The organism is Psychroflexus salinarum (assembly GCF_042677225.1).
Lineage (GTDB): Bacteria > Bacteroidota > Bacteroidia > Flavobacteriales > Flavobacteriaceae > Psychroflexus > Psychroflexus salinarum.
On sequence record NZ_JBHTIV010000010.1, the window covers coordinates 1 to 56518 of the forward strand.

62 protein-coding genes (1 of these 62 cut by a window edge) are annotated in these 56518 nt (G+C 33.5%); 28 read left to right on the forward strand and 34 right to left on the reverse strand.

Annotation, left to right across the window (positions count from 1 at the left end; genetic code table 11):
- The coding region (locus ACFQ0R_RS09175) for an IS110 family transposase (protein WP_379658070.1) at positions 1-717 on the reverse strand (717 nt) is incomplete at its 3' end.
- A gap of 221 nt (positions 718-938) precedes the next feature.
- Between ACFQ0R_RS09175 and ACFQ0R_RS09180 the strand changes: the two genes are divergently transcribed.
- The 8 genes from ACFQ0R_RS09180 to ACFQ0R_RS09215 all read left to right on the forward strand — a co-directional run bounded on the left by ACFQ0R_RS09180 (position 939) and on the right by ACFQ0R_RS09215 (position 10132).
- Positions 939-2063: a redoxin family protein gene (locus ACFQ0R_RS09180; RefSeq protein ID WP_379658071.1), complete on the forward strand. Its 1125-nt coding sequence runs from the start codon at positions 939-941 to the stop codon at positions 2061-2063.
- A 583-nt stretch (positions 2064-2646) separates the two neighbouring features.
- On the forward strand, positions 2647-3876 hold the full coding sequence (locus ACFQ0R_RS09185; RefSeq protein WP_379658072.1) for a Shedu immune nuclease family protein: 1230 nt from the start codon (positions 2647-2649) through the stop codon (positions 3874-3876).
- 262 nt (positions 3877-4138) lie between these two features.
- Positions 4139-4738 carry a DUF4870 domain-containing protein gene (locus ACFQ0R_RS09190; RefSeq protein WP_379658073.1) on the forward strand — a complete coding sequence of 200 codons (600 nt, stop codon included), beginning with the start codon at positions 4139-4141 and terminating at the stop codon, positions 4736-4738.
- Between the two features lie 246 nt (positions 4739-4984).
- Positions 4985-5413, forward strand: a complete 429-nt coding sequence (locus tag ACFQ0R_RS09195) for a hypothetical protein (RefSeq protein WP_379658074.1) — start codon at positions 4985-4987, stop codon at positions 5411-5413.
- A 191-nt stretch (positions 5414-5604) separates the two neighbouring features.
- Positions 5605-5997 (forward strand): hypothetical protein, encoded by a 393-nt coding sequence (locus tag ACFQ0R_RS09200; RefSeq protein ID WP_379658075.1) that lies wholly within the window; start codon positions 5605-5607, stop codon positions 5995-5997.
- A 146-nt stretch (positions 5998-6143) separates the two neighbouring features.
- On the forward strand, positions 6144-6698 hold the full coding sequence (locus ACFQ0R_RS09205) for a hypothetical protein (protein ID WP_379658076.1): 555 nt from the start codon (positions 6144-6146) through the stop codon (positions 6696-6698).
- Between the two features lie 369 nt (positions 6699-7067).
- Complete coding sequence (locus ACFQ0R_RS09210; RefSeq protein ID WP_379658077.1) at positions 7068-8654, forward strand: hypothetical protein; 1587 nt, start codon at positions 7068-7070, stop codon at positions 8652-8654.
- A gap of 845 nt (positions 8655-9499) precedes the next feature.
- Positions 9500-10132 carry a CatA-like O-acetyltransferase gene (locus ACFQ0R_RS09215; RefSeq protein ID WP_379658078.1) on the forward strand — a complete coding sequence of 211 codons (633 nt, stop codon included), beginning with the start codon at positions 9500-9502 and terminating at the stop codon, positions 10130-10132.
- A 1312-nt stretch (positions 10133-11444) separates the two neighbouring features.
- Here the strand turns inward: ACFQ0R_RS09215 and ACFQ0R_RS09220 are convergent.
- The 5 genes from ACFQ0R_RS09220 to ACFQ0R_RS09240 all read right to left on the reverse strand — a co-directional run bounded on the left by ACFQ0R_RS09220 (position 11445) and on the right by ACFQ0R_RS09240 (position 13770).
- A complete protein-coding gene (locus ACFQ0R_RS09220) occupies positions 11445-11771 on the reverse strand; it encodes a YegP family protein (RefSeq protein WP_379658079.1) in 327 nt (108 codons plus the stop codon).
- A 360-nt stretch (positions 11772-12131) separates the two neighbouring features.
- A complete protein-coding gene (locus ACFQ0R_RS09225; RefSeq protein WP_379658080.1) occupies positions 12132-12350 on the reverse strand; it encodes a hypothetical protein in 219 nt (72 codons plus the stop codon).
- Positions 12351-12373: 23 nt separating this feature from the next.
- Positions 12374-12613, reverse strand: coding sequence for a hypothetical protein (locus ACFQ0R_RS09230; RefSeq protein ID WP_379658081.1), 240 nt, complete (start codon positions 12611-12613; stop codon positions 12374-12376).
- A gap of 4 nt (positions 12614-12617) precedes the next feature.
- Entirely contained in the window at positions 12618-13085 is a 468-nt protein-coding gene (locus ACFQ0R_RS09235) for a DUF5675 family protein (RefSeq protein ID WP_379658082.1), read from the reverse strand.
- Positions 13015-13770: a hypothetical protein gene (locus ACFQ0R_RS09240; RefSeq protein WP_379658083.1), complete on the reverse strand. Its 756-nt coding sequence runs from the start codon at positions 13768-13770 to the stop codon at positions 13015-13017. Before ACFQ0R_RS09240 ends, ACFQ0R_RS09235 begins: the two co-directional genes overlap by 71 nt.
- A gap of 156 nt (positions 13771-13926) precedes the next feature.
- On the opposite strand from ACFQ0R_RS09240, the gene ACFQ0R_RS09245 reads away from it, so the two are divergent.
- Entirely contained in the window at positions 13927-14130 is a 204-nt protein-coding gene (locus ACFQ0R_RS09245) for a hypothetical protein (protein WP_379658084.1), read from the forward strand.
- Positions 14131-14752: 622 nt separating this feature from the next.
- On the opposite strand, the gene ACFQ0R_RS09250 is transcribed toward ACFQ0R_RS09245, so the two are convergent.
- The gene (locus tag ACFQ0R_RS09250; protein WP_379658085.1) at positions 14753-15097 is read right to left on the reverse strand and encodes a hypothetical protein; all 345 of its coding nucleotides are present in this window, start codon (positions 15095-15097) and stop codon (positions 14753-14755) included.
- 196 nt (positions 15098-15293) lie between these two features.
- Here ACFQ0R_RS09250 and ACFQ0R_RS09255 point away from each other — a divergent pair, with 196 nt between their 5' ends.
- The 3 genes from ACFQ0R_RS09255 (at position 15294) to ACFQ0R_RS09265 (ending at position 19821) form a co-directional block, all read left to right on the forward strand.
- Positions 15294-16940, forward strand: a complete 1647-nt coding sequence (locus tag ACFQ0R_RS09255; protein ID WP_379658086.1) for an amidase family protein — start codon at positions 15294-15296, stop codon at positions 16938-16940.
- Between the two features lie 12 nt (positions 16941-16952).
- Positions 16953-18998 carry a S9 family peptidase gene (locus ACFQ0R_RS09260; RefSeq protein ID WP_379658087.1) on the forward strand — a complete coding sequence of 682 codons (2046 nt, stop codon included), beginning with the start codon at positions 16953-16955 and terminating at the stop codon, positions 18996-18998.
- Between the two features lie 136 nt (positions 18999-19134).
- On the forward strand, positions 19135-19821 hold the full coding sequence (locus ACFQ0R_RS09265; RefSeq protein ID WP_379658088.1) for a DUF3291 domain-containing protein: 687 nt from the start codon (positions 19135-19137) through the stop codon (positions 19819-19821).
- On the opposite strand, the gene ACFQ0R_RS09270 is transcribed toward ACFQ0R_RS09265, so the two are convergent.
- The 17 genes from ACFQ0R_RS09270 to msrB (ACFQ0R_RS09350) all read right to left on the reverse strand — a co-directional run bounded on the left by ACFQ0R_RS09270 (position 19818) and on the right by msrB (ACFQ0R_RS09350) (position 33583).
- Positions 19818-20978, reverse strand: a complete 1161-nt coding sequence (locus tag ACFQ0R_RS09270) for a lycopene cyclase family protein (RefSeq protein ID WP_379658089.1) — start codon at positions 20976-20978, stop codon at positions 19818-19820. The genes ACFQ0R_RS09265 and ACFQ0R_RS09270 overlap by 4 nt on opposite strands.
- Entirely contained in the window at positions 20965-21609 is a 645-nt protein-coding gene (locus tag ACFQ0R_RS09275) for a carotenoid biosynthesis protein (protein WP_379658090.1), read from the reverse strand. Before ACFQ0R_RS09275 ends, ACFQ0R_RS09270 begins: the two co-directional genes overlap by 14 nt.
- A gap of 9 nt (positions 21610-21618) precedes the next feature.
- Positions 21619-23088 carry a 1-hydroxycarotenoid 3,4-desaturase CrtD gene (gene crtD / locus ACFQ0R_RS09280; protein WP_379658091.1) on the reverse strand — a complete coding sequence of 490 codons (1470 nt, stop codon included), beginning with the start codon at positions 23086-23088 and terminating at the stop codon, positions 21619-21621.
- Entirely contained in the window at positions 23089-23535 is a 447-nt protein-coding gene (locus tag ACFQ0R_RS09285) for a beta-carotene hydroxylase (protein ID WP_379658092.1), read from the reverse strand.
- 4 nt (positions 23536-23539) lie between these two features.
- Positions 23540-24379 (reverse strand): phytoene/squalene synthase family protein, encoded by an 840-nt coding sequence (locus ACFQ0R_RS09290; protein ID WP_379658093.1) that lies wholly within the window; start codon positions 24377-24379, stop codon positions 23540-23542.
- A gap of 4 nt (positions 24380-24383) precedes the next feature.
- Positions 24384-25841: a phytoene desaturase family protein gene (locus ACFQ0R_RS09295; protein WP_379658094.1), complete on the reverse strand. Its 1458-nt coding sequence runs from the start codon at positions 25839-25841 to the stop codon at positions 24384-24386.
- 1 nt (position 25842) lies between these two features.
- Positions 25843-26742 (reverse strand): MerR family transcriptional regulator, encoded by a 900-nt coding sequence (locus ACFQ0R_RS09300; RefSeq protein WP_379658095.1) that lies wholly within the window; start codon positions 26740-26742, stop codon positions 25843-25845.
- A gap of 162 nt (positions 26743-26904) precedes the next feature.
- Positions 26905-27723, reverse strand: coding sequence for a type I methionyl aminopeptidase (map, locus tag ACFQ0R_RS09305; RefSeq protein WP_379658096.1), 819 nt, complete (start codon positions 27721-27723; stop codon positions 26905-26907).
- Entirely contained in the window at positions 27724-28146 is a 423-nt protein-coding gene (locus ACFQ0R_RS09310) for a BT0820 family HAD-type phosphatase (protein WP_379658097.1), read from the reverse strand.
- A 9-nt stretch (positions 28147-28155) separates the two neighbouring features.
- Positions 28156-28719 carry a TlpA family protein disulfide reductase gene (locus ACFQ0R_RS09315; RefSeq protein WP_379658098.1) on the reverse strand — a complete coding sequence of 188 codons (564 nt, stop codon included), beginning with the start codon at positions 28717-28719 and terminating at the stop codon, positions 28156-28158.
- Complete coding sequence (gene gpmI, locus ACFQ0R_RS09320) at positions 28716-30236, reverse strand: 2,3-bisphosphoglycerate-independent phosphoglycerate mutase (protein WP_379658099.1); 1521 nt, start codon at positions 30234-30236, stop codon at positions 28716-28718. Before gpmI ends, ACFQ0R_RS09315 begins: the two co-directional genes overlap by 4 nt.
- A gap of 53 nt (positions 30237-30289) precedes the next feature.
- Entirely contained in the window at positions 30290-31036 is a 747-nt protein-coding gene (locus ACFQ0R_RS09325; protein ID WP_379658100.1) for a M15 family metallopeptidase, read from the reverse strand.
- Between the two features lies 1 nt (position 31037).
- The gene (locus ACFQ0R_RS09330) at positions 31038-31481 is read right to left on the reverse strand and encodes a GNAT family N-acetyltransferase (protein WP_379658101.1); all 444 of its coding nucleotides are present in this window, start codon (positions 31479-31481) and stop codon (positions 31038-31040) included.
- Between the two features lie 2 nt (positions 31482-31483).
- Complete coding sequence (locus ACFQ0R_RS09335) at positions 31484-32032, reverse strand: ClpP family protease (protein ID WP_379658102.1); 549 nt, start codon at positions 32030-32032, stop codon at positions 31484-31486.
- A 143-nt stretch (positions 32033-32175) separates the two neighbouring features.
- Complete coding sequence (locus ACFQ0R_RS09340; protein ID WP_379658103.1) at positions 32176-32697, reverse strand: hypothetical protein; 522 nt, start codon at positions 32695-32697, stop codon at positions 32176-32178.
- A 5-nt stretch (positions 32698-32702) separates the two neighbouring features.
- Positions 32703-33092: a peptide-methionine (R)-S-oxide reductase MsrB gene (msrB, locus tag ACFQ0R_RS09345; RefSeq protein WP_379658104.1), complete on the reverse strand. Its 390-nt coding sequence runs from the start codon at positions 33090-33092 to the stop codon at positions 32703-32705.
- A 5-nt stretch (positions 33093-33097) separates the two neighbouring features.
- The gene (gene msrB / locus ACFQ0R_RS09350) at positions 33098-33583 is read right to left on the reverse strand and encodes a peptide-methionine (R)-S-oxide reductase MsrB (protein WP_379658105.1); all 486 of its coding nucleotides are present in this window, start codon (positions 33581-33583) and stop codon (positions 33098-33100) included.
- Positions 33584-33699: 116 nt separating this feature from the next.
- Between msrB (ACFQ0R_RS09350) and ACFQ0R_RS09355 the strand changes: the two genes are divergently transcribed.
- Genes ACFQ0R_RS09355 through ACFQ0R_RS09370 form a run of 4 tightly spaced genes read left to right on the forward strand, consistent with a single transcriptional unit; the run spans position 33700 to position 37661 of the window.
- A complete protein-coding gene (locus ACFQ0R_RS09355) occupies positions 33700-34521 on the forward strand; it encodes a M48 family metallopeptidase (RefSeq protein WP_379658106.1) in 822 nt (273 codons plus the stop codon).
- 9 nt (positions 34522-34530) lie between these two features.
- Entirely contained in the window at positions 34531-35856 is a 1326-nt protein-coding gene (locus ACFQ0R_RS09360; protein WP_379658107.1) for an MFS transporter, read from the forward strand.
- A 3-nt stretch (positions 35857-35859) separates the two neighbouring features.
- The gene (locus ACFQ0R_RS09365) at positions 35860-36792 is read left to right on the forward strand and encodes a phosphatase domain-containing protein (RefSeq protein ID WP_379658108.1); all 933 of its coding nucleotides are present in this window, start codon (positions 35860-35862) and stop codon (positions 36790-36792) included.
- Positions 36792-37661, forward strand: coding sequence for a diacylglycerol/lipid kinase family protein (locus tag ACFQ0R_RS09370; RefSeq protein WP_379658109.1), 870 nt, complete (start codon positions 36792-36794; stop codon positions 37659-37661). The genes ACFQ0R_RS09365 and ACFQ0R_RS09370 overlap by 1 nt, the downstream gene beginning before the upstream one ends.
- A 54-nt stretch (positions 37662-37715) precedes the next feature.
- Here the strand turns inward: ACFQ0R_RS09370 and ACFQ0R_RS09375 are convergent, their stop codons facing one another.
- Genes ACFQ0R_RS09375 through ACFQ0R_RS09390 form a run of 4 tightly spaced genes read right to left on the reverse strand, consistent with a single transcriptional unit; the run spans position 37716 to position 42087 of the window.
- The gene (locus tag ACFQ0R_RS09375) at positions 37716-40040 is read right to left on the reverse strand and encodes a M1 family metallopeptidase (RefSeq protein WP_379658110.1); all 2325 of its coding nucleotides are present in this window, start codon (positions 40038-40040) and stop codon (positions 37716-37718) included.
- 25 nt (positions 40041-40065) lie between these two features.
- Positions 40066-40566 (reverse strand): DUF6702 family protein, encoded by a 501-nt coding sequence (locus ACFQ0R_RS09380; RefSeq protein ID WP_379658111.1) that lies wholly within the window; start codon positions 40564-40566, stop codon positions 40066-40068.
- Positions 40563-41306 (reverse strand): hypothetical protein, encoded by a 744-nt coding sequence (locus ACFQ0R_RS09385; protein ID WP_379658112.1) that lies wholly within the window; start codon positions 41304-41306, stop codon positions 40563-40565. The genes ACFQ0R_RS09380 and ACFQ0R_RS09385 overlap by 4 nt, the downstream gene beginning before the upstream one ends.
- A gap of 1 nt (position 41307) precedes the next feature.
- Positions 41308-42087, reverse strand: a complete 780-nt coding sequence (locus tag ACFQ0R_RS09390) for a carboxypeptidase-like regulatory domain-containing protein (protein WP_379658113.1) — start codon at positions 42085-42087, stop codon at positions 41308-41310.
- Positions 42088-42189: 102 nt separating this feature from the next.
- On the opposite strand from ACFQ0R_RS09390, the gene pepE reads away from it, so the two are divergent.
- The 4 genes from pepE to ACFQ0R_RS09410 all read left to right on the forward strand — a co-directional run bounded on the left by pepE (position 42190) and on the right by ACFQ0R_RS09410 (position 44743).
- Positions 42190-42888, forward strand: coding sequence for a dipeptidase PepE (pepE, locus tag ACFQ0R_RS09395; protein WP_379658114.1), 699 nt, complete (start codon positions 42190-42192; stop codon positions 42886-42888).
- A gap of 3 nt (positions 42889-42891) precedes the next feature.
- Positions 42892-43806, forward strand: coding sequence for a glutaminase (locus ACFQ0R_RS09400; protein WP_379658115.1), 915 nt, complete (start codon positions 42892-42894; stop codon positions 43804-43806).
- A gap of 65 nt (positions 43807-43871) precedes the next feature.
- Complete coding sequence (locus ACFQ0R_RS09405) at positions 43872-44174, forward strand: Sec-independent protein translocase subunit TatA/TatB (protein ID WP_379658116.1); 303 nt, start codon at positions 43872-43874, stop codon at positions 44172-44174.
- A complete protein-coding gene (locus tag ACFQ0R_RS09410) occupies positions 44174-44743 on the forward strand; it encodes a phosphatase PAP2 family protein (protein ID WP_379658117.1) in 570 nt (189 codons plus the stop codon). Before ACFQ0R_RS09405 ends, ACFQ0R_RS09410 begins: the two co-directional genes overlap by 1 nt.
- Here the strand turns inward: ACFQ0R_RS09410 and ACFQ0R_RS09415 are convergent.
- The 3 genes from ACFQ0R_RS09415 to ribD are packed head-to-tail and all read right to left on the reverse strand — an operon-like array spanning position 44723 to position 47239.
- Positions 44723-45598 carry an EamA family transporter gene (locus tag ACFQ0R_RS09415; protein ID WP_379658118.1) on the reverse strand — a complete coding sequence of 292 codons (876 nt, stop codon included), beginning with the start codon at positions 45596-45598 and terminating at the stop codon, positions 44723-44725. The two genes, ACFQ0R_RS09410 and ACFQ0R_RS09415, sit on opposite strands and share 21 nt — an antisense overlap.
- On the reverse strand, positions 45595-46203 hold the full coding sequence (locus tag ACFQ0R_RS09420) for an HAD family hydrolase (RefSeq protein WP_379658119.1): 609 nt from the start codon (positions 46201-46203) through the stop codon (positions 45595-45597). Before ACFQ0R_RS09420 ends, ACFQ0R_RS09415 begins: the two co-directional genes overlap by 4 nt.
- Positions 46196-47239: a bifunctional diaminohydroxyphosphoribosylaminopyrimidine deaminase/5-amino-6-(5-phosphoribosylamino)uracil reductase RibD gene (ribD, locus tag ACFQ0R_RS09425; protein ID WP_379658120.1), complete on the reverse strand. Its 1044-nt coding sequence runs from the start codon at positions 47237-47239 to the stop codon at positions 46196-46198. The genes ACFQ0R_RS09420 and ribD overlap by 8 nt, the downstream gene beginning before the upstream one ends.
- A 221-nt stretch (positions 47240-47460) precedes the next feature.
- Between ribD and ACFQ0R_RS09430 the strand changes: the two genes are divergently transcribed.
- Together ACFQ0R_RS09430 and ACFQ0R_RS09435 are read left to right on the forward strand one after the other, a co-directional pair.
- Entirely contained in the window at positions 47461-47946 is a 486-nt protein-coding gene (locus tag ACFQ0R_RS09430; RefSeq protein WP_379658121.1) for a GNAT family N-acetyltransferase, read from the forward strand.
- A gap of 7 nt (positions 47947-47953) precedes the next feature.
- Entirely contained in the window at positions 47954-48322 is a 369-nt protein-coding gene (locus ACFQ0R_RS09435; protein ID WP_379658122.1) for a methylglyoxal synthase, read from the forward strand.
- On the opposite strand, the gene ACFQ0R_RS09440 is transcribed toward ACFQ0R_RS09435, so the two are convergent.
- Complete coding sequence (locus ACFQ0R_RS09440; protein WP_379658123.1) at positions 48319-48759, reverse strand: acyl-CoA thioesterase; 441 nt, start codon at positions 48757-48759, stop codon at positions 48319-48321. The genes ACFQ0R_RS09435 and ACFQ0R_RS09440 overlap by 4 nt on opposite strands.
- Positions 48760-48922: 163 nt before the next feature.
- On the opposite strand from ACFQ0R_RS09440, the gene dnaA reads away from it, so the two are divergent.
- The 6 genes from dnaA (at position 48923) to ligA (ending at position 55127) form a co-directional block, all read left to right on the forward strand.
- Positions 48923-50353 (forward strand): chromosomal replication initiator protein DnaA, encoded by a 1431-nt coding sequence (gene dnaA, locus ACFQ0R_RS09445; protein WP_379658124.1) that lies wholly within the window; start codon positions 48923-48925, stop codon positions 50351-50353.
- On the forward strand, positions 50350-50808 hold the full coding sequence (locus ACFQ0R_RS09450) for a low molecular weight protein-tyrosine-phosphatase (protein WP_379658125.1): 459 nt from the start codon (positions 50350-50352) through the stop codon (positions 50806-50808). Before dnaA ends, ACFQ0R_RS09450 begins: the two co-directional genes overlap by 4 nt.
- Positions 50809-50828: 20 nt before the next feature.
- Positions 50829-51548: an SAM-dependent methyltransferase gene (locus ACFQ0R_RS09455; RefSeq protein ID WP_379658126.1), complete on the forward strand. Its 720-nt coding sequence runs from the start codon at positions 50829-50831 to the stop codon at positions 51546-51548.
- A 30-nt stretch (positions 51549-51578) separates the two neighbouring features.
- Positions 51579-52202, forward strand: a complete 624-nt coding sequence (locus ACFQ0R_RS09460; RefSeq protein WP_379658127.1) for an IMPACT family protein — start codon at positions 51579-51581, stop codon at positions 52200-52202.
- Positions 52199-53041 (forward strand): peptide chain release factor N(5)-glutamine methyltransferase, encoded by an 843-nt coding sequence (prmC, locus tag ACFQ0R_RS09465; RefSeq protein WP_379658128.1) that lies wholly within the window; start codon positions 52199-52201, stop codon positions 53039-53041. Before ACFQ0R_RS09460 ends, prmC begins: the two co-directional genes overlap by 4 nt.
- Before the next feature lie 88 nt (positions 53042-53129).
- On the forward strand, positions 53130-55127 hold the full coding sequence (gene ligA / locus ACFQ0R_RS09470; RefSeq protein WP_379658129.1) for an NAD-dependent DNA ligase LigA: 1998 nt from the start codon (positions 53130-53132) through the stop codon (positions 55125-55127).
- 24 nt (positions 55128-55151) lie between these two features.
- Here ligA and ACFQ0R_RS09475 read toward each other — a convergent pair whose 3' ends face one another.
- Complete coding sequence (locus ACFQ0R_RS09475) at positions 55152-56066, reverse strand: bifunctional metallophosphatase/5'-nucleotidase (protein WP_379658130.1); 915 nt, start codon at positions 56064-56066, stop codon at positions 55152-55154.
- A 4-nt stretch (positions 56067-56070) separates the two neighbouring features.
- Positions 56071-56518: the 3' portion of a 5'-nucleotidase C-terminal domain-containing protein gene (locus tag ACFQ0R_RS09480; RefSeq protein ID WP_379658131.1), read on the reverse strand. The gene runs 305 nt beyond the window's last position; only the last 448 of its 753 coding nucleotides appear in the window; its start codon lies off the right edge, out of view; it ends in the stop codon at positions 56071-56073.

The window sequence follows — 56518 nt, forward strand, 5'->3', positions numbered from 1 at the left end:
TATACCGCCTATCCCAGGGATGCTTCTTAAAAGATAATAATCCTTTTTGTAGTGTTTTCTGCAATATGCTCGGAGCTGATTGGAAATTTCTCTTAATTCTTTATCAATAAACCGAAAGCTTCGCATCTTGCTCTCCAGGCTTCCTTTACCCGTTGAATAATCAAACTCCAATTTATCTATCCACTCTCTAAACTTATGGCTCCAATGGTCATTATCATGCTCCTCAGGGATATGAACACCATAGTAAAGTAGCTGCATTTTTATTAAACTCTTAATCCTTCGATAATCCTTCACCAGATCATTTCGCCTTCTGAAGAGACTACGTAATTCCTCTCGCTCTTTATCAGGGATAGGAATACTCTTCAAGCGTCCATCTTTAAGCTCTCGACTGATGAGCTGGGCATCTATCTTATCGGTCTTAGTAAAGCGTTCCTTGCCCTTCCGGTGAATATCTGCTGGGTTAACAACCATTGAAGTCCAGCCATAGCTTTCAAAACTCCTGTGAGCCTTGTATCCACAACACCCAGCTTCATAAGCTGTGGTGACTTCATAGCCTGGAAAGTGTTTAGTGACATACTTATGCAATTCCTCAGGATAGGGTTTCATACTGAAAGACTTACCTGAAAATAAATCTGTAGCACAATGCACTTTCCAGCTTCGCTTGTGGATATCAATTCCAATGTATAACTTTAACTCGGCACTAAGTTCAGTTTTCATACTTTATATGTTTTGGTGAACTTTAAAGATACTGGACTTAGTGCTTTTTCATGGATGCTAACAAAAATGGCGAATTTTGTGCTGAAATGAAAGGTTTGTGTATTTTTAGAAACTTAAAGTTTAACCGAAAAGTTTGCGCATTTTAAGTCGCCACTTATGTTATGCGCGAGACGTTGGCAAACATTGGAAACGCTACATATCTAACCACAAAATTCTACTAAATGAAACTTAAAGGTCTCACAACATTTACTCTTGTATTAATTATTTTAACTTCCTGTAATCAACCTAAATCCAATAGCAATGCTTTTACATTAAAAGGTACAGTTGAGGGTCCTAACACAGAATATGTAGTCTTAAGTTATGTTGACAGTTCCAATGTTTACGTAACCGACACAATAACAGTAGAAAATAAATCTTTTTTTAAAAAAGGTTATCTTATCCATACACATTTGGTTTCATTGACAAGTAATTTAACAGGTATTTATTTGGAAGACCCTAACCGATTACAATTTTTTTTAGAACCAAATAAAATTGAAGTAACCCTTAAGGAAGGGCAATTCTCCGATGCATTAATCACTGGTTCTAAAAGCCAAATTGAAAATGAGCACCTGGCTAAAGAAATTAAACCATATTATGAAAAACTTAAATTAAAAGAAACTGGAAGGGAAAAGGCGCGAAAAATATTGGCTGAAGTTAAAAATATCCAACTCAAATATGCTATTAATAATCCCCATTCATATGTAAGTGCAGAGATGATTAATTATCATAGTGATAAATTGCCGATTGATTCACTTAAGATGCTTTATGCTGGTCTGGACCCAATTATAAAAGAGTCGTTATATGGTTTAGATATACAGGAGTCAATCGAATCATTCATACCTATCGTTGATTCAGGAGATGTTGCGCCTGGTTTTTCTTCAGAAAATAGTGATGGCAATGTTTTAAGTCTAAATCAATTTAAAGGAAAAACTGTATTATTAGATTTTGGAGCAGGTTGGTGTGTGCCTTGTAAAAAAGAAATTCCCGAAGTAAAGAGAATTTTTAATAAGTACCATTCAAAAGGACTGGAAATTATAGGCATTTCATTTGATAAAGATAAACCCAGTTGGAAAGAAAACATAAAAAATGAAAAATTAAATTGGCACCACATTTATGTAGGATTGGACAATATCCGAGAGAATGGCTCTATTAACGTATTATATCGAGTGCAGCCCATCCCAGCATACATTTTGATTGATAAAAAGGGAATTATAATTGACCGCTATCGTAATGCAGACAAGAACGATAAAAGCTTAAACGATTTGGAAGGAAAACTCGAAACATTGTTATCTACTAACTCCCTTTAACTAGAAATAAAAACGTTTGCCAACAACATATAAAAACAATGCTTAAATCAGTCTCAATTCGAAGATCCGTACTCGCTTGCTTAGCGGATTGTCCTGCGGACAATCACGCACCCCAGCTCGCACAGTTTTTATACGGGACGTTGTAAGTAATACTAAGTATGCCAAATACCAGTAACTGGGCATAAACCGCTTCTTACCCCACAGTTTTTTTGTCTACCACATTCACACGTACTACTTACAACATTGTGTATAGCAAATGCCTTTTTTATTTTTTGCCAAAGTTTTTTCATTATTTCAATCTTTAGTGTTATTAATTAAGTTCTGTGATGGCACTTGCCATACACTTGTCCGTTGCATTTAATTGAGACGCCTTTTTGGAACGGCTGTAGTTCTGAAGATTTATAAGGATGATATAGGCACGTTAGTGCTCAAGTCTTTTGCGATTAGCATCGTGNGATTAGTGATTGAAACGAAAATTTTGGTATTTTTAGAAAAGTAAAAGTATAACCGAAAAACTTGCGCATTTTAAGTCGCCACTTTCGTTATGCGCGAGACGTTGTAAGCCATTTGAGAAAACCAACATATGAAAGAACAATTCCAAGAAACTAAAAAGTTAATCCTCTTCGAAGAAAAAGTTGGAGATAAAAAAGTCGTATATCGTCAACACAAAGAAGATGAAGAAAAGGAATTCGTTAAAATCTATGAACAAAAAGGAAAAGATTATTTTTTCGACTACGATGGACAAACTATAAAACAAATTGAATTAAGAGATTTTGAAGAAATTCCTTACCTGTTTAGTTCATTTGGTTATGGATTTAGTGACAATACTGTAAATAGTTTTTTTAGGTATCAATTCGATGATAAACGAATAAATAAAATCATAATATCTGAAGAAATTGAGTCTAAAAAAGTTAGAAAAACCCTTTTTCTAAATCTAAATGACCTTTCGGCATTAATTTCAAGTACAAATCAAGAACAAAGAGCTTGTAATGACACTAAAAAAATTCTAATTAAAAATTTTTTAGTGGATATATTTCCTGAAATCGCTTTTGACTATAAAGAGACAAATAATAACAAAAAACTGATTTTAAGAAACCTTAATAAAAAACTAATTGACCAACTAACAGCTGATGACATTGAAAAAATTGGGGATTTTTATGTTGATGCTTCGAAAAAATATAAAAGAGCAGATTTAGTCAAAAGAATGACATTTGGACTTCAAAAAAATGCTCAAATCTTAACACTTCAAGAAATCATTGCTAAATATGAATCTTTGTTAAAGGAAAATCCACCAGAAAGTTCTTGGCAGAAATTTTTTGATGAATACATTACACTTTTTGACACACGATACGCACATAAAATCAACTATAAAAATATTGCTACAGGAATAACAAAATATCCTGATTTGGTTTTGATTGATATTTATGGATACATTGACTTTTATGAACTTAAAAAAAGTAGTACGCCTTTAATTCAATACGATTCAAGTCATAAAACTTGGTATTGGACAAAAGATGTTTCTATGGTAATCGCACAAGCAACTGATTATTTACAAAAATCAAAGGAAAATGCAATTAGCTATACAAAAGCAATTAAGGAAGAAACTGAAACAGAAAGTGAAGAAGGAATTGATGTTAACATCATTAATCCAAGAGTAATAATTGTTGCAGGTTCAACAAAAGAGCTGAATACAACGAAAAAGCTTAATCACTTTAAAAACCTTCGAGAAAGTCTAAAAGACATTGAATTTGTATTATACGATGAACTTCTCGAAAGACTAAAGAATTTACTGGACAAAATAAAAATTAAATAAAAAACGGCTTACAACAATGGCTATAAGTAATTGCTTGTTCTCGCCTACTTCTGAAAATCCTCGCGGATTTTCAGTTTGGTGTGTACCTGCAAAGCTAAGTGCTAACCCACGCAACTACTCATAGCCGAGACCGTTGTATGTCATACTGAAAAAAAACTCAAATGCTGATAAAGACTAAGATGACGTAAAGATGTCATAAGGATGGCGCAATGAAACTTTCCAAACCTATCTAGTTTTGTTTTGAATTATTAAAACAAGTAAAATGAAAAATAAGTTTTTATCAAAAAGAGTAAAAGAACTAAGGAGGAGAAAAGGTTTATCTCAGGAAGAACTGACAGAAAATTCTGGACTAAGTTTAAGAACAATACAAAGAATTGAAAATGGGGAAACTGAACCAACTGGAGATACACTCAAAAGAATTTCTAAAGCGTTAAATGTAAATCCAGAAGAATTAACTGACTGGGCTATAATTGAAGATCGTGGTTATTTAAAAGCTATGAATCTTTCTTCATTAACTTTCATATTATTTCCACTGCTCGGGATATTAGTGCCTTCGATAATGTGGATTGCTAAAAAAGACAAACTTAAAGACATTAATAAAGTCGGAAAAAATATAATTAATTTTCAAATCACCTGGAATATCATCCTTTTCGCAGGCTTAATATTAAATGTAGTAGTTCTGACTAACAAAATAAATTCAACTGGAAATATTACAGCGGATTACTTTATATCCAGTCAAAAGTTCAATATTATTTTTCTTTTAACAATGTATATCTTAAACGTAGTTTTCATAATTTTCAATACCTACAGAATACAGAAAATCCAGAATGTATTTTATCAACCGAAAATCAATTTTGTGTAAAAAAGTACGACATACAACATCGCATATAGCTTATGGCTGGGGTTTAGGTCAGAAGGAAAATTATTGTATTTTTAGAAAAATTAATCCTCAACTGAAAAGCTTGCTTACAGATCATCACCACAAGCTATATGCGAGGAACGTTGTAAACAATTTGACACACATATTCTGATTATTAATTATTTAACATTTAAAAACGAGATTACAATGAGAAAAATTATTTTATTATTCGTTACCGGAATTTTTATTATGGGTTGTTCCTCTGATGAAACTGATTGTTGTACAATTATAGATACGGCAGTTTCTATAAAGTATGTGAATGGAGATGGCGAGAACTTATTTGACCTAGATAATGGATTAACTGTTTCCAATATAACCACCTATCACAAAATAAATAATGAGTGGGTTAAATATTATAATGGAAATTTGGACAATCCAAAAGGCATTAGTACAGCAGAAACTGAAGACGGTACTTTTTTAGTAATCTTTCCAAGTACAACTATAGTAGAAAACAGTTATACAGAAACAAAAATTGAATTTTCGGAATCTGATTTTGATATTTTAAGAACAGAATTGAATAAGAGAAATTCTAATGAGTTTGTTACTAAAGTATGGTACAATGATGAATTGAAGTGGGAAAGAAATCAGACTGATAGGGTGATTGAGATAGTGAAATAGAAACTGTTTACAACAACATATAAAAACAATGCTTAATTTGTTCTTAAATCGAAACTTCGTGCTCGCTTGCTCAGCGGATTGTCCTGCGGACAATCACGCACGCCAGCTCGCACAGTTTTTATACGAGACGTTGTAGCAAATTTAAAAACCACTTTAACTGTAACAGATTTTGTTAACTAAATATTTATATTATGAAAAAAGCTCAATTTATTTTATTCATTCTTACTGCCGTTTTATTCTCTTGTTCTGATGAAAAAGATGGAGATTGGGATGATAATATTGGATTATCTCAAAAAGAAGTACAATTTAATGCTTCAGAAAATTCTATTGTTATTACAACCAAAGGTGAGGGTTGGTGGATAAATGGTGTTTCTTTAAATGGCGAGACGGACTTTGAACAAACTGAGAATTCTGACGGTGATTTTCTTGTGGACGAAAATGAATTTATGATCGAAAGAAGAAATTCGAAAGAACTTTATATCGAAATGTCTCCTAATACAACGGGTACCGAGAGAAAATTAATAATCGGACTTCAGAACGGAAATTACTTTGATGGAATTACTATTGTACAATCTGCAGAATAAAACTTGCTACAACAGCATATAAAAACAATGCTTAATTTGTTTAAAAATCAAAAGTCTGTGCTCGTTTGCTCAGCGGATTGTCCTGCGGACAATCACGCACGCCTGCTCGCACAGTTTTTATACGAGACGTTGTAAAACATTTAAAAATGAAATCTTTAAGAATAATTATTATTTTATTTTCCTTATCTGTTGTAAGCCAAAATGTTGAGAAAATACCTGGTATTTATAAAACATATAATGAATTCAAAAACAATAGCCCATCAATAAAACTAGAAGGCACAATCAAAAGTCAAGATATTAAATTAGGCGGATTTTACTCTGAACAAAGAATCTTTACTGAATATTTATTGAAGATAAAAAAGGAAAAAAGTAAAATGATTGGAAAAATATTTGGCTTTTCCGATGGTGAAGAATTTTATATTGGAAATGACGTCCAAACAATCTATGATATGGCTTTTTTCAAAGTTGAAATTATTGGTGAAAAATTATATTATTTTGAAAGCCTAGAATCATTTGGAGATGGAAGCATCACAAGAAATCATAATATAATTTTAAAGTCAACCGGTGAAATACAAAAAATGACCAAAAGAAAAATGAAAAATCTTTTAAAAAGCAAACCCGAGCTTTATCAAAAATTTAAAAAAACCAGAAACAAAGAAGACCACATAAAGCAATTTTTAATTGAATATCAAAAAAAATAAATCCACGGAAGTAACTGCAAAGTTATTATTAGTTAAATAAAAAATTAAATATATACAAATGAAAAAGTATCTTTTGTCAACATTATTAATTACTCTTTTAAGCTGTGAACCAGATGAAGAACAATGCGAATGCAATAATGGTGCAGGCACAATTGTTTATCCATGCGAATTTAGTAATCCATGTGATTAAAGAAATTCAAAAAAAACGTTTTACAACACAATGTATATTCAATGGCGAGGTTTAGGAGCTGAAACGAAAAGTTTGGGATTGATTTTCTAACTTTACGATTGAAAACGAAGGGCTGTGCTTCTTTGGTCGCTACTGAAAGATACACAAATCCGTTGTAAACAATGCTGAAAAATCCATCGATGAAAAAAATCCTCTTAATCTTATTATCAATTGTTAGTAACATATCTTTTGGACAAAGCCTAGACGTTAATATTCTTAAAGGAAAATTAAACGAAGATAAAATTATAAATACAACTCTCTTATTTTCTGAAAACGATGGTAATGATGGTTTGATAATCGTCAGAAATACAGAAACGGTTCTCAGTTATAATCCATATCCAAAAGAATACTACATAGAACATTATGATAAAGAATTAAAACTCGTCAAAAAAATCACTTTAACTAATGAGAAAAAAACTCATTTAAAAGGAATGATTATTGAAAATGGTAATGTTAGCCTAATACAATTTGATTATGACAATGAGAGTCAAATTGTTAATGTAAATATTTTAGAATCAAAAATTAAGGACTTAGAATTTGAAAAGAGATTATTGAAGTCTTTTGACAAGAAAACTTTTAATAGATATTTTGGGAATTTTAGCTCAGACTACCTATCAGAACAGTTTAGGTTTATCAGCGAAAATCCATTTGGTAAAATAGAATTTTCAGAAAATAAAAAGTTCTTCACTATTCAATTCGAGCATATCGAAAAGAAAAATCAAATTTATTATTTCACAGTATATGATAATAATTTTGTTGAGAAATTTGATGTAAAGCATTCTAACCAAGATAAATATTCTGATTTTCAAAGCATTGATGTAAGCGACTATGATGGAACACTATTTTTGTTAAAAAAGAATTATGAAAATGAATCTAGAAAAGATGAAAAGCGAGGAAACACTAATTATAATTATGAATTGTATAAATTCAAGGATGAATCTAACCAACAAATTAAATTAAAAGAGAGTAGCAAGTTTATTTCGTCTTTGTTTATACTTCCAAAAGCTGAAAGCGTAAGTTTAGTTGGATTTTACAGTACTGAAGGACAAGATTATCTGGAAGGAGTTTGTCATTATAATTTAGACTTAAATAATTTAAAAATTAATAAAAAATCTTTTGAGCCTCTAACCGAGCAATTTTATAGAGATAAATACAGAAAAGGAAAAGATGAAAAGTCAAAAAGAATAAGAAACTTGGAAATTAGAAGTTTATTTTTTGATAAGAAAGAAAACATAATTATTACAGCGGAAGAATATACTATTGTGAATCCAAATTTTTCTCAGCAAAACATGTTTTTTTCAGAGCGGTCAAATTCTGGTTTAAGAAAAAAAAATGTACATCATTATGATGATATTTTAAGCATAAAAATTAATAGTAACGGAAAAATACTTTGGTCAAGAAATATTAACAAAAGACAAACAGGAACTTTAAAATCATCTTTTATTTCGGCATATGTAAATGGTAGAATGCATTATTTTATTAATGGTAACCTTAAAGAATTAAAAGATGGCAGATTTGAATTTATACAGGCTGGTTCTCGAAAATCAAATCTTTATTTAATATCTATTGATGAATTTGGAGTAAAAAACCAAAAACTAATAGAAGACAAAAGGTCAAAATTTTGGTATGATGTTCGAAATGGAATTACTTCTTTAGACTTAAAATCTGTTATTTTTCAAGGCATAAAAAAAAGAGATAAACAAATTATTAAGATTTCTATTCAATAATAATTGTAAAAAATAACTTTTGCGTGTAAGTACTGTTTACAACATCTAGTATAGCCAATAGCTACTAAGGGTTAAGCAAAAGTTTTGGTATATTTAGACACTTGATAGTAAAACTGAAAATTAAGCTACTATTTGCACGCTACTTGCCATACTAAAGAACCGTTGTCAGTAATATCGAAAAACTGAAATAAACTGAACATTTTTGTAACATAAAAAGAAATTCTACACTAATTTTTGAATGATTAAAGATATAATATATCAAATTAAATACACTTTTACTCAAATAAAATTCAATCGAAAAAAAGAGTTAAATTATAGATTAAAAGAATCATTTGGGAAACCGAAAGATGACTCTTTTGACTTTGATTACATTGAAAAATACATTAGAAATAAAGATAATTCAAAAGCATATCAAATATTATCAGATAAAACCTGTAATGACTTGGATTTTGACGATTTGTTTATGTTTCTTGATAGAACTCATTCAAAAGTTGGGCAACAATACCTTTACAATATTCTTAGGACAATTGACATAGATGAGAAGCAAACAAAGCTAAACGAAGAAATAATAAATAAATTATCAGAAAGTCCCGAATTAAGAATTTCAGTTCAAAAAAAGCTAGAAAAACTAAAAAATACAGATTCTTATCATATTTCAGAATTATTTCAAGAGGAACATCTTGAACCTCCAAATTGGTNTAGTTTATGGCGGATTTTGTGCTGAATCGAAAATTATTATATTTTTAGAAAATTAAAAGTTTATCCGAATGGCGAGCGGTTTTTAACTTCGCCACAAACCATATGCGCGAGACGTTGGCGGTAATTCCAGAAACTACAAACATAAAATGAAGATTATAGATATTGAACAATGGAACAGAAAAGAACATTATGAATTTTTTTCTAAAATGGCGAATCCCACTTTTGGAATTGTTACGGAAGTCAATTGTACCGTAGCACACGAACATTGTCAAAATACAAATATTTCTTTCTTCTCCTATTATCTCCATAAATCAATGATGGCGATAAATTCGGTCAAAGAATTTAAGTTTCGGTTAGTAGAGAACCAAGTTGTAGAATTCGAAACAATACATGCTGGAACTACAATTGGAAGAGAAGACGAAACCTTTGGCTTTGCATTTATTCCTTATAGCTTAGAATTTGAAAAATTTGATGCTGACTTAAGAATAGAGATTGAAGCTGTAAAGTCAACGACTGGTTTGAGATTAAATGAGAATGATATGAAAAAAGATCTAATTCGCCATTCAACATTTCCCTGGAATTCTTTCACCGGACTTCTACATCCGACTAATCATGATAAACAAGAATCTGTTCCAAAAATAACTTTTGGAAAATTTGCGATTCGTGACGGAAAAAAATATTTACCCATATCAATCGAAGCCCACCACGGTTTGGTAGACGGTTTACACTTTGCTAAGTATTTAGAGAAATTTCAAAAGCTACTTGATCAAACCTCATAAGAACTACCACCAACAACAGTAACCCTTGCACCTGTCCGACTAGCGTAGGCGGACAAGCCAATTGCAACTCTAAAAAACAACTTATTTCAAGCCCTTTTCAGGGCTTTTGTCTTTTTGTAGAATTCAATTAACTTTAAATATTGAGCTTAGAAATTGATGCAAATAAAAATTATGTTTTGATAAATAAATAACCTTCCAGCCATCCCCACTACGGCACTTGCTCATTCTTTCGTTGCGTAAACTACACTCAAACATTCGCAAAAGCCTTCGTTCCCTCAGTATGAGCAATGATTTGTAAATACTTCAGAATTAAAAATTTAGGAAGAAAATCATTGCACATACTTTTGCCTTTGCCCTTTTATACGTTGTCAACTAAAGTAGACAACAAACTTAAAACATCACGATAGGCAGGTAATAAGGAGTTCGCAAGTCGCTCCATTTTGTTTCGTAAAACATATCTGCAAGGCTTTCAAATATCCGTTAGTGTTATGAATAGTAATCAACTATCTAATCAATATTAGACTTTAAGTTGTAATGACCCTTGCATATACCATACATAGCACTACTGCGGTGGCACATCCTCGTTAGCACTATGTATTTGTTTTACTACACACATTACGCAACTTGCTCACGCATAGCTTTACTAGCACCCCAATCCCCTTTTAGGTCATGAGCTTCGCTCAAGTGAGTTGTTGGGGTGCTATCGCTATTTCATAATGTGCGAGCCTGCGTGTCGCTTTGGGCTGATTGGGCTGTCACAGTTTTTGATAGCATCCACGTTCCCATATAAAAACAAATTAAAACTTTAAGTTCATTTGATTTTTATAGACAATATTATCAATTGAGTAAATCTAATGTTAGATGAGTTTGTTTATATAGGGCAACCGCGCGCAAGAGCTACTCTTAAGTAAGCTATACATCCATAGCTGAATAAGGTTTTGCATTAAAGTTAGGATCATCTTCAATTTCTCGGTTTCCTTAAAATCTTCAATTCCTTAAAAGCCCATTTCAGGTAAAATGCAAACCTTATTTTCCTTTCCCTATAGCTTTACTTATCGCAGCACTTGCATTTCCCTCAGCATCAAAAAACTCCGCCAGCCCAGTGTCTAGACATTACTGTGAGCGCCTTCAGCTCGCCATACAATTGAATAAAAAGTGAGCCTGAATTCTCATCAATATAAAAAGAGTTCTCGCTTCAGGCTTTCCCTCACAGTACCCAAGCTCATCTCGCAGTCGGCTCGCGCCTTTGGATTACCTGCTGAAATAAAGTTCTCGTTTTTTCAGAATAGAACAATCACTAAACAATTGTATGTTATACTTCTTCAATAGTAGCAATTGGTGCATTCTTTTTAACCGATGCAATTCCACTTAGCATCCCACCCAGAGACTCATACATCTGACTAGTTCCTATGATTTGGTCATTAGCAGCCTTTAGATTGAAATAGTGTTTTTGATTGGAAGACTTATTTTTAGCATACATGCTATCGACTTGTGAATTAGTCTTAACGGATTCGATTCCATTTAAACAGGCAGATTTAGAAGTGTATCCCTCACTAGCTAAAATATTCAGACCATTTGCTGCTTTTAGCCTAAAGCGATATTCACTAGCAGTATCTGTGTAGATTTCAAATGTTGTCATGGCTGGTATATTTTTATTGAAAGTACGAAAAAAAGAAAGCAAAGTTAGATGGCTTCCTTCTCCCTTGCTGTATTCCCATAAAGCTCAAGCCACAAGGGTTTTGAAAAAAAATAGTACGCTGGCATAAAGCGTACTTTTTTTTCAACCCTTTCGAGCGCACGATTTTTTCCAAAAAGCTTGACAGGAATGCCACGCCATCACTTATTTAGCCATCTTTTTTTTCTCTTGCTTTTGAAAAAAATGTTGGTCACATTTTTAATCATTAATTAATGTACTGAGAAGTAACTAGGAAATTGATTTTGAGTTGATTCATGTTTGATCAAATAAAAAAGTCCTGACAAACAGGACTTTTCGTATGAATTACTTTCTTTTCTTCTTGCGCTTAAGGCGCTTTTTTAACCAATCTTTCATATAGAGCTTTAGCATAAGAGAAACAATAAAACTCACAAAAGCACCTAAAACAGCAAGTAGGATAGTGATAATAAAATCATCGACTGAAGTAGCATGTAATGTAGCAGCTGCAGTACCGCCAACCGTCCCGATCTTAGTAGAAATATATCGATGAGGTATGGTGAACATCTTTTAAATATTTTTCTGAAGTTTCAACCTTTTTTTTCCAAACTAGAATCAGAAGTGTCTTCACTTGTAGTAACTGCTTGACTTACTGCTGTGGCTACAGTGCCGGCAACAGTCATGTAAGTTGCAATTGTTATTACTAATGTAGGTAAAGCTACTGGAGCTGCAATAATTGCTCCGCCTGCAGTGGCTAATCCTATCCCAATATTTCTAAGAAGACGAAAAAATTTCGGAGTTGGTTTTTTATAACGTTCTAATAAAGTCATAATTCTAAGATTTAATAATTAATGATAAATTTTCCTTTCTTTCAAACACCTGATGACAAATTAATAAGAGCTTATCTAAGCTAAACCTGGAGGACCAGCCAGTTCCAATCCCACTCAGTTGAGATACTGGTGCTATGCAGCCTTCAAGATCACGTAGAGCAACATTCGCTGTATGAATTAAAATCAGACTTCGGTCTGGAACATTCATAATTTGCAGATGATTTTTAAATCGCACTGAATATCTTGATTCTACCTGATAACATCCTTCCGGAATACAAGACTTATTCCTTTTGTTATTCAGCCAGGGCAATTCGATCGTGAAACAAATGAATTGATTGTTTATAAAAAGGGCACCATTAGTACCCTTTTCGAAATAACATCGTTTCAGTATCAACTCCATACTAAACTTTATCAATAGTTGTAATGGAAAGAGCATTGTAAGCACCGTTTTTAAGAGGGTACATCTGCCCATTGACTTCTTGATAAAATTCAATGCCCACAACTTGCATTATTGGCAATACAGAACCTGCGGGTAGAGTAACTTCAAGATTTATTGCCGCTGTATCTGCTGCATTGTAAGGCAAAATAGCAGTTTCAGAGTTCCCGAAAGTTGATCTTTCATTACTGAAATCCAGTTCTGCAGCACCAGTAACTACTTTAAAGTGAGTTGTACCGCTTGGAGCAGCAATTCTCACCGCTGGAGCAAACGAAGCCAGATCTAAGGCAACAATGCCAGTGGCACGATCCAGAGAAGTTGAGAATGGAGCAAATAGGGTAGAACCCAATTTACCATTCAAATTAAACTCAAAGCCTTGCAAGGTGTTCATGTCGCCATCTTCAATAGTCCTTTGACCACGCTCGTTGACAGCGTCTGTTTTGGTAACAGCAACTAATGCCTTTGTCAGACGGCTAACGACACGTTTGTCTTTAGCATTTTGTAATAACACACGAATTCCGTTTCGAATCACTTTACCGCCTTTACCAGCACGTCCAAATTCAGATCCATTTTCACGTGTCCTTTGAAACGCTGGATCATTAGCAATCCGATTAGCATCCACACCGCCTTTAGTACGAGCTAGATACCCGTCAGAGCTTTTGTAAAAGGAAATATCACCGATAGTTCCTTTAAGTTTGATAATACCTGTTTGTTTAGCCATTTTATATATGTTTTTGTTTACATAACAAATCAAGCTAGATTTGTGTTTATAGAAGAAAAAACACAACCATCTCAACCGATTAGTACGGTTTTTGCCAATTATTCAGTATTTTTAAGTTATTGATAAAGTATAGTTGAAGTATAGATAATGTATAAAATGAAGATTGTAAGAGCTTGCATATTTCCTAAAGATGTTCATTGCCTCACGGGTAGGAGTGAGCGCTATGGCAGAAAGCTATTACAGGATATCAAAAAGCATTTTGGCAAGCAACCTCATCAATTTGTAACTGTCGAAGAGTTTGCTGAATACAGCGGGATAAAAGAAGAAATCATTACAAATTACTTAAGTCAAGTTTCATAAAATTTGTTAGTATTTAAGTTGGTTTGACACTCGAAATATGTTATCTTTATTTTGGATTTGAATAATATTTTAGTCAAATTAAGTTCATTTAAAATTAATGCAATTCGATTACCAACTATTAATCGAAGCTCGCAATCCCAAGAATAACGCAGGATATAAAACAAAGTTTGAATCCTGCCGTGGTCACATTTTTAAATTATATATCTAAGTATATTCTTTAAACCTCGCTTTTAGCGAGGTTTTTTATTTTGTAAAATACCTAAACTAGGTCATGATAAGTCAAATGGGGCAGCTCTTAGTTTTTATGAGCTTTTTTTGACTGGTATATTTTTTTGGAAATTTCTTATTTAAGGATAGGATCATAATAAAAGGCAAAAAAAAACAAAGAATATAATAAACTTGAAATAAGATTGTCTAGAAAAATCTATGACTTTTAATTATAAAAAAGATGAATAAAGAAAGCCTTACACTCAGGTTTTATGCTCCTGCATATTATGTTTTTAAATCCTACAAAATTTATACTTCCTGTAATCAATACTCCACTTAAATTAAATATCTAAGTAAATTCTTTTTAGCCTAAACAAACTTCTAGATTCTTTACATACAAGATTTTTTAAATGCGTTAGATTAAATTAAGAAGACGTTCTGAAGCTTCTTCAGAAAAAATCCCTGTGTAATTCATGGCAATACTCAATGGATCCATAAAAATTAAGAATCTACTTGCATTGTCGTCTATATTGATAAGTGGATTAAAAAGTACAGCACTTATATGAGGAAGAAAAGGCTCTAAATCTTTGTCGTAGACATTTTTCAAATTATGCTGGAAGATTATTTCAGGGTCGGAATCCAGAATTATTTCCAAATATACTTCAGTTGAAGTTTGCTGTAAACCAATGTAAATAAGATCCGGATGAATTAAGTTTTTGTATTTTGATTTGAAATTATCAATTAAGTTAATACGTTTCATAATAGTAGATTGATGAAGTAAAAAAAGTAAATTTAGGATGAAAACTTTTTTTAATTTCTACAAGAATAACTATATTTTTTCCTATTTGCAAGATTCTTTATTTTGTTTCCTTTTTTAAGTTATTACTCAACCAGTATTTATACTAATAATTTGTAAATTCAGCGGATCTTTTAAAATTTTAAATTCAAACAGTCCTATGCTTAAAAATAGTTCAATTATTCTTATTCTTTTATCGGTATTCTGCTTGACATCGTGTAAGAAAGAAGACTTTCCAGAATTTCAAACTTGGGTTCCATATGATGAAACAGGATTGATAAAATCCAATGAAGACCATGAATCTGAACGCTTGCGATACAAACTCATACAGTCGAAGGTCGCAGATAGAAATGAATTGATTACTACCATAACTTCTCAACTTAGCGGTTTTTCAGAAGAAAGATATAATGAGTTATCTCCATTTATTTTGGAACAAGATATAGAAACTCTCCAGGATTATATTTCAGAAGGGAAGTTTTCGTATAAAGAATTGACACAATGGTATTTATACAGAATAGCGAAATTTGAAAGTGATAAAGATCTTTCTCTTAATGCTATGATTTCAATAAATCCAAAAGTTGTCATGCAGGCTGAGAAACTTGACATAGGAGACCTATCAAATAAACATCCTATCTATGGAATGCCCGTAATTTTAAAAGATAATATCAATACCAAAAACATGCCTACAACAGCTGGTGCTGTAGCTTTAATGGAGAATCAATCAGAAAATGATGCTGAAATTGTCGCTAATTTAAAATCTTATGGTGGTCTTGTTTTAGGAAAAGCAAACTTGAGTGAATGGGCAAATTTTCTTTGTGATGGATGTCCTAATGGATATAGTGCAATTGGTGGACAAACTTTAAATCCATACGGTGTAAGAGAATTTGATACTGGCGGTTCCAGCTCTGGAAGTGCGGTTGCTGTTGCAGCTAACTATGCAACTGCCGCAGTAGGTTCAGAAACTTCTGGTTCTATTATTTCTCCTTCAAGCCAGCAATCTGTAGTTGGTTTAAAACCTACTATTGGAATTCTTAGTCAGGATGGGATAATTCCTATATCAAGTACTTTGGATACGCCAGGACCAATCACTAAAAACTTAAGAGACAATTCAATATTATTTTCTGCAATGGCTTCAGTTCAAAATAAAACTTTAGGTGCAAAAGTGCCTTGGGAAATTGAAGCGAGAAAAGATTTGAAAGGTGTTCGGTTAGGAGCTTATAAAGCTTACCTAGAAAATCCTTTATATCAAAATGCGATGGAAGAGTTGAAAAGTCTTGGAGCTGAGATTATCGAGATTGAGCCAAAAGCCATGAATTTTGAAGGTTTCCTCGAATTGTTAAGCGGTGATATGAAAATAGACCTCAAAAATTATTTATCTGCATATGCTTCAGAAAATGTTGAGGTAAAAACCACTAGTGATGTTATGAAATTTAATCTTAAGGACACAACCGTTAGAATTCCTTATGGTCAAGCTAGGTTTGAAGGTATTGAAGACCTTGATATTACAGATGATGAACTCAATGAAATTCGTAAAAAACTTTTGATTGCAGGTATAGAATATTTTGAAAACCCAATGCAAGCTAATAATCTTGATGCTATTTTATCCATCAATAACTACAATGCAGGTCAGGCAGCAGCTGCTAAATTCCCAGCCTTAACTGTTCCTATGGGGTATAATGAAAGTGGTGAGCCAGAAGGTCTTACTTTTATTACAAAACCATACCAAGAACCTGATATTTACAGTTATGCTAAGCTTTATGAAAAGGCTTCAAAGCAAAGAAAATCTCCACAAATGTATCTTAACTAAAATATTAAAAAAATGAATTTTATACGTTTTAGCTTTTTCATTCTTAACTTTATACTTTTCTCTAGTTCTCAACTTCAAGCGCAGGTTGAGGAAAATCATTTTGATTATATGGATCTTTTTGATCTTCAAATGGTTTCAAATCCAGAGATTTCTCCAGATGGAAATACCATCATTTACGAAAGGCATCAATTTGATGTGATGTCAGATCGAAGATTAGTTAATCTATGGCAAATCTCTTTTGATGGTAATAATCATTATCCAATCACGTCTGGAACCAGAAATTACGGTAATGTAAGTTGGTCTCCGCAAGGTGATAAATTTGCTTTCACTTCTAATCAAGATGGATCAAATCAATTATACGTGTATTTTTTAAAGTCAAAAACAACTGCTGCGCTCACCAATTTCACAGAAAGTCCTGGAAGTATAAGTTGGTCTCCAGATGGATCTCAACTTCTATTTAGCAAGTTTGTGTCTGAATCTTCAAAAGCTATCAAACCTAGTTTACCAACACCTCCTTCTGGAGCAGAATGGGAAAAAGGAGCTGATGTTATAGATAAAACTGTATACCGTAGAGACGGTGGTGGGTATGTTCAAGACGGATATCGTCATTTATTTTTAATTTCTGCAGAAGGCGGAACTGCACGTCAATTAACGTCAGGATCGCATCAATACAGTTCGCCTTCCTGGGCTCCAGATGGAAAGCATATTTTATACACAGTCGACAAATCTGAAAATGCTGAACTTGATCCCAATAATGAGCAAATCTTTCAACACGACATAGTAACAGGAAAGGTAGAACAACTTACAAATCAGCGCGGACCTTTCAACTCTCCAAAAATTTCTCCAGATGGGAAATATATTGCTTACACAGGTTTTAAAGATAAATTTGTAGGTTACCAATTGACAGAACTATATTTAATGGATAGAGATAGTAAAGAAGTTGAAGTTCTATCTAAAGGTTTTAAACAAGACATTTCCTCTATAAAGTGGTCTAAGAATAGTAAGTCTATCTATTTTAGATATGATGAGGAAGGTAATAGTAAAGTTGGTGAAATAGATTTAAAAGGTAATGTAGCTCCAATTGCAGAAAACCTTGGCTCTGCAAGTATTGGTAGACCTTATGGAGGAGGAAGTTATTCGGTTTCAGATAAAGGTAATGTTGCTTTTTCTCATGTTACTACTTCAATCCCAGCGGAATTGGCTGTAGTGGGAAGAAAATCGAATTCACAACCAAGACTTCTTACTAACCTAAATGAAAATCTTTTGAAGTCGAAAAAAATAGGAAATGTCGAAGAATTCTGGGTTGACTCTTCAGTAGATGATTTCAAGGTTCAGGGTTGGATCATAACACCTCCAGATTATGATTCTTCCAAAAAGTATCCAATGATTCTTGAAATTCACGGTGGTCCTTACACAAATTATGGCTCACGGTTTTCTCCAGAATTGCAACTTATGGCAAGTCGAGGATATGTAGTGGTTTATACAAATCCCAGAGGAAGTACAAGTTATGGTGAAAATTTTGCAGGATATATCAACCATAATTATCCTAGTGAAGATTACAATGACTTGATGGATGCTACAGAGTATGTGGTAGATCAAGGCTATGTGGATGAGGAAAATTTATTTATTACCGGAGGAAGTGGAGGAGGAGTTCTCACTGCCTGGTCTATTGGTAAGACAGATCGATTTAAAGCAGCTGTGGTTGCAAAACCTGTAATTAACTGGTATAGTTTTGTATTAACTGCAGATAGTTCACCTTTCTTTTCAAAATATTGGTTCAAAGATAAGCCGTGGGAATCTCCAGAAGATTATTTGAAGTTTTCTCCAATTTCATTGGTAGGAAATGTAAAAACACCAACGATGTTGCTGACAGGACAGCAAGATTACAGAACCCCCATGAGTGAAACAGAACAGTATTACTCAGCATTAAAACTACAGGGCGTTGATGCCGTAATGATTCGGATAGCAGGCTCTGGTCATGGTATTGCAGGAAAACCGAGTAATTTATTTAGAAAAGTGGGATATATCACAAGCTGGTTTGATAAGTATAAAAACTAATTTTTATTCTGAATTTGAAACGAACACAACTTCAGAGTTACACTATTGAATCACTCTTTGTTTAATTATTAATAAAATTAAGGTGAAAACTAAAGTAGCATTCATTTAGTTTTCACCTTTATGTTTTTTAAGTTTTATGTCTCAAATTACAACACTTACGATACTAACTTATAATGGCTTTTTTGATAAATTCTGGGCATTGTCAATGATGCAATTCGGTCATCGGTATATGAAAACTGTTGAAGGACAGAGTTTTTATAAATTACTAGGGAGTGGAAAGGATAATTTCAACCCGTTCCCAGATTGGAATGTATATGCAGTGCTGCAAGTCTGGGATGATAAGTCTTGTGCTCAGGATTTTTTTGACACACATCCTTTAAGTGAGCTTTATAAAAAGCATGCGACAAGAATGGAGGTGCTTTATCTGGAAAGTATTCAGGCCAGAGGTTTGTGGAATGGTAAAAATCCATTTCAGTCTTCAGTTCAAGCCAAAGACATAGGTGAAAATGACCAGATTGCCGTAATTACTAGGGCAAGCATTAAAACTAATATGCTTTTAAAATTTTGGAAATTCGTCCCTGAATCCCAAAAACCACTAGAAAATGCTAAGGGCCTACTTTATACCAAAGGTTTTGGAGAGTTGCCGTTTGTAGAAATGGCAACATTTAGTATTTGGGATAATATTGAAAACCTTCAGTCATATGCCTACCAAAGCCACGAACACATCAAAGCAATTCAAAAAACCAGAAAGCTCGACTGGTATAGTGAAGAACTGTTTTCAAGATTCAGACTTCAGGAGAAAGTAGTTTTAAAAGATGACTAGGTGTTGAAACCGCTTTTTGCGTGCCTTAAAAACCCCTTGATAAATGGAGATGAGCTTAAATTTCTAATGATTTTTAAATCCTCTTGAAATGTGGATTTTTCGTCAAGAAATCTGAAAATGGTTTGGATTGAATTGTTTTTGTACATCCTGTAAAATAATTCCTCTCCGAAGGTATTTTCCTTTGTGAGTACTTCAAGAAAAATTTTATCGTAATGCTGATATTTTTTGGGTGAAGAATCTTTATAAAATTCTCGATTTGACTTCAGAAACTTGATAATATTTTGACTTTTTCTCTCGCAATTTTTAAAAGAATAACCAGATGAAGCCTTTACCCAACCCCCAGCAGTTCCGATTTTAATAATGTGTTTTTGATTGAAATTTTCAAAAGGAAAATTGGTCATAGGGATAATTCCTTTTTCAGTTTCAAGGATATCATAATTTTCAACATTCAAATTCTGAATAATGTATTTTTTTAAATATTTATCATAAGTTGACTCACTGACCAAATCTGGACTAAAATAGGTAAACTCCACAAGTGCCTTCGTTGATGAAAGAGGTAATATATAAGTAAAGCTCGTAGTCCCATTATCCTTGAGATCGTAATCCATCATTGTAAATTTAGAATCATCAAAAACAGGTGTCTTAGTTTCAATAATCCAACCCTTAAAATGCTGAGCTATGTTTAGATAGTTTGTGTCTTCAAGAGAATAACTAGGAGGGATCCTACTGTCAAACACATATTTAGACTCATAATTTCCTTTATCTGTTGTAACTATGGCACTTTCTTCTGACTGAACTATTTTTTGAACCTGCTTTGTTTTCCAGATGAAGTTAGATTTTTCGAGCTGTTTTTTAGCATGAGCATAAAAGTCAGCAGACCTTAACATTTTATAATTGTACTTCTTCAAGTCGAGCGTGATGCTTTCACCGTTGGCTTTTACAATGCCTTTATTCCAAGTCTTAGTGATTAAACTATCCCATTTACCATCTCCTTTTTCCCAAAAACTCCAAGTCCTATCGTTCTTTTCTTTTTGATCTTTATCTAAAATTAATATGGATTTATTTTTAAAAAAGACATCATCGTTCATCGCAAGAGCAAGATTTAATCCAGCTGCACCAGCACCAACGATTATGTAATCATATTTAGAAATAGACATAGAAATAAATAAAGAATACAAGTTGAACTAAATATAAATTGAATGAGATAAGAAATTTGCCTTTGATCTTTGCCAGGTGGAATATTAGATGAAATACAAAGGAAATAATACCCCAGGCAATATAATTATCTATTGGAGCATATCCGCCTGAAAATTCCCAGAAATCAAATATTGGTGCAACCTTTTCCATGAATAAATCCAAAAATAACATCATGAAAGTTCCTAATAAGGATTTCAAAATAAGGTTTTCAGAAAAATTATTTGCAATAGCACCACATATAAATGTAAGCATGGCCCAATTGATACCTATAAGAACTGGCACTTCAAAGATTTTTGGACCGAAATTATCTCCATATGCATATTCTCCAAAAAATAAACCGAATGTGACACCCAGGTATTCTGCGTAGATACCCAGAATTCCAAATACAACAAATAAAATCCACTTTTTGATAGAATCCAGAGGGAAAAAAAATATGAGAGCCAGAAACATGATCATAAGATTGAGAGCAGTTCTGCTTGCAAACCAATCTTGAAAACCTAAGCTGATTCCTATTATACCTGAAATGTGGAAGAGCCATAGAATACCAATCGCGATTAAAATATATTTTCTATCGTTATAGAGGCTTTTCATCAATTTAATTTAAGCTTGTGGTACTAAGTCTGAAACAATTTTCGCGGAAAGTAAACATAGAGGAATTCCTCCACCCGGGTGCACGCTACCACCACAAAAGTACAGGTTTTTTATTTTAGAACTAAAATTTGGATGCCTCAAAAATGCTGCAAATTTATTGTTGCTGGACGTGCCGTACAGGGAACCTTGGAAAGATGAGGTTGCTACTTCTATTGTTTCGGGAGTCTCTACGTGTTCTACTTCAATATGGTTCTCTATTTTAGTTCCTAAACATTTATTTATTTTGGCAATTACTTTTTCTCTTATATAAGTAGTTTGTGCCTTCCAATCCTGACCACAATTTGTTGGAGCATTTACCATGACAAACCAATTCTCGCATCCTTCTGGAGCATCACCATCCACTTCTTTGGAAGTAATATTTATATAGACTGTGGGATCGTCTGTAAAGTATTTTTTATTGAAAAGATGATCAAATTCTTTTTTGTAATCTTCAGTAAATAAAATATTATGTAAATCCAGTTTTTTGAATGTTTTATTGACTCCCCAGTAAAAAATCAATGCTGAACTTGAGCGTTCCTGTTCAAGTGTCTTCTTTGGTGGTGGTGTTTTCTTAAGTAAAGAATTATATGCTGAATAAACATCCATATTGCACACTACCAGGTCAAATGCATGTTCTTTTTGGTCGATTTTCAATCCTTTTATGTTTTCTTTTTCATACAGAATCTCATCTACTTTCTGATTAAGGTGAAAGACAATTCCATTATCCTTTGCTAAATTAGTGAGGCTTTGCGATATATCATGCATTCCATGTTTTGGAATAAATGCTCCATAATTCATTTCTAAATGAGGAATCATAGACATAATTCCAGGAGTTTTATATGGTGAAGAACCGTTATAGGTAGCAAACCTATTGAAGAGTTGAACAAGTTTTGGATGATCAAAATACTTTTCATTAACATCATTAAGACTGCTATCCAAATGAAGTTTGCTCAAGTTAAATATTGCTTTCAAAGTATCTTTTGAAAGATAAGTACTAAATTTATGAAGGGATTTTTCTAAAAAAAGCCGAGATGTAAGGTCATATTTAATTTGTGTACTTTCTAAGTAATCGCTTAAATTGCTTTCGGATTCATTAAAAGTCTCAGAAGCATTTTTTATAAATGCATTTTTATCTGCATCTACTTGAAATTGCTGGCCATCCTCCCAGAAGTAATTACAAATAATATCTTTTCTCTTGTATTTAAAATAAGATTTAGAATCTATATCAAAAAGTCCGAACAACTCATCTACAAGTTGAGGCATTGTAAATAGTGAAGGCCCGTAATCAAACCTGTAGTCACCTCTTTGGAAGCTATGAAGCTTTCCGCCTGTGTAACTGTTTTGTTCAAAAACTTCGACATCATAGCCTTTGGCTTTTAGTCGTAATGCTGAAGCAATTCCGGCAATGCCAGAACCAACTACTGCAACTTTCATTTTCATCTACTTATCGTTTTTTAGAAAACGTTTGGGTGGTATGAGCATACCAAAACATTCGCTATCATCTTTTCCTAAATGTTTGTGGTGTATTTTATGTGCTCTTCTTATGCCTTTTGCATACCAATGGTCAGCTTTCCGAAATAATTTAAATCTCTGATGAATAAAAATATCATGAACAAGAAAATATGCTAAACCATAACCTGCTATTCCAGCACCTATAGCTATAGCGAATTGAAATTCTGCAACCATAAAAAAATACATACTTACTACAGCATAGAAGACAAAAAATAAATCGTTGCGTTCCCACCAGCTTTTATGGTCTTTTAAATGATGATCTTTATGAAGAACCCACAAGAAACCATGCATTACGTATTTGTGCGTAAACCACGCCATAAACTCCATCCCCAAAAATGTTGCAATAAAAACAACAATCCAAATCAATATATCCATAACGTTAAACTAAATTAAATCTACAAGAAATGTAAGATTTTGCAAGCAGACTAGCTTTTTGATAATTAGGTACTCTTATTCTTCTATTTTTTATTTCAAGTGACGGTGTATTCTTTAATTTTTGAAGCAATTTTGAATAATAAATATATGCTGTATATACTCCTAACTTGGCTTCAACTGGCAATTTTCCTATACCTCTCAATCCAGCTTTGAAATCTACATCGATTTCAGATATAATAATCTTTTTAGTCTCTTCATCCAAACAACTTAAGTCTGCATTTGGAAAATAAGATCTTTCCAATTCTTCACAATCAGCTTTTAAATCTCTCAAAAAGTTTACCTTTTGAAAAGCAGAACCTAGTTTCATCGCATCATCTTTTAGGTTTTCATAAGCTTCTCTATCCCCCTTGACAAATACCTTAAGACACATCAATCCCACCACGTCAGCACTTCCGTAAATATAAGCTTCATATTCCTCTTGAGTAAGATAATTGGATTTGTGCAAATCTTTTTCCATACTATCCATAAAAGATTCATACAAATGAGCATCAATATTGTACTTATGAACAGTTTCTTGAAAACTGTTTAAAATGGGGTTGAGGCTGATTTTTTGGTCAATAGCTTTATACATTTCTTCTTGGAAACTTTTAAAAAGCCTTGTCTTGTCATACTCATGAAAAGTATCTACAATCTCGTCGGCAAACCTTACAAATCCGTAGATATTATAAATATCTTGTCTAATGGAAGGAGCAAGTAATTTTGTAGCAATTGAGAAAGATGTACTGTAAGAATTAGTTACAAGCTTACTGCAATCTCTGGAAACTGTATCGAATAATGACTTCATTATTTTAGTTTTTTTCAATTAACTCAGATACCAATTTACCTGAAATTAATGCTGGTGGAACGCCAGGGCCGGGGACGGTTAGTTGTCCCGTAAAATATAAGTTATTAACTTTTTTACTCTTCAATTTTGGTCTTAAAAAAGCTGTCTGTAACAACGTATTTGCCATGCCGTAAGCATTTCCTTTATATGAATTATAGTCCTCTTTAAAGTCGTTTACACAAAAAGACTTCCTAAATATAATATTTTTCTGCACTTTTTGCTCAGTCAAAGATTCAAACCTTGTCATGATTTTGTTAAAATATTCTTCTCTTAGCTCTTCTGTGTCTTCAATTCCTGGAGCGATAGGTACCAAAAAGAAGCCGTTTTCATGACCTTCTGGTGCAGTACTAGGGTCTGTCTTTGAAGTGAAATTTGCGTAAAATAAAGGCTCCTCTGGCCATTTTGGAGTGGTATAAATATCTTTTGCATGTTCATTAAAATCAACATCAAAAAATAAATTATGGTGTTTTACATTATCAAGTTTTCTATCAAAACCAATATAAAATAGGAGCGATGATGGTGCAAAAACTTTTTTATCCCAGTATGCTTTAGAATACTGACGATGCTTTTGTTCTAGAAGAGTCTCAGTGTGATGGTAGTCTGCGCCTGATAATATTACATCAAAGCTTTTTAATTCACCATTAATTTCAAGTGCTTTAGCAGTTTTATTCTCAACTATAATTTTATCGATATTGGCATTGGTGTTGACTTTGACGCCTAAAGATTTTGCTAATTTAACCATTCCAGCTATAACCTCATGGAAACCACCTTTGGGATGCCAAGTTCCAAGGCCGAAATCAGCATAATTCATGAAATTGTAAAATGATGGTGTTTCACTTGGTTTTGCGCCTAAGAACAAAACAGGAAACTTAAGAATCTGTTTCAGCTTTTCACTTTTAAACTCTTTTTCTACGTCCTTATCTACTGTACTAAAGAATTCTCCTAGTTTTGTAATCGTCTTTGGAGTCACAAGCTCTAAAGGTGATACGCCAGGTTTGTAAACTAAATCTTTGATTGCTATATCGTAATTACTGCGAGCATTCTCTATGAACTTTTTTAATTTTCTAGCTCCATTTTCTTCTTCTTTATCAAAAATTTTATAGATCTTATCTAAACTATCACCAATCTCAATAGTTTCACCTCCTTCGAATACAACTTGATATCCAGGGTCTAATTTTTCAAGTTCATAATAATCCGATGGTTTTTTGTCGAAGTCTCCAAAAAATCTTTCAAAAACATCTGGCATCCAATACCAGGAAGGCCCCATATCAAACGTAAAACCTTTCTCTTTAAAGCGTCTTGCACGACCTCCAAGGCTATCGTTTTTTTCGAAAATCTCAACTCTATTGCCATTTTGGGCAAGATAACATGCTGCTGCCAATGATGAAAAGCCAGAGCCAATTACTGCAATCGATTTACTCATATTACAAATTTAATGTCAATTCTGAAATATCTCTAAAGGCTCTTATACCTTCAGGAAGTGTAGTATTATTCTCAAGTAATTCAGTAGACTTCCGGCCTAATAACCAATATTCACAAAGGCCATTAGGGCATATATGTTTTTTAAAATCTTCTAAATATTGGATAAGATTATCAGGTTTTACTGTAAGGTAACTCACAAAAACCGTATTATCATACAGGGTTGAAAGATAAGTTAAATCTTCCATAGGAAGGCTTTGTCCTAAAAAAATTACTTTATAGCCATGTGATAAAATCTCATAATTAGCATAGTAAAGGCCAATGTCATGGATTTCTTCATTAGGAAGGAATAAAACAAATACCTTATCATTTTTTGAAGCCTGAACTTTCTGTAGGCTTTCAATATTGATAAATAATTTTTGTTTTATCAAATTAGAAATAAATTGCTCATGAGCTGGAGTTATAGTGCCAGCTTGCCAAAGTAATCCAATCTCAACCATTAATGGAATAAAAACTTCTTCATAAATATCTGAAAATGTTTTATTGATCATGAGATTTTCGTAAGTTCTTAGAAATAAAGGCTGGTCAAAGTTCATCATGGCAACTTTCATAGATTTTAAAGCTCTATTAGAATTGCTTTTGCTTGTGGTTATACTTTGTACAAGCTCGGAAATTTCTCCATCATCCATTTTAGAAATTCGCGAAATTTTATATCCATTTTCATTTAAAAACGCGATGTTCAATATCTTCTGAAGTCCAGTGACTCCATAATTTCTAATATTGGTTTCTGTGCGTTCAGGCTCCAAAACATTGTAGCGTTTTTCCCACATACGTATTGTATGCGCTTTGATACCGCTCAACGATTCTAAATCTTTAATACTGAAATTTTGTTTAATGTTTCCCATAACTATATTTAACAATAGTCAAAAATATAGATTATTATAATACTTTGTTTAAAAAATCAAGTTAAAACTTAAACAATTAATCTATTTAACTTCTAAGCTATAGCTTTAAAAGCTTAATTTTTTTAAGAAACGTGTAAACTTACTTAAGAATTAGATTGGAACTTACAGTGTGGAAATGTCGAGTCTATATGGATCTTCTTCGTCTGAAGAGATGCCAAGTGCTTCATGTACATAATCGAAAGTAGATAAAAGTCTTGGCTTACCATCAACAATAGCAACATCGTGTTCAAAATGTATACTTGGTTTTCCATCAGATGTTAAAATAGTCCAGCCATCTGGTAATTGTTTGATGCGTTTGGTCCCCATATTTATCATAGGTTCTATAGCAACAGTCATCCCTTCTACAAATTTTTTACCTCGTCCCCTTTTGCCATAGTTAGGCATTTGTGGATCTTCATGCATCGTTTTACCAAGACCGTGACCTACAAGTTCTCTTACAACCCCATAGCCATGTTTTTCAGTATACTTTTGGATAGCATAACCAACGTCACCAACACGGTTTCCTTCTACAAATTCAGCTATACCTTTATAGAGCGATTCTTTTGTAATGCGTATAAGCTTTTTTACCTCTTCATCTACCTCACCAACTTCAAATGTATAGGCATGATCTCCGTAAAACTGATTTTTTACAGCACCACAATCTACAGAAAGGATGTCACCTTCTTCTAAAGGTTTATTATTTGGTATACCGTGAACTACTTGTGCATTTGGACTTATACAAAGAGTATTAGGGAAATCATAAAGTCCTAAAAAACCTGGAATGGCTCCATGGTCTCTAATAAATTCTTCTGCAAGTTTATCTAAATATAGTGAAGTAACTCCTGGCTTTATTTCTTTGGCAATCATTCCCAAAGTTTTAGAAACAATTTGTGCACTTTCGTGCATAAGCTTTATTTCCTCCCTTGTCTTTTTAATTATCATTTATTTCTTTTTAAAAATAGATTTAAAAAATCCTTTTTTTTTATTTTCTAATCTTAATAACTCGTCATCATCACCAATCAATTCTCTGTAAATTTCTCCCCACCCCAAAAAACCGCCTATATTTCTGTCATCTATAAAAATATCAGCATTGATTTTTCTGCTTATCTCACTACTGTAAACTTCTTCAGGATAACTTTTATTTACTGCGTAAAATTCAATTCCTTGCTTTCTACAAAACTCAACAGCTTCATTAAGATACTCACCGTCTCTATAAGTCCAAAGAATGAGAACAAAGCCTTTCATCTGTAACTTTTTTAAGGTCTCAATAGCAAACAACTTAGGCTTACCAATCGATGGATATTTATTTTCCACAATTGTACCGTCAAAATCTATTGCTAAAACTGGTCTTTTAGAAGAAATCATATAGATAGATTAAAAATCGTAGACGTGCTTATAATCTTGTCTAGAAAATATTTTAAGAAGATCTTTTTCTAAAGTCTCTTGAGGAAATTCAACAAATCGATTTATCTCCTTTCCATTTTTATCATAAATTATTATAGTAGGGACGTTAAAAACGTTTAGTTCCCTTCTCTCTTCATTTGTAATGTTTGGTACAATTTTATCTTCATCAACACCTATGAGAGTAAGGTTTTTGTAGTTAAAATTAATCTGGTCTAATATTTTTATAAACCCAGGAAACTCTCTTTGACTGTCCTCACACCACGTTCCCATATAAACGGAAATTTTAAAATCCTTATTCTCTACAACTGAAGCTATTTTATTGACGACTTCAGTTTTAGGTGAGTAATTTTTATATCCATCTTCAAACCATGCTTTATTATTTGTAGACTTAAGATCCTCTAATTTGAATTCACCTAATATAAGCTCGTTTTCTTGACTTGCTTTTTTATTGCCTGAATTTAATTCAATAAGAGTGAAACTGGAAGAACTTAATAAAATTATTAAAACAGAAAGTATTGTGAGTGTTTTTCTCATTTTAAGAGTGAGTTTTGTGTCATTAAATCTGGTTTTTCTATCCCCATTAAATCTAAAATAGTAGGAGCGATATCTCCAAGAATTCCATCCTTGACCGATTTGATATCTTTGTCTACCAATACAAAAGGAACTGGGTTTGTTGTGTGTGCTGTATTTGGTGAGCCATCTTCATTCACCATAGTCTCGCTATTTCCATGATCTGCAATAACAATCACTGAGTAATCTTGCTTCTCTGCCTCAGTCACTACTTCCTTAAGACATTGATCTACAGTCTCACAAGCCTTCACTGCAGCGTCAAAATCTCCAGTATGACCAACCATATCAGGATTGGCAAAATTTAAACAAATGAAATCACCTGTCTTTTCTTCGATTTCTTTTACAATTTTATCTTTCAGCTCGTAAGCACTCATTTCTGGTTGTAAATCATAAGTTGCAACTTTCGGAGAGTTTACCATGATGCGCTTTTCATCTCTGAAGGGTTCTTCTCGTCCTCCAGAAAAGAAAAAAGTGACGTGAGGATATTTTTCAGTTTCTGCAGCACGTATTTGAGATTTGCCGGTGTATTCCAAAACTTCACCAAGTGTAGCTTTGATATTGTCTTTCTTGTAAACAACATTTATATTTTTGAAGGTGTCGTCATACTTGGTCATGGTGACATAATATAAAGGAATCGACTTCATATCATAATCAGGAAAATCCTCTTGACTCAAAGCTTGAGTGAGTTGTCTTCCTCTATCTGTCCTAAAATTGAAGAAAATTACGACATCGCCTTCAGCTATTTTTGCTACTGGTTTGCCATTGGAAGTAACAGCTATTGGTTTTATAAATTCATCAGAAACGCCATCATCGTAGCTTTTTTGTAAGACTTCAAGTGGATTTTCACTATAAGTTTCAGCTTCACCCTTCACGATGAGGTCGTAAGCTTTTTCTACTCTTTCCCAGCGTTTATCTCTATCCATGGCATAGTATCGTCCTATAATACTAGCAAGTTTGGTATCTGTTTTTTCAAAATGAGGCATTAATTCTTTAATATAACCTTTACCAGAATGGGGATCAACATCTCTTCCATCTGTAAAGGCATGAACATATTTTTTTGAAATTCCATAATCTTGAGCGGCAGTGACGAGACCTTTAAGATGATTCATATGGGAGTGAACACCTCCGTCGCTCACAAGACCTAGAAAATGTACAGCTTTGTTATTTTTTTTAGCATAATCAAAAGCCTGTTCCAAAACAGGCTCATCTTTTAGCGTATCTTTTTCAACAGCCATGTTTATTTTTACGAGATCTTGATAAACAATTCTTCCAGCTCCAAGATTCATATGACCGACTTCAGAATTACCCATTTGCCCTTCTGGTAAACCAACGTTGAGCCCATCTGTTCTTAAAGTGGCATGTGGATATTTTTTATACAAACTATCCATAAAAGGGGTTTTTGCCTGATCAACAGCAGAAATTTCTTTATTTGGAGATATTCCCCACCCATCTAATATTGTTAAAATGACTTTTTTGCTCATTTGAAGTAATTTTATGCTAAAATAAGAATTATTGATTGATACAATAGCGTGTTTTAAGAAGGCATTAAACTAGGATTGATTCCAGATCCGTAATTTTCAAAATAGGAATCTATAAATTTCTTAGACATTTTTGACTTTCCATTAAACTCTAAAGCGCTCCAGGCTTCTCTATAATCTTTTTGCAGTTGTACATTTAGAAAAGACTTAGATTTTTTAGCAAAAGAATAGTGCCAAGGTTCGTAGTTAAATCCAGTTCGGCTTTTATTTTGTGTATAAACCAGTTCAAATCCAAAGTCTTTTGCATGATTATCCATCCAAGATTTCATTTTTGAAAACGGGGCATCGCCATGGTAATTTTGTTCTAAAAGCAAATCTCCCTTTGGTAATTTCACTGAGCCATCAATTATATCTATGTCGGTTCCCCAATGGTGCCTTGAGGTTCCAGGAATAGAGGAGTAGGTGATTATTTCTGAAATAGCTTCAGTTGGTTTTTTTGTTATGATAAGCTGATTAAATTTCCGCTCCCAAATTGCCTTTTGATGCTTAAAACTTCTATATCCAGATACTATTCTTAAGTCGATATTATCTTCAATAGCTTTAGATTTCATTTTAGAGAAAGCTTCGTAAGTTTCATTTTCAAGTAAAATTGAATTTGATTTTAAGTGAGATTGACTTAATCCTAAAAGATTTTCAATTTTTATATCATCAAAACCTAGTAAATTTAATACTTCAGAATTAATTGAAAACTGTGACCCAATAAAAACTAAGGTTGCAGTACTGATAAATCTTTTTCGGTTCATCTTAAGTTAGTTTTTTTGCCATAATAAAGTGAGGGCCAACATCCGCGATTTGGAATAGATCTGAGATGACTTCAAAGTTAAGTTTTTTGTAAAAACCAACTGCGATTTCTCTAGCATTACACCAGAGTACATCAACATTTTTCTTCTTAAGCTCACCTTCAGAATACAATACCAATTCTTTTCCAATATTCTGCCTCTGATACTGAGGGTCTACTGCCATGCCTCTAAGTTGATACTGAGATAAGTTTGGTAATTTATGTGTTTTTGAAAGAAATAAACTCAATACACCAACACATCTAGAATTAAGAAAAGCACCAATGTGTATGGTGCTTTTTAACTCATCTCCTTGCATATCACAAAAATTTCTAGGTTTCCCTTGTCTTAAAACAAGATGCCTTAAATCTTTGGTTTCGCTTGAAGAAATATATTTAAACTCAATAGGCATGTTTAAGATAGAATTCCATCTACAATACCATAATCAACAGATTCTTGTGCATTCATCCAGTAATCACGTTTAAAGTCTTTCATTACCTTATCAAAGTCTTGACCGCAATTGTCTGCTAAAATTTGAGCACTCAGTTCTTTAATTTTTAATATTTCTTGAGCTTGAATTTCGATATTGGAAGCCTGACCCTGAGCTCCACCCATTGGTTGATGGATCATTATTTTGGCATTAGGCTGTATAAAACGTTTTCCTTTTTCACCTCCAGACATTAGTATTGAGCCCATAGAAGCTGCCAAGCCACTACAAATTGTAGACACAGGACTTTTTAATGATTTCATGGTATCATAAATCGCAAATCCATCGGTGACGTAACCACCAGGACTGTTAATGTAAAATTGAATCTCGTCATTGCTTTCCATGTCCAAATACATCAATCTATCTATTAAATGTTTTGCACTCTTACCATCTACTTGACCGTTTAAAAAAACTTTTCTTTGCTCTAAAAACTTTCTATCTATAAGATCTTGAACTTTTCCTGGTTTATCGCTCATATTATTTTTTTTGAAATGTAAAAATAAAATTATATTTTGAAGACATCCTATAATTTGAAGAGTATTAACGTAACTCTAAGTCGTTGATGTATAAACATAAAAAAGACCTTGTAAGAAGGTCTTTTTTAATATAAAGTTTTATTTTAATCTAATTCAATAATTTTTGCATTAGGCATAGTTTGCATAAGTGCTTCGTAGCTATTTAAACTAGGGTTATTTTCAGCGAAATCAGCTGGGATAATTGCAATTCTGAATGTTTGATTCAATAATAAATCATTTGAAACGGTATTCAAATCCACATTCCCGCCTAGGAAAAATTCAACATCAAAATAAGTATGATTATAGTTATAAACTAATTGACTTCCATCATCAAAGAAAAAACTTGTAGCTAGAGGAGTCCAAACATCAGCTGGACCTCCAATATCATCAATGACATTTTCCAATAAATATACCTGGATGACATCGCTTTCAAAAACTTCAACCTCATTAGTAGGAAATTCATAATTAAATGAATAACCATTTTGAGGAGTAAAGCTGCCGTTTACTTCAAGTATAGTTCCTCTTTCAATTCCTCCATCGAGTCCAGGAGGTCCTGCAGGTCCGCGGTCGCCTTCACAGCTTGTAGCTATGAAAACAAGTGCTAATAATAAACTTATTTTTTTCATGACTTTTAATTTTCGAAATTAATGCTTAACGAATTTACACAGTAGCGTTTTCTTGTTTCTGTAGGACCATCATCAAAGATATGGCCAATGTGCCCGCCGCAATTTGAACATAGTATCTCAATGCGGGCCATACCAAATGTAGTGTCCTTTTTATATTCAATAGCACCTTCTGCCGAACTATCAAAACTTGGCCAACCACAGTTGCTTTCAAACTTTGATTTACTGTCGAACAATAACGCACCACATCCGTTGCAATGGTACTTTCCGTCTTCAAAATGAGTGTTATATTTACCAGAATGAGGAGGCTCAGTTCCTTTCTCTCTTAAAACATGATATTCTTTCTCGGAAAGTTTTTCTTTCCATTCTTGATCTGTCATTTGATTTTTATCGGACATATTTTTTATAATTTTTCTTTTGGTATAAATTCTAAAGCTACACCATTAATGCAATGTCTCTTACCTGTAGTTTCTTTTGGGCCATCATCAAAAACATGCCCTAGGTGACTACCACAATCTCCACAAAGCAATTCTGAACGCTCGTAACCCAGTTTTCTATCAGAACTTAATGCAAGGCTGTTTTCTATAGCTCTATCAAAACTTGGCCAGCCTGTACCACTTTTAAACTTATGTTTCGTTTCATAAAGCTGATTTCCGCAAGCAGCGCAGACAAACACTCCAGGTTCTTCAATATCATTCAGCGGACTAGAAAAAGGTCTTTCTGTTTCAGCTTTTCTTAAAATACGATATTCTTTGTCTGTGAGTTCTGCTTTCCATTCGTTTTCTGTTTTCTGAACCTTAAATTCTTTAGTGTTTTTTTCTTTTTGTTGCGCTTCAGATTTGCAAGAGATAAATAAAACAGCAAGAATTAAAATTGATATTTTTTTCATATTGTTTTTTTATAAAATTAAAGTTTAAAAGTTTAGAATCGACCAATTTTCACAAATCAATCACATTTCAAATTCAATATTGGATATAATGATTAATTTTGATAAAAATTTATATTATGAACAATTTCAAATTCTATACCAGCTTTTTATTAATGTTCATTATTTTGAGTTGTGGTACTAATCCTTTTACAGGAAAAAGCACTTTAGCATTGGTTCCTAATTCTCAAATCTTACCAATGTCTTTTCAGCAATATAATCAAGTGTTAGAGGAAAGTGAAGTTGTAAGAGAAGGAGAGGAAGCACAAATGATACAAAGAGTTGGTCTTAAAGTAGCCAATGCTTCTGAGCGTTGGTTAGCAGAAAATGGTTATCCAAATTATACTGATGATTATAAATGGGAATTTAGTCTTATAAAGGGCGACCAAGTAAATGCTTGGGCTATGCCAGGAGGCAAAGTAGCATTTTATACTGGCATACTTCCGATTGCCAAAAACGAAGCTGGCGTAGCAGCAATCATGGGGCATGAGGTGGCTCATGCATTAGCCAATCATGGACAACAGCGCATGAGTGCTGGACAAATACAACAAGCAGCAGGAGCAGTAGGAATGCTTGCTATAGGTGACGACCAGCAAAGTCAGGAACTTTTTTCCATGGCTTATGGCATAGGTTCACAAGTAGGAGTGATGTTGCCATTTAGTAGAAAACATGAAACTGAAGCAGATAGAATTGGTATAAAACTAATGGCAATTGCAGGTTACAATCCAGAGGAGGCTGCAAGACTTTGGGTGCGTATGAAAGAAAATTCTGATGGTGCTGGTCCACCACCATTTTTGAGTACCCACCCTTCCAATGATGAGCGTATTCAAAATTTAAAAAAATGGTCTGACGACGCCAAAAAAGAAGCTGCTAAATATGGTGTGACTTCTTTTAAAGATTAAATTTTGAAGGTGAAGTCGCTTTCCAAAGGTCATAAAAAACTTATTCATGCCTGGGCTTTCTACGATTGGGCAAACTCTGTTTACCCTTTAGTTATAAGTTCTGCGATTTTTCCTATTTATTATGGTGCTCTAACCAATATAAAGAATGATCAAGGTCTCGTTATTAATGATACTGTACAATTTCTAGGCTATAGTTTCAACAACGATGTGTTGATAAGTTACGTTACAGGTTTAGCGTTTATTGTTATTTCTATCATGAGCCCACTCTTGGGAGGAATGGCTGATTATATTGGGAACAAGAAAAATTTCATGAAATTTTTCAATTACTTGGGAGCTTTAGCTTGTATCGGTTTGTTTTGGTTTGACCTTGTAAATCTTTGGTTTGGTTTGATTTGTTATTTTTTTGGATTAATAGGATTTTGGGGAAGTATAGTCTTTTACAATTCTTATTTACCTGATATAGCTTTCAGAAATCAACAGGATAAAGCTTCAGCTAAAGGGTTTTCATTAGGATATATTGGCAGCGTCATCCTTCTAGTGATTTGCCTTATTCTCATTATGTTTTATGACACTTTTGGATTTGAAAGTGAGTCACTTCCAACAAGAATTTCATTTATTCTAACTGGTGTTTGGTGGATAGCATTTAGTCAATACACGTATGCTTATTTACCTAAAGGCAATCGAAAAGGAGATGCGAGAACCAAAGATTTAGTATTGAATGGTTTTCGAGAGTTAAAAACCACTTATAAGAAAATCAAATCATCTTTTGGATTTGAGCCTTATCTTAGAGCCTTTTTTGTGTATAGCATGGCGGTACAAACCATCATGTTGATTGCCACTTATTTTGGAGTTGGCGAAATCCAATGGGCAGAAGGAGAAACAACTAATGGACTTATCATAAGCATACTTTTAATTCAACTTGTTGCTATTGCTGGTGCGAATGCAGCTTCAAAATTTGCTAAAATCTACGGGAATATTAATGTTTTAATTGTTATTAATATAATTTGGATCGGTATATGTGTTTATGCATTCTTCATTACGCAACCTATTCAATTTTATATTACTGCATTTTTTGTTGGATTAGTTATGGGAGCTATCCAGTCTTTATCAAGATCAACCTATTCGAAGTACATTCCTGAAGATGAAAAGGATACGGCCTCTTTTTTTAGCTTTTATGAAGTGACTGAAAAGATAGGAATTGTTATAGGAATGTTTATGTATGGATTTATAGCGCAAGTGACAGGCAGCATTAGAAATGCAATTTTGTTTTTAATTCTTTTTTTTGCAGGCGGTATTTTTTTACTTTTTAGATTGAAATTGAAAACCAAAACTTAACTCATGGCGTTTCTTTGGCACTTTACAGCAGTTGAATTGAAAAACACTGTGTTAGTTACCGGTACAGTATTAAGAAATCAAACTTCTATTGATAAGTCTCCTCGGTCAATATTTACAAATACTTGGAACGTTTTAAGCTCTTATCACAAGAAAGCTTACAAACGAAAACATCTTTATATTGAAACTAATGGAGAGTCTTTTAGTATAAAAACCAATAAAAAAGGTTATTTTTTTGAACTCCTTTCTATCGATTGTTTAACTGATTTTAAAGTATTTGATGAGCAACACAATCAACTAAGTATAGATCAAATCCATCCTTTTTATTTTAAGTATCCTTCTACATCTATAGAGGTGATTTCAGATATTGATGATACGGTGATTCACTCTCACACAGCTTCTGCATTAAAACGAATCTCCACGATTTTATTCAAAAGGCCAAAACGTAGAAATAAGGTGTTATTCAGTAATGCTCTGCTGGAGTATTTTGACGAAAATAAATTTAGAATAGCGTATTTATCTAAAAGCGAAAGCAATTTGTTTGGTCTAATTACCGCGATTTTTAGATTTAATGAAATTCCTTCTGGTCCTTTGTTTTTAACCCCTTATTTGAAATTTAAATCCTTATTTAAACCGAAAAAAGGAAAGCATAAAATAGATTTTCTGCATCAGCTTATTACTAATTTACCAGACAAAAAATTTATTTTAATTGGAGATGACACTCAGAAAGATATGGATATCTACTCTGAAATAGTTAATACTTACAAGTCTCAAATTATTAAAGTTTATATTAGACAAACTACATTTTCAGTAGATGAAATTCAAAGAGAAAAGTGGGAGGCATTACAAGATACTGGTGTCTCTTGTATGTATTTTCAAGATGACGATGACATCAATCAAGAGATTTTGCAATTAAAAGAATTTTTAAGTTTGAAGTGATGGATATTCTCATAATAATCAACCCAGTATCTGGCGACAAAAACAAAGTGGAATTTGTGGACTTCGCAAAACATTTTCTGGAAAAGTCCAAGCTTAGCTATCATTTTTATAAAACAACAGGAAAAAATGATAGTGATAAAATTGAGCAATTACTCATCGAGTATTCCCCTCAAAAAGTAATTGTAGTGGGAGGCGATGGGACACTTAATATGTTTTTGAAACCTCTAATGGATTTTGATATTCAAGTCGGTTTTATACCTATGGGATCTGCAAATGGAATGGCTGTAGAACTGAATTTGACAGATTCTCCACAGATTTTATTCAAAAGATTTTTAAAATCTAAAGAATCTAAAAAACTGGATTTACTTTCTATAAACGACTCTCATTTATTACTTCATCTTGGAGATATAGGAGCAAATGCAAATCTGGTGGCAAATTATGATAAGGATGAAAGTCGAGGTATGTTTACTTATGCCAAACACTTTTGGTCTGAATTTCAAAACCTAAAAGGCTTTGAGTTTGAGATTAAAACCGATCAAATGGATTATGAAAGAAAAGGGGTGATGCTGGCTATTTGTAATGGAAGAAAATTTGGTACTGGAATTCCACTAAATACAATAGGTAGAATGGATGATAGTTTTTTTGAATTTGTTGTGGTGAAAGCTATGGATTTTTCAGATTTATTGAAAGCGGCGTTGTCTAAATTTGATGAGGATTACAAAATAGAAAGCCTAGAAACGATTCAAGCTAAATCTGCAACAGTGAAGTTGAAGGAACCTCGATTACTTCAAATTGATGGAGAGGTTATTGAAGAGTTTACTGAACTAAAGATAGAAGTTTTACCTAAAGCTTTAAAATTTATTCAATAAAAAAATGCCAGCTAATTCAGCTGGCATTTTTGATTTCGATATTTTCAGAAGTGTTTACTGACCCTCTTTGAATGAGTCAAATTCACTGGACTTTTCTTCTCTTGGCCAAGTATTGTTAGATGTATCTACATCTGCAGTTTCCTGCTTAGGATCTACAATCATCTTTACGATTTCTTTTTCAGAAAAAATTGCTTTTTTGACTTCAGAATCATTTTTTCTCCACACTTGAACAGGATATTTTATAGTTTCTGCAGTTCCGTCAGCATATTGAAATTCTACAATAATAGGCATCACCAAGCCACCTGGTTTATTGAAGGTGATTTCATAAATATGCTTAGGTTGTTTCATATTACTTATTTCTTGCTGAGTGAAATTATCCATCAAATACTCTCTAAGTTTAGGAGCATTTTCTAAAGGGTCACCATCTTTCATAGAGGCTTCAAAGCTTTCACTATCTGCAGTTAATAAGTAAACAGCATCTTTGGTGCGAGGATCATTTGCTGGGTCATCGATACCATATCTAGCTAACAGTGCTTTTCCTTCAACAGTAGGATTGCTAGTCATGAAATAGTTTTTCACATTTTCAATACCAATATCCACATAGTCTGTTGTGTAAAACCATCCTCTCCAATACCAGTCTAAATCTACTGCAGAAGCATCTTCCATTGTTCTAAAGAAATCTTCTGGAGTTGGGTGTTTGAACATCCATCTTTGAGCAAATGTTTTAAAAGAATAATCAAATAGTTCTTCGCCCATAACGGTCTCTCTCAATATATTCAAAGCAGTAGCAGGCTTTCCATATGCATTATTACCAAGCTGGTATACTTGCTCTGGATTGGTCATGATAGGAGAAATATAATCTTGATTCCCCTTCATGTAGTTTACGATTTTAGATGGCTCTCCACGTCTTGATGGATATTTTTCATAAACCTGATTGTTTCCTTGCAATACTTCAGGATATTTATCCGCAAATTCTTGCTCAGATAAATATTGCATGAATGTGTTAAGACCTTCGTCCATCCATCCCCATTGTCTTTCGTCACTATTTACAATCATAGGGAAAAAGTTGTGTCCTATCTCATGAATAATTACACTCATCATTCCGAATTTCACACGGTCAGAAATAAAACCTTCCTCATCTGGTCTTCCATAATTCCAGCAAATCATAGGATATTCCATGCCTTGACTTTTTGCATGGACTGAAATTGCTTTGTGATAAGGATATTGAAAAGTAAAGTTACTGTAAGTCTCTAGTGTACTTGCAACAGCTCTTGTAGACCAATCTTCCCATAGTGGATTTCCCTCTTTTGGATAAAGAGAAACAGCCATTACATCTTTGTCTCCAACTTTCACAGCCATCATATCCCATATGAACTTTCTTGATGTGGCAAATCCAAAATCTCTTACCATATTGGCTTTAAACTCCCAAGTTTTAGTTTTGGTAGCGTTTATTTTTTCATTAGCGATAGCTTCTTCTTCAGTAACAATTACAACTGGTTCATCGTAAGATTGTTTTGCTTTTTCAAAACGATCTAACATAATCTTACTGAAAACTTGATCTCTATTTTGTAATTTTCCAGTAGCATCAAGGATGTGGTCCTCAGGAACTGTAATTTTTACATCATAATTTCCGAATGGTAAAGACCATTCTCCACTTCCCCAAAACTGGTAATTTTGCCAGCCTTCCTTATCATTATAAACAGCCATTCTAGGGAAGAACTGAGCAATAACATAAGCTCTGTTGTCATCATCTTCAAAATATTCGTAACCAGAGCGTCCTCCGTTTACTGTATGGTTGTTGATTAAATAATCCCACTCAATTGAGAAGTCAAAAGACTCACCAGGCATAAGAGGTTTTGCTAAATCTACACGCATCATTGTATAGTTGATAGTGTATGGGAGAGCTTCACCATTTCTATGGACTTTTTTGATGTTGAATCCACCGTCAAAATCTGCTTTCATATGAGAATTCACAAAACTACCTGCTGGAGTAACAGGAGCAAATTCACTACTGTTTCTTTCTTTTGCTGGGCTATCTTTTGCTCTAATGTTTTGATCTAGCATTACCCAAAGGTATTCTAGTGCATCAGGCGAATTATTTGTGTAAGTGATTGTTTCTTCACCATATAACATTGTGTTTTCATCATCCAATGTGATGTTCATCTCATAATCAGCGGTGTTTTGATAATATTGATGGCCAGGAGCTCCAGAAGCAGTTCTGTAAACGTTTGGTGTAGCAAATTCATCGTAGAGTTGTCTAAATTTATTCTGATTGGTGTGGCCTTCTTGCTTTTCCTCTGCTTGATCTTCTTGAGCATATCCAGAAAAAGACAGCACAAAAACAGAAAGAAAAAGACTTGTGTACTTAATTAAATTCATAAGCTGTAGGTATTATAATTTAAAATTAATTGTGTAAAATAGTTTTCTTTGAAATATCCTTTTCAAGAATAAAGCTTTTTTTAAAATTATCAGATTTATAATGAATCATATTTTTTTGCTCCAAGTACAAATCAGTTAAAACTGAATTTTCTATAGTTAAGGCTTCAAGATTCTCTAAGTTCTCAGCCTCTAAAAACAAATAAATCATATCATCCTCATATTTTCTTCCTAAATACTTATAGGACAATACACCTTTTTTAGTTTCTAAAATAAATTTATCACGAATGTATTTTTCGATGTAAAAATCTATTCCTTCGACTTCAAGATTTGGAATAAGTTTAAAATCTTTATCATATCTTTTATTGATAACGTCTTCAAAATCATCTGTAAATACTCTTGATATGATCTGAAGGCTTTTTTCACTTTTTACATAAGTGACATCTGTTACGCTAAGATAAAATTCGTGATATGTGTTTGTTGCTGAAGCAAATGACAGCCAAATAAGTAAAACTCCGAAAAATTTCATTCGTTTACATTTTTAATTTCCAGATAAGCAATGGCTTTTAGCTTAAGTTCATCGATAAAAGCTAAAGGATCATTTTTATTCATTATTGAAATAGTCTGCTCATCTTCAGCGCAAAAGTAAGCGAAATCTTCGATATATTCTTCTGGTATTCTTAAGTCTTTGGTGATAAGGTTCTCTGAAATATTTCGTAAGACTCTGTTTTTATTGGATTGGACAATTGCATTTGCTTTTCTCTTCTTAAGTTTTTTCGCTTTACCGTTCAAAGCATAAATAAGTGGAGTAAGCATTCCGGTGCTTGCGGAGTAGATCTCCCTGTCTATTTTATTCAATTTTCTAGGAACACCAAATCCAAATTGCCTTTGGTCGATAAAATCTACTTTAACTTGATCTATGTCGTTACTTAAATCTCCTGAAAGTTGGTACTCATTAAGTGTTACTTCTGGAAGTTCATTAATTTCGAGTTCTAAAAAAATAGAAGTATTGGTTTTTAAATTGCTTTCTTCAACACTGATAGTATAAGTCTTATGCTGTAGAGAGGTGAACAAAATAGAGTCTCCAATAGCAGCTTTTATTTTATACTTTCCTTCGTTATTGGAAATACTCCCAATTTCTTGATTAATATTGATGACATTGACCTGATATGTATCGACAGAGTCTGCGAAAATCTGACCTTTCAAATATGTATCCTGTGCGAATATTAAACAGGGAAAAAGAACAAGCAGATATAAAGTGTTTCTCAAATTAGTCTTCGGCTTTAAACTCTTTTGATTTCTCAATTAAAAACGAAACGAGATCAAGCTCGTTATCTTTTCTTAGCATTTCTTTGGTAAGTCCATTATCCTCTACAAAGAATATGAATTGATTTATATTTTCTTTTTCAATATTGAGATGTTCTTTAAAAAATGAATCCTTGTAAATTTTTCTAACCATAACATCTACATCTCTAGGAAGCTTTTTGTCCTCAGCAACTTCCTTAGAGGATAAAATTTCCCTGAAAATATTAGCGATATTCAAACCATTTTTAATAAAACGCTGTTCCGTAGTGTAATTTTCTGTTATGGTTTGTGATCTTACATACGGTTGCTCGCCTTCGTATTCATTTAGCACAGTTTCTGCTTCTGGAGCAGTGTAAAATTCTGTTTTTACTTTCTTAGCATCTACTTCTATATTTCCCTCCAGGTCGTAAGGTTTAACTATAACTTCATCTAAGGTGTTGATTTCATCATTGATTCTTATGGTCATTTTTTTATTTTTGACGATATTCTCATCAATAATTACAGTAAAATTTTGATACTGGATAGCCTCAAATCTTAATCTGTCACCTTCTCTTACAGATATTCCAAATTGACCATACTGATTAGTTACTGTTCCTTCTTTAGAGTTTTGATTGATGATTTCTATTTGTGAAATTTCTCCGTCTATAGGAACTATGACTTCACCAGCAATAAAAACACGATTGTCTATTTGTGCAGTTAAGTTTTGAATTAAAAAAAGTATTATAAAAGTAGAGATCAGTCTCATATGTTATTTTTTGTACAATCTACTTAAAAATTCAGATACGCCATCCTAATTTTGCTACTAAATTTATGTTAAGTCAAACCAATGTAATCTAAGTAATTTTTTATGCAAGCCATTATTGCCAGTACATCAACCGTTTACGGAAGTTCATATTTAGAGTATCTTTTACCCGAGCTTAAAACTCATTTTAAGAATATAGATGAAGTTTTATTTATTCCTTTTGCAAGACCTGGAGGTATTTCACATGATGATTATACAGCAAAGGCTTCTGAAGGTCTAGAGCCTTGTGTGGAAAGTGTAATTGGATTGCACAAGTTTGAAGATATGAAAGAAGCAATTTCAAACGCGAAAGCCATCTTTGTAGGGGGCGGAAACACTTTTTTATTGGTGAAACAATTACACGAATTAGGTTTAATGTCAGTTTTAAAACAAAGCATTGAAAGTGGTGCAAAATATCTTGGAACTAGTGCTGGTAGCAATATTTGTGGGTTGACAATGCAAACTACCAACGACATGCCAATAGTATATCCGCCTTCTTTTGAAACTTTAGGCATTCTCAACTTCAATATAAATCCGCATTACTTGGACCCGGATAGTTCATCTACGCATAAAGGAGAAACTCGAGAGACTAGAATAAAGGAATTTCAATCCTTAAATTCTACAATTGTCGTTGGACTAAGAGAAGGGAGTTGGATTAAAATTAATAATTCCGAAAATACTCTTCAAGGAGACCTTCCAGCTATTATATTTGAGCCCGGAAAACAAGCTTACGAATTGAGCCCAAACAGTCATTTAAAATTTTAATAAATGGATTATCAAGCGATCTTAAATATTCTTCAGAAGGAATTCACACCTAAAGAGGGAATGGGAAAAGTAGCTAGTTATATCCCAGAATTATCTAAAGTAGATCCCCTCAAATTTGGAATTTATCTTTTTTGCCAAGATGGATCTTCATTCGAATTTGGTGATAGCCAAGAAAAATTTTCGATACAGAGTATTTCTAAAGTCTTCACACTTACTATAGCCAAAGAATTGTTGGGAAGAGATTTGTGGAAAAGAGTGGATGTTGAGCCTTCAGGAACCTCATTCAATTCACTTATAGAGCTTGAGCGAGAAAACGGAATTCCTCGTAACCCTTTCATAAATGCAGGCTCTATTGTTGTTGCTGATGCATTGCTGAGTGTGCTGGATGATCCTAAAAATGATCTTTTGATGTTTGTTCGTAAACTTTGTGGAGATAATGATATTCATTATGACGAGGCTGTAGCCAAAAGTGAAAAGAAACATGGTTATCGCAACAAGGCTTTGGTCAATTACATGAAATCTCTTGGTAATATTACCAACGACACAGATAAAATTTTAGACTTCTATTTTTACCAATGTTCAATTGCAATGACATGTGAGCAATTATCCAAGGCTTTTATGTTGTTTGCAAATGAGGGTAAGCACTTTCAGACTCAAGAAAAGGTAATTGATAGACAAAGTGTAAAACGTATCAATTCTATAATGCAGACTTGCGGTTTCTACGATGAGGCAGGAGAATTTAGTTACAGAGTTGGACTTCCAGGAAAAAGTGGAGTAGGTGGCGGTATTGTAGCGGTTCATCCAGAACAATATTCAGTAGCTGTTTGGAGCCCAATGCTCAATCAAAAAGGAAATTCTGCTTTGGGAATGAAGGTTTTAGAAGAACTTACCTCACTCACTGGCCTGTCTATTTTTTGAGAATCTTATTTAAGTTTTAAAATTTAATATTTCGCAGTTCAGAAGCAGACTAGTATATTTGCAATATGATAAATTTCCCCCTTTTTATTAGTGGCGCAGAAATAGCTTTTATCTTGTTTATTTTGATAATGGTTTTTGGTGCTGATAAAATTCCTGAAATGGCTAGATTTTTTGGAAAAACGATGAAGTCTTTCCGTCATGCTACAGATGAGATCAAAACTGAAATCACTAAGCAAAAAAAAGATCATAATCTAGATTTTGACATCAAAAAAGAGGTTGAAGATCAAACTAAAACTCTCGAATCTAAAACTTCAAAACTGAAAGATGAAGTTGAAGATGCTATTGGCCCTATCAAAAGAAGATTTTAATGGAATTAAATCTGTCTCGATGGGACTGGGAATTGATGGTTTTTCTGAATAATGCTAGTCCCGATAGTTTAAATCCATTTTGGAGCTTTGTCACTTATACAGAACACTGGATCCCTTTTTACTTGTTACTACTCGCTTTATTTTTCTACAAATCTGATATTAAATCTAGTGTTGTGAGAATATCATATCTTTTAGTATGTGTTGGAACTACTCATTTTTTGACAGAGCTAACAAAATATTTGGTTGAAAGACCAAGGCCAAATGCTACAGAGGAAATTATGAATTCTCTGAAGATTCTATATGAGCCTTCCAATTTTAGCTTTTTTTCCGGTCATGCATCTACATCTTTCGCAACGACTATATTTATATACCTCCTATTAAATTCAAAATTTAAATACCTTGAATTAATATTTATCTGGCCTATTTTATTTTCTCTAAGCAGAATATTTGTTGGTGTTCACTTCCCTGTTGATGTAATAGTTGGTGGAATTGTTGGGGCGATAATTGCAATTTTATTTTCAAAACTTTATTTCTATTCAGAAACTAAGCTACTGAGTGTAAGTAATTAAGATTATACTTAAAATTGCAACTGCAATTCCTACCCAATTTTTGGTTATCATTCTTTCTTTAAAAAACAAAATCCCTAGAATAGTAGATAGCAGTACAATGCTTACGTTATTGATAATAAAAATATTAGAACTATCAAGTCCCTCAATCCTAAGTGCTAAAATGAAAAAGTAAATTGAAAAGTAATTGGGAATACCCAGTAGAATACCACCTAAAAGATCTTTTCTTTTAAAGCTTGTTTTGTGTTTTAATTTTCTAAGTCCAAAAACTATAAGTCCTGTTACACAAGCAAAGAAAAAAGTGTTTGCTGAAAACAGAGAAATTTCGTCATTTGGAACATAAGTGTTTTCAAGAAATTTAATGCTACTTTCTATAATTCCACTACCAATAAAAACTAATAGTGGATATATGAAGTATTTCATATCAATGCTTAAGCCTTTTTTTCTTCTTACAGATACAAGGTAAACTGAAATCAAAGCTGTTACAATGCCAATAATTTTCAATATGCCTAAGGATTCATTGTAATAAATAATCACAAAAATAACAGGAATAGCAACACTCATTTTGCTAGCGACAGAAACAACGGACATACCTCCTTTTTGAGTAGTAATTACCATAAGAGTAAAGACCAAAATAAACATGGCGCCCAAAACCATAGAGCCGTAAAACCAATCCTTGGTCGTCGCAACCAGAATTCCTTCTAGAGATATATCTCCCTGAATAAGTATCCCAAGTACAAATGCAGTGAAATAATTCACAATAAGTGCATTAAGTGTAGTCACTTTGTGCTTTCCGAAAAGCTTAAAGACAATATAGATTGCGCTTGAGGATAAAATACTTAAGATTAGCGCTATCAAAATAAATTAGCTTTTTTTAAAAATAATTCAGTTACATCTTCTTTCCCGGCTTTTAGATGCCAAGTATGAATTCCTATTTTTTTTGCAGTTAGTGTATGTTCCAAAGTGTCATCTATAAAAAGAGTTTCTTTAGGGTTTAGATTATTTTCATTCAAAACAAATTCAAAAATAGATTCATCAGGCTTTCTGAAATGAATTTCATGAGACAAATAAAAGTGGTCGAAGCACGATCGAAATTCTTCATAAACTGAAATATTTTCCTTCACCCAATCTATATGTAGTTCGTTTGTATTGCTAAGTAAAATCAGTTTGTAATCTCCAGAAGCTTTAAGTTTTTTTAAAAAGTTCAATCTGTGTTCTGGAAATTCTATCAGAATAGAATTCCATGCATCTTTAAATTCCTGGGAAGTAAGTTTCTTAAATCTATTGGTATAGTGTTGGCTAAACTCATCAGAAGAAATCAAGCCTTTTTCGTAAGAATTATTGATTCCGATAAGCTCAGCGTCTAATTCAGAAATACCGTTTTCTTTCAAGTGCTTACCTGTTGCAGATTTATCCAAAGTGAGAAACACATCTCCAAAATCAAAAATGATGGTTTTAATCATTGTAAAAGTAATTCAGTTTATCGCCTTTTATGTCAAAAGTTTTAGAAGCTTGTTTTTGCAAAGTTGGAGCTTTTACTCCAGTTTTAATATTGTTTTGTCCTGTAAACACCCGAGCCTCATCCCATAAACCAGAGTCTATAAAACTCTGCAGTGTTTTACTTCCCCCTTCAATAATTACAGACTGTAGTTCAAGATCATATAGCTTTTTCAAGAGTTGAGGTAAAATATCTTCATCATAATTCAAATTTTCAAACCTGAGTTGACCCCTGTTTTCTGAGTTCAATTTATCCTGATGAAAAATGACAGTAGGTTGAGAAGAATCTACGACTGCAAGGCCTTTCTTTAGTTTCAGAGATTTGTCAATCACAATCCGAGTAGGATTATTTCCTTTCCAGTGCCTCACATTAAGCTTAGGATTATCCATGACAGCAGTTTGTGTTCCAACCAGGACGCTTTGTTCCTCACTTCTCCATTTATGTACAAGTTGCTGAGAATATTTATTGGTAATCCAAAAGATTTCATTTTTTTGTTGATCAATAGGTGCAATAAATCTACGTTTGGTCTCTGCCCATTTCAAAATGATGTAAGGCCTTTTCTTTCTATGAAATGTAAAAAAACGTTTATTCAACTCTTCACATTCATCTTCACAAACCCCTACACTCACATTTCTGCCCGCACTCAGAAGTTTTTTCACTCCCATTCCGGCAACACTCGCAAAAGGATCTATAGTGCCAATGACGATATTTGGTATTTTTCTATCGATGATAAGATCACTACAAGGAGGAGTTTTTCCAAAATGACTACAAGGTTCCAAAGTGACGTACAGGGTTGATTTCTTCATTAAAGATTGATCTTTTACAGCATTTATTGCTCGCACTTCAGCATGAGCATCTCCAGCCTTTACGTGCCATCCTTCGCCTATAATTTTGTCTCCATAAACGATGACACAACCAACTAGAGGGTTCGGGTAAGTAGTGCCCAGTCCATTTCTGGCCAATTCCAAGCATCGTTTTATGTAAAATTCTTTAGTATTCACAGCGTAAAAATAGAAAAAGACTCAAGTATATGACTTATAATCAAAGTGCATTTTTAAATTTTAATATTCAATATTTATTCTGAATTTGCCACAAGCAAAATTTTAAATTTTTAGATAGATACACCTATAACTTCCAATATTCATTTAATTTCGCGTGTGGTATTTAGTTCATCTAAACCCCAGGAAACACATTGTAAATAAATCGCTCAACTGAAGCTAACATGACTGAAATCAATATACGCCCAATACAGAACAAAGATAATGCAGACGTTGCCGAGATGATTCGGTGTGTATTAGTGGAACAGGGAGCACCCAAGGTAGGTACTGCTTATGAAGACAAAGCTTTAGATCAGCTTTTTGAAACTTACCAGAAGGAAAGGTCAGAGTATTTTGTATTATTAGAAGGAGATAAAATTTTGGGAAGTGCTGGAATATCTCCATTAGAAAACGGCGATCCAGAAATCTGTGAATTGCAGAAAATGTATTTCGACCCCAAAGCCAGAGGTAGAGGTCTGGGTGGGCAAATGATGCAGAAATGCTTAGATTTCGCAAAATCCCAAGGATATAAACAGTGTTATATAGAAACATTACCAGGCATGAAAGCTGCTCAGAAACTTTACTTGAAGTCTGGCTTCGAATATATTCCAGAAAGAATAGGAGACACTGGCCATTATTCGTGTACTGTTTTTATGAAGAAAAAAATCTAATCAGACGATGAAGAAAATCGCAATTATTGCCCACGATGGAAAAAAGCCCGAAATGGTTAATTTTCTCAATAGAAATCTAGAAAAACTTAAAAAAGTAGAACTAGTTGCTACCGGAACAACTGGTACTCACGTTGAAAACACAGGGCTTAAAACAGATAAAAAGCTTTCCGGACCTATTGGTGGAGATGCACAGATCGCCGCTTTGGCAGCAGAGAAAAAATTATCTATGATTCTTTTCTTTAGAGATCCATTAGGGAAGCACCCGCATGAACCTGATGTACAGATGTTAATGAGAATTTGTGATGTTCATAACATCCCCATCGCTACAAATCCTGCAACAGCTCAACTTCTTCTAGATGCATTTTTTAAAGATTAATCTTTTGGAACAGCATCTTCAATTAGCGTCATAATATTATCTGGACATCGTATTGGTCTTTTGGTTGTCATGTTTACAAATACCAAAATGGTTTGCCCTAAAGTAAGAAGTTCGTCATCTTGATTTTTGATTTCATAATCAAAAATAATAGTTGCGCCAGGCAATTTTTTGAGGCTTACTTCCACATTTAAAATGTCGCCAAATTTTGCTGGTTTCTTATAATCTATTGTTAATCTACTTAAGGGTAGCATCACACCATTATCTTCCATTTTTTGATAATGCATTCCCATTAATCTTAACCAGTCTACTCTAGCTTGTTCAAAATAAATTGGATAAACGGAATGATGCACAACGCCCATTTGGTCTGTTTCTGCGTACCTTACTTCTATTGAGGAAGAGGTGATAATTGGGTTTATTTCTTTATAATTTTTGCTCAAAATTTATATATTAACATCTTTTTAAGTATAGGTAGAAAAAACGAGAATTTCAACCTGAAATCGATTTTTTTATTAAAAAGTTTGTTCACATATTTGTCGTCCCAATGAAGAAAAACCAACTTCATTAGAATTTAATTTTAATACAAATACCTTAAGTGTAACTATGTCAAAATCAGCAACTTCGGTTTGGGAAAACTGCCTTATTTTTATCAAGGATAACATCTCAGATCAAGCTTACAAAACTTGGTTTCAACCAATCAATGCTGTAAAACTCAATGACAATGCTTTAAGTATTCAAGTACCCTCAAAATTCTTTTATGAGTGGTTGGAAGAACATTATGTTGACCTATTGAAAGTTGCACTCACCAAAGAGCTTGGAAAGACTGCAAAATTGGTTTATGTCATTCGAATGGAAAATGCTGAAGGTAACAAACAACCCTTCACAGAAAAAATCCCTAGTACTCAACGTTCCAACGTTCATTCTCAATCTGTAGATTTTCCTGCTAGACAGAAAAATCCAGAACTAAAAAATCCGTTTGTAATTCCAGGTATAAGGAATTTGAAAATTGATTCTCAGTTAAATTCAAATTATAGTTTCGATAACTTTTTAGAAGGAAGTTCAAATAGATTAGCAAGATCTGCAAGTCTTGCAGTAGCCAATAAGCCTGGGGGAACTTCATTTAATCCATTATTGATTTTTGGAGGAGTAGGATTAGGGAAAACTCATCTAGCACATGCTATTGGTTTACAGGTAAAGGATAAATTTCCAGAAAAAACAGTTCTTTATATATCTGCAGATAAATTTACTCAACAGCATATAGATGCTGTCTCAAAAAATAATAGAAATGATTTTATTCATTTCTACCAAATCATCGATGTTCTTATTGTTGATGATATTCAATTGATTTCTGGTAAAAAAGGAACTCAAGATGTTTTCTTCCATATTTTTAACCATTTACATCAAAATGGTAAGCAGGTGATCTTGACTAGTGATAAAGCACCTGTAGATATGCAGGATATTCAACAGCGTCTTTTGTCAAGATTCAAATGGGGACTTTCTGCAGAACTTGAGCAACCAGATTACAATACGCGAGTCAAAATCATCAAAAATAAACTCTATAATGATGGGGTTGAAATGCCAGATGAAATTTTAGATTATGTGGCTTCAAGAATCACTAATAATATTCGTGAACTTGAAGGGGCTATCATTTCGCTCATAGCACATTCTTCCTTTAGCAAGACAGAAATTACTATCGATCTTGCCGAGCAGATTGTAAAAAACTATGTCAAGAATAACAAAAAGCCAATTTCATTGGACGACATCCAGAATGTAGTAAGTGATTATTTTCATATTGAAATCGATGAATTGCAATCTAAGAGTAGGAAGAGAAACGTAGTTCAAGCCAGGCAAATTGCCATGTATTTTGCTAAGGAAATTACTAAAACCTCACTTACAAACATTGGAAGGCATATAGGGCAAAGAGACCATTCTACAGTTTTACATTCTTGTAAAATCGTTTCTAACTTACAGGAATCTGATAAGCAGTTTAGAAAATTTATTCAAGACTTAGAGATAAAATTTAAGCAGTTATGACCAAAATTTTGATGGTTTGTTTAGGGAATATTTGTCGATCGCCACTGGCAGAAGGCATTTTAAAATCTAAACTCGATTCTTCAAAATTCCAAATCGATTCTGCTGGAACATCAGGTTATCATGAGGGTGCGTTGCCAGATCAACGCTCTATTGATGTAGCAAAAAAAAACGAATTGGATATCACATACCAAAGGAGTAGGCCTTTTAGAAAGGAAGACTTCAAAACCTTTGATTATATTTTTGTGATGGACACTTCAAATTATGAAGATGTTCTAGAGTTAGCAGAAAATCAAGATGAAAGAGATAAAGTTAGTCTTATTCTGGATAAAATATTTCCAGGAGAAGATGAGAGCGTTCCTGATCCTTATCATAATTCAATAGATGGATTTAAACAAGTATTTGAAATGTTGGAAGAATCCTGTTCTGTAATTGCTAAAGAACTGGAGAGGTCTTAGTCTAAATAAAACTTCAATAAATGGAAAATGTACATCAAAAGGGTAAATTATATCTTATTCCAAATCGTCTTGGCGATTTACCACCCTTAGAGGTGCTTCCTCTTTCAATCCGTAAAGTGATCAATGAAATAGATCATTATATCGTAGAAAACGAAAAAGTAGCTAGACATTTTATAAAGAAAATAGTTCCTTCAAAATCTCAGCCAAGTCTTGATTTCAAACTTCTTAATAAATTCACTTCAGACTTAGAAATTCCTAACTTTTTAGACCCTTGTGAGCAAGGAATCAATATGGGATTGTTATCCGATGCCGGATGCCCGGGAGTAGCAGATCCTGGAGCTCAGGTGGTTGCTTTAGCTCATCAAAAAAACATCCAAGTTGTTCCATTAGTTGGTCCGTCTTCAATTTTATTGGCTTTAATGTCTAGTGGGCTCAACGGCCAAAGTTTCTCTTTTCATGGGTATTTGCCTATCGATAATCAAGAGCGAAAGCATTTTGTGAAAAAAATTGAAAAAGCTTCTAAAGAACTCAATCAGGCTCAGATTTTTATCGAGACGCCTTACAGAAACAACAAATTACTGATTAGTCTTATTTCAACTTTACAGGCTTCAACTAGAATTTGTGTAGCAGTTGACCTTACACTATCGACTGAGTTCATAAAAACACAAACTGCTGCGGAATGGAAGAAAACTTCCATAGATTTGCATAAAAGACCTGCGATTTTCATAATTCAGGGCTAGCAGCAAACTTCATTTTCAAATTATATCTTATTGGAAAAAGACGCTTACATAACGATTGAACGTCCTGGTTCTGAAATTCTTTTTAAGGAAAAAGCAAGTAAGTTTTTTGGTTATGCTTTTCCAGTATTCTGCGAAGATGATGTAGAAACTGCTCTTCTTGAATTAAAATCCAAACACAATAAAGCAGGTCATTTTTGTTACGCCTGGCAAATGGGAGAAAATTACGAACATTTTAGAGTCAACGATGATGGCGAGCCTTCCAATTCTGCAGGTATGCCAATTTTAGGTCAGTTACAAAATTTTGAAGTCACCAATGTTTTGGTAGTTGTTGTAAGGTATTTTGGAGGAACTAAGCTTGGTGTTGGAGGCTTGATTTCTGCTTATAAATCCGCAGCAAAAATGGCTTTGGAGAACAGTAAACTTGTATCTAAAACCATAAATCTTGATTTTGATGTCACTTGTGAATATGACAAGATGAACTTGGTGATGAGGCTGGTAAAGGAATACGATTTAGATATTTTAGAACAAGATTTAAAGTTGAATTGTCGTTTTAAAATTAGCGTGAGAAAAAAAGAATTCGAAAAAATATACGATAAATTTGAAGCTGTTTTCGGCTTTGAAGTTTCCAGCGAATATAAGTCTGAGGAAGAATGACGAATTTGAAAGTTTTAAAAAAAGAATTTTTAGAAGATCTTTTGCCTGTTTATGAGGCCAATGAAGCTTCAACTATGTTTGCATGGCTTGCAGAAGATTTGTTGAATTTGAAAACTCACGATCTATTGCTTAAAACTGAAGTGGAGCTGAAACAAATTCAACTTTTGAAATTTGAAGATGCTATAGCTAGACTCATAAGGGAAGAACCGATTCAATATATTTTAGGTTACGCTGAATTTTTTGGTTTGAAACTAAAAGTCAATTCGCAAGTATTAATTCCGCGGCCAGAAACAGAAGAACTTGTGCAATGGATTCTGGAAGACCCTCTGTCTTCCAACCTTCAATTGTCAATAATAGATTTAGGAACTGGTAGTGGCTGCATTCCTATAGCACTAGCCAGACATTTGCCTGAAGCTAAGATAAAAGCTTTAGATATATCTGCAGAGGCATTAAGTCTGGCAGAATTAAATTCCAAAGAAAATAAAACTAAAATAGATTTCATACAAGCTAACTTGCTGGAACTTGAAGAGCTTGCAGAAGTGGATATCATTGTCTCTAACCCTCCTTATGTGAAGTATGACGAACAGCAGGGAATGAAGAGGAACGTCTTGGAAAATGAGCCTCATTTGGCTTTGTTCGTCGAAAATGAGGATCCGTTGATATTTTATAGAAAGATTGCTGAATTAGCTTCAAAAATGATCAAAACGCCTTTGGTTTATGTTGAAATCAATCAATATCTAGCAAAAGAAACTTGTCAGTTGTTTAAAGACTTTGGATTTGAACAGGTTGAACTGAGGAAAGATTTTCGAGGTAATGATAGAATGCTAAAAGCCTATTAAAGTTGATTAACAGCTAACTTTGAGTTCAATTTTTCAAAGAATTTAGTTTAAATTTAGACTCAAATAACTTCAATAATTTACAGATTTCATGGATGTACAACAGAAGATAGAACAGCTAAGATCAGAGCTTCACGAGCATAATTACAAGTATTATGTGTTGGATAAACCTGAGATTTCTGACTATGATTTTGACATGAAGTTAAAAGAATTACAACAGCTTGAGGAAACGTATCCAGAGTTTAAAGATCCGAACTCTCCTACGATGCGGATTGGAGGCGAGGTGACCAAAAACTTCAAAACCATTGTTCACGATTTCCCGATGTATTCGTTGTCAAACTCTTATTCTAAAGAAGATCTTGACGATTGGGAAGCTCGAATTCAAAAAATAATTGAAGGACCTTTAGAGTTTACTTGTGAGTTGAAATATGATGGCGCCTCTATCAGCTTAACTTATGAAAATGGTGAATTTTTAAGAGCTGTAACCCGTGGAGATGGAACTCAAGGAGACGAAATCACTCAAAACGTAAAAACTATAAGATCAGTTCCACTTAAATTGAAAGGCGACGATTTTCCACAAAGATTTGATATTCGTGGAGAAATTGTTCTTCCTTATGAGGGTTTTGCAAAGCTGAATGCTGAAAAAGTAGAACAAGGAGAAGAACCTTATGCTAATCCTAGAAATACTGCATCTGGAAGCTTAAAACTTCAAGACAGTGGAGAAGTAGCAAAAAGACCTCTGCTGTGTTTGCTGTATAGTTTGGCAGGAGAAAATCTTGGTGTGAAAACTCAGATGGAAAGCCTTAACAAAGCTAGAGAATGGGGGTTTAACGTTCCGAGAGAAGCTCAACTTGCTAAATCTATGGATGAGGTGTTTGCTTATATAAATTATTGGGATGAACACAGGCGAGATTTACCTTATGAAACTGATGGTGTTGTAGTAAAAGTAAATAGTCTGCAAGACCAAGAGGAGTTGGGGCATACTGCAAAATCTCCACGATGGGCTATGGCTTACAAATTCAAAGCAGAACAAGTATCAACGACTTTAAAAAAAATTACTTATCAAGTAGGAAGAACTGGAGCTATAACTCCAGTGGCAAATTTAGACCCTGTCCAATTGGCTGGAACCACCGTGAAACGCGCGTCTTTACACAACGCTGACCAGATTGAAAAACTAGATATAAGAGAAGGGGATGTGGTTTTTGTAGAAAAAGGCGGTGAGATTATTCCAAAGATTATCGGTGTAGATTTTACACATCGCGATCCAGACTCTAAACCCACAGTGTATATCGAAGAGTGCCCAGCCTGTGAAACCCAGCTAGAACGAAAAGAAGGAGAAGCTTTACACTTTTGTCCCAATACAGAAGGTTGCCCCCCTCAAATCATTGGACGTATCCAGCATTTTATTTCTAGAAAAGCCATGGATATCGAAGGTCTTGGAGGAGAAACAGTAGCTTTGCTCGTAAAAGAAAATTTAATTGAAGATTATGCAGACCTCTACACTTTGAAAAAAGAAGATGTTCTTCCTTTAGAACGTATGGCAGAAAAATCTGCAGAAAATTTGATCTTAGGCATTGAAGCTTCCAAGGACGTTCCTTTTGAGCGTGTGCTTTTTGGCTTGGGAATTCGTTACGTTGGCGAAACCGTCGCTAAAAAATTGGTTAAAGCCTATAAAAGTATAGATGTCTTGGCATCGGCAAGTATAGAAAACCTTGTGGCTGTAGATGAAATAGGAGAACGCATTGCTCACAGTTTAGTCGATTTCTTTAGTAATGATGCCAATAAAGAGCGTATCATCAGACTTCAGGAATATGGTTTAAATCTAGAAATTGATGAGGAAGAGCTGGGAAATCAAAGTCAGAAGTTAGCAGATTTAACCTTGGTGATTTCAGGAGTTTTTGAAAAAGTATCTAGAAAAGAAATTCAAAACTTGATTGAAACCCACGGCGGTAAGAATACCAGTTCAATTTCCAAAAAGACAGATTACCTAGTTGCCGGAGATAATATGGGACCAAGTAAACGAACTAAAGCAGAAAATCTTGGTGTCAAAATTATCACTGAAGATGAATTTTTGAAGATGATAAATTAGTCAGCAAGTAAACCAGTCAGCTATTTAAATTTCAATCACAAAACTTTCATTTTTATTCCCTCCAGCTTCATCGAAGTAAAAATCAATTCTACCAACGTTTATGCCAGCCCAACCGACTTGATTAACGAGAACTTTTTTACCATTCAGATTATCCACAACGCTCGGTTTTTCTAGAAACGTATGAGTATGTCCGCCGATGATGAGATCAATATCCTTGGTTTGTGCTGCTAGTTTTAAGTCATCAATCTTATCGGATTTGTAACTGTAGCCAAGGTGCGACAAGCAAATAATTAAATCGCATTCTAGATCTTCTTTCAGGATTTTCGCCTGATCTTGAGCAATTTCAACAGGATTAAGGTATTCCGTTTCCTTATATAAATCTTTAGAAACCAAACCTTCCAACTTGATTCCAAGTGCAAAAACGCCTACTTTGAGGCCATTGACTTCATAAACTTGATGAGGCTTCACAAGACCATCCAAAGTGGTGTTGGATAGGTTGTAGTTGGAATTGAGTAAGTCAAATTCTGCATGTTGTAATTGTGCAGCTATATTATCAATCCCGTTATCAAACTCATGATTTCCAATGGTTGAGGCGTGGTAACCCATTTTGGTCATCAATTTATATTCGAGTTCGCCCCCGTAAAAATTAAAATAGGGCGTGCCCTGGAAAGCATCACCCGCATCCAGAATTAGTGTGTTTGGATTTTCAGATTTTACATTTTGTATAAAGCTATATCTTCTGGAAACTCCTCCAAGATTAGGGAAACTACTGTCGTTTGCAGGAAAAGGATCAATATGGCTATGCACATCGTTGGTGTGTAAAATGGTGAGGTGTTTTGAAAAAATTTTAGGTTTGAAAGCACTCAAAACACCAAGACCTCCTACAGCCACAAAACTAGTTGCTGCGCCAGTAGTTTTTATAAATTTTAATCGATTCATGCGTTTAGTTTTGAAGTTGAATAAAGCGTTGATCCCTTACTGGTGCAATGGTGTCTTTCTTTTTGAAATAGTCAATTAATAAATTTCTCAACTTATAGTCTAAGCTTTGGACATCTTTGGCTTCCAAGAAAAAGTCCATGCGATCGCCGCCTTTTATTAAATAATCTGAAGTAGCTACGTAATAGTTTTTATTTTGAATCTTTTCTCCGTTCACTTTAGCCTCACTTAAGTTGCCTTCAGCATCAAAGATCACTTGAAGCCCTGCGATGGGATGAGCTACTTTGTTTTGAACCAGATAATTAATTAATGCTTCAAGTTCACCTGAAGCCAACTCAGCAATCACAACTTCATTTTCAAACGGCATAATATTATAAGCCGTTCTCGTGGTTATATCACCAGCGTTGATCCCAGAACGAATGCCGCCATAGTTCAGAATCACTACATCAATATTC

What these genes read in the sequence shown, in the direction of transcription:
- ACFQ0R_RS09335 (WP_379658102.1), bottom strand. Translation starts at nt 32,032, where the DNA reads ATGAGCGATAAACCAGGAAAAGTTCAAGATCTTATAGATAGAAAGTTT.
- ACFQ0R_RS09330 (WP_379658101.1), bottom strand. Translation starts at nt 31,481, where the DNA reads ATGCCTATTGAGTTTAAATATATTTCTTCAAGCGAAACCAAAGATTTA.
- ACFQ0R_RS09300 (WP_379658095.1), bottom strand. Translation starts at nt 26,742, where the DNA reads ATGGGAAACATTAAACAAAATTTCAGTATTAAAGATTTAGAATCGTTG.
- ACFQ0R_RS09225 (WP_379658080.1), bottom strand. Translation starts at nt 12,350, where the DNA reads ATGTTCACCATACCTCATCGATATATTTCTACTAAGATCGGGACGGTT.
- ACFQ0R_RS09185 (WP_379658072.1), top strand. Translation starts at nt 2,647, where the DNA reads ATGAAAGAACAATTCCAAGAAACTAAAAAGTTAATCCTCTTCGAAGAA.
- ACFQ0R_RS09190 (WP_379658073.1), top strand. Translation starts at nt 4,139, where the DNA reads ATGAAAAATAAGTTTTTATCAAAAAGAGTAAAAGAACTAAGGAGGAGA.
- dnaA (WP_379658124.1), top strand. Translation starts at nt 48,923, where the DNA reads ATGTCAAAATCAGCAACTTCGGTTTGGGAAAACTGCCTTATTTTTATC.
- ACFQ0R_RS09340 (WP_379658103.1), bottom strand. Translation starts at nt 32,697, where the DNA reads ATGAAAAAAATAAGTTTATTATTAGCACTTGTTTTCATAGCTACAAGC.
- prmC (WP_379658128.1), top strand. Translation starts at nt 52,199, where the DNA reads ATGACGAATTTGAAAGTTTTAAAAAAAGAATTTTTAGAAGATCTTTTG.
- ACFQ0R_RS09430 (WP_379658121.1), top strand. Translation starts at nt 47,461, where the DNA reads ATGACTGAAATCAATATACGCCCAATACAGAACAAAGATAATGCAGAC.
- ACFQ0R_RS09215 (WP_379658078.1), top strand. Translation starts at nt 9,500, where the DNA reads ATGAAGATTATAGATATTGAACAATGGAACAGAAAAGAACATTATGAA.
- ACFQ0R_RS09260 (WP_379658087.1), top strand. Translation starts at nt 16,953, where the DNA reads ATGAATTTTATACGTTTTAGCTTTTTCATTCTTAACTTTATACTTTTC.
- ACFQ0R_RS09290 (WP_379658093.1), bottom strand. Translation starts at nt 24,379, where the DNA reads ATGAAGTCATTATTCGATACAGTTTCCAGAGATTGCAGTAAGCTTGTA.
- ACFQ0R_RS09315 (WP_379658098.1), bottom strand. Translation starts at nt 28,719, where the DNA reads ATGAGAAAAACACTCACAATACTTTCTGTTTTAATAATTTTATTAAGT.
- ACFQ0R_RS09310 (WP_379658097.1), bottom strand. Translation starts at nt 28,146, where the DNA reads ATGATTTCTTCTAAAAGACCAGTTTTAGCAATAGATTTTGACGGTACA.
- ACFQ0R_RS09475 (WP_379658130.1), bottom strand. Translation starts at nt 56,066, where the DNA reads ATGAATCGATTAAAATTTATAAAAACTACTGGCGCAGCAACTAGTTTT.
- msrB (WP_379658104.1), bottom strand. Translation starts at nt 33,092, where the DNA reads ATGTCCGATAAAAATCAAATGACAGATCAAGAATGGAAAGAAAAACTT.
- ACFQ0R_RS09450 (WP_379658125.1), top strand. Translation starts at nt 50,350, where the DNA reads ATGACCAAAATTTTGATGGTTTGTTTAGGGAATATTTGTCGATCGCCA.
- ACFQ0R_RS09265 (WP_379658088.1), top strand. Translation starts at nt 19,135, where the DNA reads ATGTCTCAAATTACAACACTTACGATACTAACTTATAATGGCTTTTTT.
- gpmI (WP_379658099.1), bottom strand. Translation starts at nt 30,236, where the DNA reads ATGAGCAAAAAAGTCATTTTAACAATATTAGATGGGTGGGGAATATCT.
- ACFQ0R_RS09210 (WP_379658077.1), top strand. Translation starts at nt 7,068, where the DNA reads ATGAAAAAAATCCTCTTAATCTTATTATCAATTGTTAGTAACATATCT.
- ACFQ0R_RS09220 (WP_379658079.1), bottom strand. Translation starts at nt 11,771, where the DNA reads ATGACAACATTTGAAATCTACACAGATACTGCTAGTGAATATCGCTTT.
- ACFQ0R_RS09420 (WP_379658119.1), bottom strand. Translation starts at nt 46,203, where the DNA reads ATGATTAAAACCATCATTTTTGATTTTGGAGATGTGTTTCTCACTTTG.
- ACFQ0R_RS09195 (WP_379658074.1), top strand. Translation starts at nt 4,985, where the DNA reads ATGGGTTGTTCCTCTGATGAAACTGATTGTTGTACAATTATAGATACG.
- ACFQ0R_RS09255 (WP_379658086.1), top strand. Translation starts at nt 15,294, where the DNA reads ATGCTTAAAAATAGTTCAATTATTCTTATTCTTTTATCGGTATTCTGC.
- ACFQ0R_RS09380 (WP_379658111.1), bottom strand. Translation starts at nt 40,566, where the DNA reads ATGAAATTTTTCGGAGTTTTACTTATTTGGCTGTCATTTGCTTCAGCA.
- ACFQ0R_RS09245 (WP_379658084.1), top strand. Translation starts at nt 13,927, where the DNA reads ATGAAGATTGTAAGAGCTTGCATATTTCCTAAAGATGTTCATTGCCTC.
- crtD (WP_379658091.1), bottom strand. Translation starts at nt 23,088, where the DNA reads ATGAAAATGAAAGTTGCAGTAGTTGGTTCTGGCATTGCCGGAATTGCT.
- ACFQ0R_RS09435 (WP_379658122.1), top strand. Translation starts at nt 47,954, where the DNA reads ATGAAGAAAATCGCAATTATTGCCCACGATGGAAAAAAGCCCGAAATG.
- ACFQ0R_RS09200 (WP_379658075.1), top strand. Translation starts at nt 5,605, where the DNA reads ATGAAAAAAGCTCAATTTATTTTATTCATTCTTACTGCCGTTTTATTC.
- ACFQ0R_RS09325 (WP_379658100.1), bottom strand. Translation starts at nt 31,036, where the DNA reads ATGAACCGAAAAAGATTTATCAGTACTGCAACCTTAGTTTTTATTGGG.
- ACFQ0R_RS09205 (WP_379658076.1), top strand. Translation starts at nt 6,144, where the DNA reads ATGAAATCTTTAAGAATAATTATTATTTTATTTTCCTTATCTGTTGTA.
- msrB (WP_379658105.1), bottom strand. Translation starts at nt 33,583, where the DNA reads ATGAAAAAAATATCAATTTTAATTCTTGCTGTTTTATTTATCTCTTGC.
- ACFQ0R_RS09410 (WP_379658117.1), top strand. Translation starts at nt 44,174, where the DNA reads ATGGAATTAAATCTGTCTCGATGGGACTGGGAATTGATGGTTTTTCTG.
- ACFQ0R_RS09230 (WP_379658081.1), bottom strand. Translation starts at nt 12,613, where the DNA reads ATGACTTTATTAGAACGTTATAAAAAACCAACTCCGAAATTTTTTCGT.
- ACFQ0R_RS09240 (WP_379658083.1), bottom strand. Translation starts at nt 13,770, where the DNA reads ATGGCTAAACAAACAGGTATTATCAAACTTAAAGGAACTATCGGTGAT.
- map (WP_379658096.1), bottom strand. Translation starts at nt 27,723, where the DNA reads ATGATAATTAAAAAGACAAGGGAGGAAATAAAGCTTATGCACGAAAGT.
- ACFQ0R_RS09455 (WP_379658126.1), top strand. Translation starts at nt 50,829, where the DNA reads ATGGAAAATGTACATCAAAAGGGTAAATTATATCTTATTCCAAATCGT.
- ACFQ0R_RS09400 (WP_379658115.1), top strand. Translation starts at nt 42,892, where the DNA reads ATGGATTATCAAGCGATCTTAAATATTCTTCAGAAGGAATTCACACCT.
- ligA (WP_379658129.1), top strand. Translation starts at nt 53,130, where the DNA reads ATGGATGTACAACAGAAGATAGAACAGCTAAGATCAGAGCTTCACGAG.
- ACFQ0R_RS09275 (WP_379658090.1), bottom strand. Translation starts at nt 21,609, where the DNA reads ATGAAAAGCCTCTATAACGATAGAAAATATATTTTAATCGCGATTGGT.
- ACFQ0R_RS09365 (WP_379658108.1), top strand. Translation starts at nt 35,860, where the DNA reads ATGGCGTTTCTTTGGCACTTTACAGCAGTTGAATTGAAAAACACTGTG.
- ACFQ0R_RS09180 (WP_379658071.1), top strand. Translation starts at nt 939, where the DNA reads ATGAAACTTAAAGGTCTCACAACATTTACTCTTGTATTAATTATTTTA.
- ACFQ0R_RS09270 (WP_379658089.1), bottom strand. Translation starts at nt 20,978, where the DNA reads ATGTCTATTTCTAAATATGATTACATAATCGTTGGTGCTGGTGCAGCT.
- ACFQ0R_RS09370 (WP_379658109.1), top strand. Translation starts at nt 36,792, where the DNA reads ATGGATATTCTCATAATAATCAACCCAGTATCTGGCGACAAAAACAAA.
- ACFQ0R_RS09285 (WP_379658092.1), bottom strand. Translation starts at nt 23,535, where the DNA reads ATGGATATATTGATTTGGATTGTTGTTTTTATTGCAACATTTTTGGGG.
- ACFQ0R_RS09390 (WP_379658113.1), bottom strand. Translation starts at nt 42,087, where the DNA reads ATGAGACTGATCTCTACTTTTATAATACTTTTTTTAATTCAAAACTTA.
- ACFQ0R_RS09235 (WP_379658082.1), bottom strand. Translation starts at nt 13,085, where the DNA reads ATGGGCAGATGTACCCTCTTAAAAACGGTGCTTACAATGCTCTTTCCA.
- ACFQ0R_RS09405 (WP_379658116.1), top strand. Translation starts at nt 43,872, where the DNA reads ATGATAAATTTCCCCCTTTTTATTAGTGGCGCAGAAATAGCTTTTATC.
- ACFQ0R_RS09250 (WP_379658085.1), bottom strand. Translation starts at nt 15,097, where the DNA reads ATGAAACGTATTAACTTAATTGATAATTTCAAATCAAAATACAAAAAC.
- pepE (WP_379658114.1), top strand. Translation starts at nt 42,190, where the DNA reads ATGCAAGCCATTATTGCCAGTACATCAACCGTTTACGGAAGTTCATAT.
- ACFQ0R_RS09355 (WP_379658106.1), top strand. Translation starts at nt 33,700, where the DNA reads ATGAACAATTTCAAATTCTATACCAGCTTTTTATTAATGTTCATTATT.
- ACFQ0R_RS09295 (WP_379658094.1), bottom strand. Translation starts at nt 25,841, where the DNA reads ATGAGTAAATCGATTGCAGTAATTGGCTCTGGCTTTTCATCATTGGCA.
- ACFQ0R_RS09375 (WP_379658110.1), bottom strand. Translation starts at nt 40,040, where the DNA reads ATGAATTTAATTAAGTACACAAGTCTTTTTCTTTCTGTTTTTGTGCTG.